Consider the following 57671-nt stretch of genomic DNA (forward strand, 5'->3'; position numbering starts at 1 on the left):
GGCGCACCCCAGCTGAGGCCTTCGCCGATCAACTACGCTCATTGCAACAACAGACTGTTGCGACGATCGGTTGAATACGGCCAATTTCGTTCAAGAAAATACCAGCGAGCGATCAAGGCTCATGGCCTGCTTGGATCGATGGGCAGGGTTGGCGCTGCAGGCGATAATGCCGCGATGGAGAGCTTCTTCTCCACGTTACAGAAGAACGTGCTCAACAAGCGCCGCTGGTCCTCCCGGGATGAGCTCCGCAGGGAGATCGTCTATTGGATCGAGCGGACTTATCACCGGCGCCGTCGGCAGCGTCGTCTGGGTAAGCTGACCCCGGTTGAATACGAGACCGTTTACAGAACGACCGTCGCTCTGGCGGCGTAAACCCCGAGGTCAACTAAACCGTCAGCAGACCCCACCACACTCACGGAACAGGCGGCGCGCCTGGCACGGGAAAAGGTATACGGGGCAGTGCGGAGGGCAGCGTGATTGAAACTGCCAAGCCTGGCGAAGCGGTCTTGAGATCCTTGCACGACTGGCTTACTCGGTTCATCGGAGTCATGCGAGACGACGACATCGACATCCTCACCCTATGGATCGCACATAGCCACTTCACCTCGGTTACCAGAACCACACCGCGACTGCTTATCAGTAGCCCTGTGCCGGGTTCCGGCAAGACAACCCTCCTGGAACACATGGGACACCTGGCGCTCGACTCAGTGCAGATGAGCACCATTTCCTCACCCGCACTACTGACGAGGATGCTCGCCGAAAGACCGCGCACCGTCCTGATCGACGAAGCAGACCGCAGCCTCAACCCGAAGAACGAGGGGGTCGGCGAGATCCTGGCGGTCATCAACACCGGGTACAAGCAGGGTGCCACCCGCCCCGTGCTGGTTCCTCACAAAGAAGAAGGCTGGGTTGCCAAAGAGTTTCCCACCTACGCTCCGGTCGCCATTGCGGGCAACAGTCCCAACCTTCCGGAAGACACGCTCCAGCGTTGCATCGTGGTGCACATGGCTCCCTCGGATGACGTTGAAGAGTCCGACTGGGAAGGCATAGAACACGACGCAGCCGCACTCGGAGAAGTCATCGGCAAGTGGGCTGAAGGCAATCTCAACGTCGCCAAACCATCACCCCCACTGCCGGAAGCAGTCACAGGTCGAAACAAGGAGAAGTGGCGGCCACTGAAGCGAGTAGCCGTCGCGGCTGGAGGGCGCTGGCCGGAGACAGTGGACCGCCTCGCCCTCGCTGACGTCCAGCGGATCGAAACGGAGAAGGAAGACGGCATCCTCCAGGACCGGCCACACATCATCCTGCTCAAGCATCTGGCAGAGATCTGGCCCAGAGGTCAGAGCTTCACGGACTCCAAGACGCTCCTGGATCACCTCACGTTCCAATATCCAGACGTCTGGGGAAGTGGCTCGAGCTTCGACAAGTCCCTCACCTATCAGCGCATGGGCCGGATGCTCTCCAAGAACTTCGGCCTACAGACCGACCGACCCAACACCCAAGGGCCTAGAGGTTACTCCCGCGCCAAGCTCAACCCCCTCTGGAGCCGGTTGGGGATACCTCTCCCGGATAAACCGGATAAAGCGGCTCAACCGGCTGAACCGGATAACACCTTTATCCACATATCCAGTTCAGCCACATTATCCGGTTCGCCGGAGACACCTTCTGATAGTGGCTCAGCCTGTCCCCTGCATGGCACCAGTCCAGTCACCGACTGCTACACATGCGATCAGATCGCAGCTCAACGAAAGGAGGCGGCATGAAGATCTGTCTCAGCTGCGGTGAACCATCAGCGCAGAACTATTGCGGTGAACATCTTCTCGAGACTCGGAAAGCACAGCGACCGAAGAAGACAGGAAGTGCCAGCGCCCGGGGCTACGGCTACAGGTGGGCGCGCCTCTCCCGCAAGGCCCGCAAGCTCCAACCCTTCTGCACCGACTGCGGATCCACACAGGATCTCCAGCTCGACCACACAGAAGAAACCTGGTGGCGCTACCTCAACAGCAAACCCATCGGACTAGAACACACGGGCGGCGTCGTATGTCACGGCTGCAACGTCGCACGCGGCCAAGCAAGACCCGGGGGAGAGGGGTCGACTGCACCCCGTCCGAGACGCGGGCCGGTAGGCCAAATCCCCGACTCATTCTCAATAGGTTCTCAACAAGGGGGTTCGTGATGGTCAAAGCAGGACCTAAGCGGGCTGCTGATGAGTCACCGCTTCCTTTCAAGCCTAGGGTTACGGGCTCTGCTCGGTTCGGGAAGTTCACGGAGAAGTTCATACGGGTGCCGAAGGGGTACGGGGCGGGCACACCGCTTCGTCTGAGGCCCTGGCAGTTGGATTTGGTGGGCAGTGTTTTGGACGCGAATCCGTGGCCGACACAGGCGGGCTGGATGCTTCCCAGGGGACAGGGGAAGTCGTCCCTGGTGGCGGCTCTCGGACTCTATGACCTGATTCTGGGTGAAGAGGGCGCGTCGGTGGTGGTGGCTGCTGTGAATGAGCAACAGGCCGGGATCGTGTTCCGGACTGCGGCGCGCATGGTGGAGCTGAACGAGGATCTGAGCACACGGATCCACACGTTCAAGGATCGGCTGGAGGTTCCCGGCAAGGGCTCCACGTTCCAGGTCATGCCAGCCTCACCGAAGGCCCTGGAGGGACTGGATCCCACACTGGCGATTGTCGATGAGGTCGGTGTCGTGAACCGGGACGTGTGGGAAGTGATCGCACTGGCGCAGGGCAAGCGTGAACGCTCCACGATGATCGGGATCGGCACACCTGGACCGGACCCCCACGACAGTGTTCTGACGGATCTGCGGGACTACAACCGCAAGTACCCGGACGATCACACCCTGGCATGGCGGGAGTTCTCCGCTGCGGGGTTCACCGATCACCCGGTGGACTGTGAGCACTGCTGGGAACTGGCGAACCCAGCACTGGGCGACTTCCTCAACAAAGACACCATCCGGGCACTGCTCCCACCGAAGACCAGGGAGTCAACGTTCAGGCGGGCAAGGCTCTGTCAGTTCGTCACGGAGACCACGGGCGCGTTCCTGCCGGACGGTCGGTGGGAGGACATGAACACCGGGGAAGAGATCGCGGAGGGGGAGGACGTGGTGATCTCCCTGGACGGATCGTTCAACGGCGATTCGACTGCGGTGCTGGTGGCGCGTATCGGCATGGAACCTCACTTCGACGTGGTGGGCCTGTGGGATCCGGCTGACCACGACGAGGACTACCGGGTGCCGGTGGAGGAAGTCGAAGACGCGATCAGAGCGGCGTGCAAGCGGTGGAACGTCCTGGAGGTCACGGCTGATCCCTTCCGCTGGACCAGGACATTGCAGGTGCTCGAGAAGGAAGGCATCCCGATCACGGAGTTCCCCTGGTCGGCAGCACGGATCACCCCGGCGACCACGGACTTCTACAACGCGTGCATCAACGGGCAGATCACACACTCAGGGGACCCACGGCTGGCCGAGCACATCGGCAACGCGGTGGTGAATGAGACCGAACGCGGGGTCCGACTGGATAAGTCCCGCAAACACACCACACGAAAGATCGACCTTGCCGCCTGTGCAGTCATGGGGCACTCACGGGCGCAGTGGCGGGCGATGACCAAGAAGAAGAACAGACGAGCGAGGAGTTTCAAACGATGAGCACTACACAGCTACAGGCACTGATTCAGGAGATCGACGGACGCAAGACGAAGCTGGATCCGCTGGACAAGTACTACAACGGGAATCCGCCGCTGGCGTTCCTCACTCCGGAGGCGCGTGAGGCGCTGGGCAACAGGTTCGGGCATATCGCGTCGAACTTCTGCCGGCTCACGGTGACGTCAATCGCGGAGCGGCTACGGATCACCGGGTTCACCCGAGGCGGGCAGGCAGACCCGGCACTCTGGGCCGACTGGTCACGCAATGACCTCGACCAGCTCGCGGGCACTCTGCACCGTGAAGCACTCACTCTGGGAACCGCGTATGCGATCGTCTGGGCGGACAGCACAGGGGCGCCGAGCATCAGTGTTGAGTCTGCTCACCAGATGACGGTGCTGCGGGATCCTGGCACACGGCAACTGGTGGCAGCGGTGAAGAAGTGGAACACCGCCACCGGATCGGAGGCAGTCCTGTACGGGCCGGAGAAGATCATCCGCTACGTCTCCGACTCCCAGAACGCCACGTCGGGGGCACAGTTCAAGGTCAGTGAATCCATCGATAACCCGCTGGGCGTGGTGCCGGTGGTGGAGTTCCGCAACAGTGACCGGCTGCTCGACGAAGGGGTCTCCGAGCTGCGGGACGTGATCCCGCTCCAGGACTCTCTGAACAAGCTGCTGGCGGATCTCATGGTTGGTTCGGAGTACTACGCACGGCCTCGACGCTGGGCCACCGGGATCGAGCTGGAAGAGGACGAAGACGGCGAGGCAGAGAACCCGTATCCCGAGGGCAACCGGATGATGATCGCGGAGGCCCCGGACGCGAAGTTTGGGCAGCTCGCGGCGGCTGACCTGAACAGCTATGACACGGCGATCCGGACCATCGTCTCTCAGATCATGGCGGTCTCGTCTCTGCCGGGTCACTACACCGGGATCGTAACGAATCAGCCGCCGAACGCGGACGGGCTGCGGGCGGCAGAGGCATCACTGACAGCACGGGTGGAGCAGAGGCAGCACCAGTTTGGACGCGGTTGGGAGCAGGTGATGAACCTGGCTCACGCGATCCGGACCAACACCGATCCATCAGCGGCACGAGTGAGTGTGGTTTGGGCGGATCCTGCCACTCGGTCTATGGCGCAGGAAGCAGACGCGGTGGTGAAGCTCTACCAGGCGGGACTGCTCCCGGCATCGGCGGCACTGGAACGTCTGGGGTACACGGATGAGCAGATCACCCAGATCCGGAACTCACGACGGGCTGAGGCGCTGGACGCCGCTGGGACTGACCTGGGAGCCCTGCTGGTATGAGCATCCACGACACGGTGGCGACTCTCTCACGGGAGACCAGGACACGCCTGGCGGCGCTGCACGGGCGCTACGAGGACGGGGAGCTGTCCTGGGCTCAGTTCATGGACCTGGGAACGGCGGAGGCGTCACGGAGGTCTCAGGCCGCGTCGTCCCTGGCAGCTCTCGCGGTCGCCGCTGAACTGTCCCGGCTCTCAGGCAGGGTCAGGGCACCGACCGGGGGAGGGGCCGGCTATGACATCGAGACGGCTGCACGGTCTCAGCTCGATGAGCAGACCTCCGCGCAGTCCTACCAGCAGGACGGCAACACCGCTATGGGCATCGCGGGGGCGGCGGTGGTTATGGCCGCTTACCAGGACACCACGGCCCGGTCTATGCGGGATCAGGGGGTCACGTTCTCCCAACGCGTGGTGGAGCCCGACGCGTGCCCCATCTGTCAGGACATGGCAGACATCATCCTGCCGACCACGCAGAACCACTATCACCACAAAGGCTGCGCGTGCATCGCAGTTCCAGTCTCAGAGAATGGAGAAGACCAGTGACCGAAGAACAGACCACAGAAGCACCGGAAGAGCAGGAAACTCCGGAGGCACCGGAGGAAGATGCTCCGATTTCAGCTCCGACCAAGCCGGACGAAGAAACCGAGGAAGAATCGGGCCAGTTTCCCCGGTCCTATGTGGAGAAGCTGCGAGACGAGAACGCCAAGTACCGGCAGCGGGCGCAGCGGGCAGACGAGTTGGCCCACGAGCTGCACAGAAGCCGCGTGGAGGCGACTGGGAGGCTCGCAGATCCCACGGACCTGGAGTTCTCCGACGAGCACCTGGAAGACGTGGAGAAGCTCACACAGGCGATTGATGTGCTGCTGACCAGGAAGCCTCACCTCGCGGCACGGAGACCGGCCGGAAACATCGGACAGGGGACTGTGTCGCACAACACCTCTACAGTGGACCTAGCCGGGCTACTCCGGGCCGGTGCCAACTGAGGAGGAACATGACTGAAAAGAACGCAGTCGCATCTGCTTTGTACGATGAAATATTGAATACTTTGAAGCACGAGAAGGAAAAAGGTAACGAGGTAAACCAGGCAGGAATAGTGCATACACCTGCCTTAAAGAGCCTCGCTGAGGCGTTTGCCACGGTCGCAGAACATGCGCCCGGAAAAAGAGAGAAGGACGAGGGATCAGGGATCCCGAATCCCCCTCGCAGACTCCGCTGAAAGCACCGCATACGTGCTACAATGAGGGGGTCGGGCCTGGTGTCCGGCCCTCTCATTCTGTGTCCTGGCGACACGAGGAACTCACACTCCCTCTTATCGCTAGGACTTTTTTCATGGCACTGAACACCACTGACACCCCGGAACTGCTCCAGGAGCAGGTTTCCTCCCTCCTGATCCAGCCGCTCGAAACAGCATCTATCGTGCTGGCCGCTGGACCCCGGATCTTCGACACGGCCTCGCCGCTACGGATCCCCAAGCTCGTCGGCTCCGGAACCCCCGCATGGGTAGGAGAGTCCGAGCAGATCCCCGACGACTACACCGCCGAGTTCGACGAGGTCCGGCTGATGCCCGAGGGGCGCAAGTCGGTCAAGGTCATCACCCGCTACTCGAACGAGCTGGCACGCCAGTCCGTCGTCGGCCTCGACGCGGTGCTGCGGTCCCGACTGGTCAACGATGTCTCGTCCATGATCGACGACGCGTTCCTCAACGGAGACGGCACCAACGATTCAGTGACCGGCATCTTCAACCAGCCCGGAACCCAGACTGCACCGCTGGACCTCACCAGCGCAGACACCTTCCTCGACGCACTGGCAGTCACCACGGCAGCGGAAGTCACTCCGAACCGTTGGTTCCTCAACGCTCAGGACTTCATCACCGTTCGGAAGCTCAAGGACAACAACGGGCGCTACCTCCTGGAGTCGGATCTCACCCGCGACGCGACTTACCGGCTGTTCAACATTCCGGTGACCGTGTCCAACAAGGTTCCGGCAGGCAAGGCGGTTCTCGCGGATATCTCACAGGTGGCTGTCGCCCGTGACACCAACCCGCAGATCAAGATCCTCGATCAGCGCTACGCCGAGTTCGACCAGCAGGCGATCCGGGTCACCGCCCGGTTTGACCTCGGACTGCTCCACCCGCAGGGCGTCGTCATCCTGGACAGCGCTGCGGGGGTCTGAGCCAATGAGCTACGTTCAGGCACCTATCGGTGATGACGTGGCTTCGTTCCTCGGTCTGGACGATGACCCCGCCGTCGTCGCCCTGGCCGGGGAGCACGCTCCCATCATCCGAGCTATGGCAATGGCCTACACGCGCGGCAACGGCTTCGTGGGCACAGAGGTGCAGGAAGACATCTATGCCGTCCTCGTCGCCGCTACAGCCCGCCTAGTCGCTAACCCCGAGCAGCTGCACTACGCGGCAGGCTCAGCGCGGATCTCAGGGGCATTCAACGGCTGGACGCTCCCGGAACAGTTCGTGCTCAACCGGTACAGGAAGAGGGCAAGCTGATGCTGTTCCACGACCGGGTGAGCATCGAAGGTGAGGCCGAGATCATCGACTACGACCCCTACGGCCTGCCCATCTACGGACCCGCCACGTCGCAGGTGATCCCCGCGCACGTTGACGCCACCACCACATCGGACGGCTCACAGGAGCAGGCCAACCAAGTCATCAGTCGCTACCGAGTCCTGTTGAGGCTTCCCGCTGGACTGGAAGCAGACGGCATCAAGGAAGTGACTTGGAAGGGCAAGACTCTGACGGTTGACGGGACGGTCCAGCCGCAGATGCTCCGAGGCCGGATCAACCACCACGAATTCGTCACTGAAAGAGTCACCGGCTAATACCCCCATGGGGTATACTTGGAAGTGGCGTAGGTGCTGAGTTGCTGGCTGGACCTCTACCGAGGATGGGCACCCGATTCTAGATCGGCTCCCCACAAGGTAGGGGTCCAGTTCGTTTCTGTAGGGCGTGTACTCTGAGGCGCGACGAGGGAGGGCGACTTGGGGGTATGACGTAGTGCGGACCACATGTGATACGCCCCACATTTCTATTCGCATTCACTGACTGGCGGGGGTACTGTATGTACATGAGCGCACTGACCCTACCTCGCATCCATACCCTCAGGTATGCGTCTTCTGAGAGCGTTCACCTCATTGCGACCCCCAATGATGACGGCCTCACTGATAGTGAGCGCCAGCGGTATGCGGACCAGTACCGCGAGCAGCACCTTACTGTCACTAGCGAGGATCTAAAGGCCGCTAGGCAAACTTTAGGTGCCATTGGACGATACGCCGCCTAAGTGGAGGTCACCGTCACCGAGGCCGCGCCTCATCATATAGGCGCCCTCACGACGTTCTGTTGTGCAGACCCAGCGGGATGGGTGCGCGATCCCGTTCGAGGAAAGTATCACCCGCAGCCTCACGCAATGAAGACGCAGTCAATGGTCCGGGACCTCAAGCCGCAGAAGATTCCCAAAGACGACTTGCTACTACTTGGAGTCAATGACCAGACAATACTGAGTGTCTTGTTGCTCCGGATGGGCGACGATCCCGATCCATCCTCCGTCGATGAGTCAGGCTTCTTCCTCGTAGGACTCCTGGCGGTCCGAATCGATGCTCAAGGACAGGGCTTTGGTCGTCAGATGTTGGATCTGGCGCTCACGATTGTCGAGGAGAATCGCGACAGCAAGCCCAAATGTCATTCTTGGCCGACCCTGGCAAGGATCGAGTCCACGAATGAGGCTAGCAAGCGACTCTTCCGTAGTCGCGGATTCGCCTACTCCAAGAACGTCGATGAGGAGCTGGAACTTTGGGCGCACCCCTAGTCTGCAGAGGCTTCAGTTGAGGCGTGTGGCATCCCAACATTTTCCCAACACGAACCGCGTACGGGATCGGACTCCACTGGTCGTGGCCATAGGACGAAACCCTGACATCACGCGGTAGTAGGCGGACCCCATAGGTTGTCGTTTACCTCATGGAGGTAGGAGTCCTACACCCGGCAGTAAAGCCAGGAGGGCACCCGGCAGTAAAGCCAGGAGGGCCCCGCCGGGAGGGGCTGACAGGTCCGCGCGGCGCCTCTACTGTGAATCCCATGACCTTCGCCAATGTGGGGACGCTGGGAGTTGCGCCGGGCGCCCGGGACCAGGTGGTGTCCCTGTTGACTCGGCACAACCCAGACCTGCAGCAGGCGGGTTGTCTGCTCTATGAGGTGGGCATCAGCGAGGAGCACCCCGAGACGGTCTTCGTCACCGAGCTCTGGACCTCTGCCGAGGCTCACCGAGCCTCGCTGCAGCTGGCGAGCGTCCAGGCGCTCATCGCAGAGGCCATGCCCCTGCTCTCCGGCGCCATGGACGGCCACCGGTTCGAGGTGATCGGGTCCCCGCTGCATTGAGGTCGCCGCAGCAGGGACCACCCGATCCAATGAAGCGGTCGCTACTGGACCTCTGCGTCGGGTGGGGCGATATGGTGCTGTTGGGCGCCGTCGGCGGAGGCTACTCCGGCCACCGCCGAGAAGCTCGGCGGCTCGTCCGCCGCCTGGGCCTGGATCCCCGGGGAGGTGGCGGTGTGCCCGGTGATCTGTCCGAGGCTGCGCAGCACCCGGTCAACGATCAGCCCTGCCGCCTCCAGGTCCGCGGCCACCTGGTCGATGCCGTCCAGGTGCTCCTCGTCGACGGTGATGATCCACTGCTGATCCGGCACGCCCGATCACCCGTCCTGTGCCGGAATCACGGCCAGTCCGGCCCCGACGTCTTCCACGTCGGCGCCTGAGAGCGGGCGCGCGGTTCGAATCAGCTCATCCCACAGCGGCTGGCCGCGCAGCCCGGTGGAGGCCGAGAGCAGCGCGGCGACGCCGGAGACATGCGGGGCCGCCATGGAGGTGCCGCTGATGCTGCGGTGATGCTCGGGGCCGGGCCAGGAGGAATAGATGTCCACCCCAGGCCCGGCGATGTCGACCTCCCCGCCGTCATGAGGCAGCGAGCGGGCCGAGAAGTCCGCGACCTGCAGCCCCGCGTCCAACGCCGCCACCGCCATGACGTAGGGGCTGTTCGCCGGTGCCCCCACGAACCCAGGATCACCCGCGCTGCGCCCGGCGTTATTGCCCGCCGCCGCGATCAGCACCGAACCCCGCTCGAGCGCCCGCCGCCCCGCGGTCACATACGGCGGATGGATCTCGCGCACATCGGCGCCGAGTGACATCGAGATGATCTGACAGTCGTTCTGCAGGGCCCAGTCGATTCCCGCAAGGATCGAGGCGTCCGAACCGGAGCCGTCGGCACCGAGCACCTTGCCCGAGAAGATCTCGACTCCGGAAGCCACGCCGAAGCCTCGCCCGGACGGGGGAGCCCAGGGCCCACAGGCGGAGCCCACGCAGTGGGTGCCGTGTCCGTGCACGTCTGCGGGGCCTTCGCCGGGGATGAAGGACTCTGCGGTCACGGCGCGCCCCAGGAAGTCCGGATGCTCGAGATCGAAGCCGGTGTCCAGCACCGCGATGCGCACCCCGGCGCCGGTGCGTCCGGCCTCCTGGGCGCGCCCGATCTCCACCGCCTGCAGCCCCCAGGTGAGCTCGGGCGTGTCCGTGAACAGCGCCGCGGTGGGCTCGACGGCGGAGGGCAGCTCGACGGCCGGCAGATCCGCCGCCCGGCCACCGATCGCGTAATAGGTCAGCTCGGGGCTGTAGCTCATCGGGGCTCGACGGTCCCGGCACCGTCCGCTGAAGGCCTCGAGGTCACCGGCCTCACCGTCCACCACGCCCACGCCGAGGCGCGGGAAATAGCTGTCCGTGGAGAAGCCCTGGGCGCTGAGCAGCCCGGGGGCATCATGTTCGAGCATCTGAGAATCTGCGGTGTCGAAGGTCACTACGTAACGTCCCATTGCGGTCCCATCCCTGCGTCGTGGCGACATGTGAACCCCAGGCTAGGGTCGCAACCTGCACATCCGCCGAGTGACCTGGGGATTGGTGGGGCCGGTCGGCTGTCCGGCGTTCTCGGCCCCGGCCGGGGTGTTTCCCTGTGCGAGCCAGCGGAGGTCATGGCGCATAATTGGGGACTGTGACGCGACAGGACAGCAACCCAGATCAGCCCAGCGGCCCCGCCGGCACCCCGAAGATCGGGGTCATCGGCGACGGCCAGCTGGCCCGCATGATGGCCCCGGCCGCCGTGGAGCTGGGCATCGAGCTGCACCTGCTCGCGGGCTCGGCCGATTCCTCGGCCGCCCAGGTCATCCCGCACACCACCCTCGGGGACTACACCGACCCCGACGCGGTGGTCGCCTTCGCGGCCGACCTGGACGTGATCACCTTCGACCATGAGCATGTGCCCGCCGAGGTGCTCGACGCGCTCACCGCGGCCGGCACCGAGATGCACCCTGGTCCCGAGGCGCTGATCTACGCCCAGGACAAGCTCGCGATGCGCCGCGCCGTGGAGCAGCTCGGCCTGCCGAACCCGCGCTGGGCCGAGGTCCGCAGCGTCGAGGACCTCCTGGGATTCGGCGCCGACGTCGGCTGGCCTGTGGTGCTGAAGACCCCGCGCGGCGGCTATGACGGCAAGGGGGTCCGGATGATCGACTCAGCGGAGCAGGCCGCAGAGGCTCAGGACTGGTTCGGCCGCGCCGCCGAAACCGGTTCCTCTCTGCTTGCGGAGCAGAAGGTGCGCTACACCCGGGAGCTCTCCGCGCAGGTGGCGCGCTCCGCTGCGGGGGAGACCGTGACCTACCCGGTGGTGGAATCCACTCAGACCAATGGGGTCTGCGATGAGGTCATCGCTCCGGCGCCGCAGACCAGCGCGGACCACCTGGAGCTGTGCGAGCGCATCGCTCGCACGGTCGCTGAGAAGCTGCAGGTCACCGGCATGCTCGCGGTGGAGCTCTTCGAGATCAGTGAGAATGATGCTGACCCCGAGACCGGGACCACCGCCGGCATCTATATCAACGAACTCGCCATGCGGCCGCACAACTCCGGGCACTGGACCATGGACGGATCCGTCACCAGCCAGTTCGAGCAGCACCTGCGCGCGGTGCTCGGGCTTCCGCTGGGCGCCACCGAGGTCAAGGGCGGCGCCGGCGGCTACACGGTGATGAAGAACCTGCTCGGCAGCGCCGCCGGGGAGCAACGGTCCCTGCACGACTCCTTCGCTGCGGCGATGCGCCGCTCGCCGGGATCCAAGATCCACCTCTACGGCAAGGAAGCCCGCCCGGGTCGCAAGATCGGGCATGTGAACATCCTCACCCAGACGCTCTCCACGCAGGAGACCTGGGAGGCGCGCCGCGTGCGGCTCCAGCGCGTGCGCCGAGCCGCCGCCGATGTGGCCGAGATCATCGTGGAAGGACCTGCCCAGTGAACCAGCACCCAATGATCCAGCACCCAGTGAGCCAGACCCAGTGAGCCAGAACCCAGCGCGCCAGACCCCCGTGAGTGAGAACCCGACCCTTGAGTGAGAACCCAGTGAGCCAGAACCCCGAGAGTCACCCTGCCGAGCACCAGGCCGCCGGCGCGGCCTCGAGCGACGACGTCGGCGCGCCAGTCCGCGCCGCCGAGGCCCAGACCCGCAGCGCCGCTGCGGCCCAGGTCGGTCTGGTCATGGGATCGAACTCCGACTGGCCCGTCATGAAGGCCGCCGCCCAGGCGCTGGACGAGTTCGGCATCACCTTCGAGGCCGACGTCGTCTCGGCCCACCGGATGGCCGAGGAGATGATCAGCTACGGCAAGACCGCCCACGAGCGAGGGATCCGGGTGATCATCGCCGGCGCCGGGGGAGCAGCCCACCTGCCCGGCATGCTGGCCTCGGTCACGCCGCTGCCGGTGATCGGCGTGCCGGTGCCGCTGAAGCACCTCGACGGCATGGATTCGCTGCTGAGCATCGTGCAGATGCCCGCCGGGGTGCCGGTGGCGACCGTCTCTGTGGGCGGCGCCCGCAATGCCGGTCTGCTCGCCGTGCGCACCCTGGCCGCCGGAGACTCCGCCCAGGCCGCGCAGCTGCGCGAGAGCCTGCTGGACTTCCAGAAGTCGCTGGCCGCCGAGGCCCACGCCAAGGGCGCCGCGCTGCGCGAAGAGGCCGCCGAGCTGGGCACGTACCGGACGCGATGAGCGACTCCACGATCAGCTATCACCGGTTCACCACCGAACCCGAGGTGATCCGAAGCCCGCAGCGCGGTTCCGAGACCGACCGCACCCGACGCGCCCTGATGCTCCTGGCGCTGACCTTGTTCATCCCCGGCGCCGCCCAGATCGCTGCGGGTTCCAAGAAGCTCGGCCGCGCCGCCCTGGCCGTCACGGTCGGCTGCTGGTTCTCCGCGCTCCTGCTGGGACTGATGTTCCTGACCATGCGCGGCGTCGTGCTCTCGCTGCTGACCCAGCCGTTCATGCTCTGGCTCAGCGCGGTGGTGCTGGGCGCGCTGGCGCTCGGCTGGCTGATCCTCTGGCTGGACACCTTCCGGCTGCTCCACTTCACCTCCCTGGCACCGGGACTCAAGCCGATCGTCGCCGTCGTGCTGGTGGTGCTGATCACCGTGACCTCGGGTGCGCTGGGCTACGGCGCCAAACTGGTCAATGAGGGTCGTGCCGCGCTGGACGGGACCTTCGCCTCCGGTCCCGGCATCGACGCCGTGGATGGGCGGTATAACTTCCTGCTCATGGGCGCCGACGCCGGCGAGGGTCGCGAGGGCCTGCGCCCGGACTCCATCCACGTGGTCAGCGTCAACGAGGACTCTGCAGAGACGATCATCTTCTCGATCCCGCGCAATTTCCAGAACGCCCAGTTCAACGAGGACTCCCCGCTCAACGCGGTCTATCCGACGGGCTATGACTGTGGCGACGAGTGCATCATCAACTTCCTCTACACCGATGTTATGAACAACCATCAGGACCTCTACCCCGAAGCTGAGGATCCCGGTGCCGAAGCCATGATGGACGCGGTCTCCGGAAGCCTGAACCTGGAGGTCTCCGGCTACGTGATGGTGGACATGAACGGCTTCGAGCAGCTCATCGACGCCATGGGCGGGGTGAGTGTGGACTCCGGCGGCTGGGTGCCCTACCGCGGCCCGATGCCCGACGGCAGCTGGGGAGACAACTGGTGGGCCCCCGGTGTGTACGAGTTCTCGGGCCAGGAGGCTCTGGCCTACGCACGCTCGCGCACCTTCAGCTCCGACTACAACCGCATCCAGCGTCAGCAGTGCATCCAGCAGGCGATGATGTCCCAGTTCAATCCGCAGACGCTGCTCTCGCGATTCAGCGAGATCATGCAGGCCGGAGAGAACGTGGTGGAGACCAACCTGCCGCAGTCCCAGCTGGGCTCGTTCCTGGACCTGGCCGTGGACGCGCAGGGCCAGACCCCCCAGCGTCTGGTCCTTGGCGCCCCCGACTTCGGGGCCTCCGGCGACCTGTTCTCCACCTATCCTGATTTCGAGCAGATCCAGCAGCGGGTGGATGAGCTGATCGCCAACGAGGAGCACCAGAGCGGCGGCGGGCTCTTCGGCTCTGCCGGGTTCCTGCCCGCACAATCCGGGCCGCTCGGTGTGATGCTGGCGACGCCGGCTCAGGCCACCGGGCAGGCCGCTGGCGCGGCCGAGGACGACGAGCCCTCGATCGAGCCGACGCCGCCGCCCACCCAGCCAGACGGTTCGGAACTGACCCGGGAGTATCTGATCGACGCTCAGCGCAATGGTCAGACCGGGGTCCTCGAGGAGGCCGCCTCCTCGAACTACCGCTGCGACCCGGTGAATTAGGGCTGATAAGGTTCTCCCGATGTTCAAGATGATCAACCCTGTTCGCGACTACGCGTGGGGTTCCACCACCGCGTTCAGGGAGCTCTTCGGCTGGGCCGCATCCGCGACCCCGCAGGCCGAGCTCTGGATGGGGGCTCATCCGTCAGGTCCGTCGCTTCTGGAGCTGCCCTCTGACGGCGTGCAGGGTCCCGGTGAGATCACCTCGCTCCCGGAGTACCTGCACGACTCAGCCCAGTCCTCGGAGAACTTCCCCTTTCTGCTCAAGGTGCTCGCCGCCGAGCAGCCGCTCTCGATCCAGTCGCACCCCACCGCGGAGCGGGCCCGCCTCGGCTTCGCGGCGGAGGAGACCGCCGGGATCGCCCGGGACGCTGCGCACCGCAGCTATAAGGACCCCCACGCCAAGCCAGAACTGATCGTGGCGCTGACGGAGTTCTCCGCGCTGTGCGGCTTCCGGCCCTACACGGAGGCTGCCACGGTCCTGGAGTCGCTGCGCACGTGGCTTGCCGGTCTCGGCCACGGCGGAGCGGAGCAGCAGGATCACCCGCAGCTGCGCTCGGTGCTGGATCGGCTGCACAGCTGCGTGGTCGCGCAGGACTACGCTGCAGCGCTGGAGCAGCTGCTGGGTAGCCACCGGGACGAGTCCGTGATCGCCGCCGGCCAGCTGCACGGCATGCTGGACCCGGTGGCAGGACCGCGGAGGGAGGGCGAGGCCGGAGGAATCACGGCGTCCCTGGACCCGGGCACGCGAGGGATGCTGGACCAGGTCAGCGCGGCGTTCCCGCAGGACCCGGGCATCTTCGTCACACTGCTGCTCAACCGGGTGCAGCTGGCGCCCGGAGAGTCGATCTATCTGCCCGCCGGGAATCTCCACGCCTACCTGCACGGGGTCGGCGTGGAGCTCATGGGCAACTCCGACAATGTGCTGCGCGGCGGACTGACCGGCAAGCACCTGGATGTCGAGGAGCTGCTCAGCGTCACCGACTTCGGGGTGCTCCCGGTTCCGCACTGCCCGGTGCAGCGCAGTCACGCTGACCCGCGCCGAACCAGCTACCAGGCACCGTTTGAGGAGTTCGCGCTGGAACGCTTCGAACTGCCCGGAGAGGCGACGCTGGAACGGTCCGGCCCCGGTATCGTGCTGTGCACGGCCGGGGAGCTCACGCTGCACGCTCCGCGCGGCACTGGCGATGAGTGGGCTCCACCGAATGGCACCGGCGTCGGCGCGGGACTCACCTCAGGCTCAGAAAAACCTCATATGCTGACTCTCACCCCCGGCGAATCCGCCTTCTTGCCGGACACCGCCGGCCACCGGCTGAGCGCCGCCGCTCACGCCCAGGCCTTCCTGGCCAGCTCCACCTTCGCCAGCACAGACCGGCAGGAATATCGCCCATGATCTCCAAGCTGTATCGGCGCCTCGAGACCCTCTTCCTCACGCTCTGGCGCGAGGTCGCGAAGTTCGGCGCCGTCGGCGGTGTCGCCTTCATCATCGACTCCGCGATCTTCCTGTGGCTGATCAGCGGTCCCATGGACGACTCGCAGCTCAAGGCCAAGGTCGTCGCCGGCGTCGTCGCCACCATGTTCTCCTGGATGGCCAACCGTTACTGGACCTTTCGGCATCGGCGCTCCACCGGCAAGGCACGCGAACTGGTGCTGTTCCTGATCATGAACGCGATCGGCCTGGGCATCCAGACCGGGTGCGTGGGCATCGCGAAGTATGTCCTGGGCTTGGACTCGGTGAGTGAGGTCTTCATCGCCGGCAACGTGATCGGCCTGGTGCTGGCCACCATCTTCCGCTTCTTCGCCTATAAGTACTGGGTCTTCACCACCGACCGCACCAGCCTCTCGGATCTGCCCGCCGAGCAGGACCCCGCCGCCGACGCCGCCGAGGCCACCTCTCGCTGAGCGCGGGCTCGCCGCCCTGTCGCGGGGCCCTGATCTCGCCGCCCCCGTCGCGGGGGCGAGAACGGTCGGAAAGATCATGAATCCGCGCAGGATTCCACCCGTCTGCGCCCCAGGGAGGGGCTCCCGGCCCGCGCCGCTGCGTGTGCCCCGGCCTGCGCCGCTGCCCGCGCCCCTGCCCGTGTCGCGGCCCTCAGCGGATGCCCTCATTGCGCAGCATCTGCTCCCAGGCCTCGGGCTGCGCGGCGGGATCGCCCTGGAACAGCACCACCGGGCGGCTCTGCGCCCAGGTCTGGAACATCTGCGCGAACAGCTCCTCGCCGGCCCAGCGGCCAATCCGCCAGTCCTGCAGGCTCGTCTCGACGGCGGTGCCGAGGACGAGGAGCCCGCCTCCTGCCGCAGCGCCGGACTCGGCCCCGGTGGTCGCTTCGGGGAGCGCGAGCGGCGGCAGCGGGGCCGGCAGCTGGTCCGGGTGCTGCCGGACCTCTGCAGAGATGTCCAGCGCCCAGGCAGGAAGCCGCTCTCCGGTGGACTCCTCGAAGGAGGCATCGAGCAGTCCGGGGGAGAGTGCCGCGAGCTCGGCCTCGCCGAGCTCAGACGCCAGCGGGCCGGCACCGGTCCACGCGCCGGGCCGGTCGGTGATGATCAATCCGGGTTCCAGCCCGGGTGCGGGGGGCACGGGGGCCTCGGCGTCGTCCTGCGCCGCTGCGGGGACGCTCAGCGTCGTTCTCCAGCCCAGGGCACCTGCGGCCAGCAGGACGGCGGCGGCCTTCCAGTGCGGGGCGGCGTCGACCAGCACCGGGGCATCCTCGTCGATCTCGGTCTCCTGGCTGAAAAGGCCGATCAGCTTGACCGCCCAGTTCTGCAGCACCCGTCCGGAGAGCTCCACCCGTCCCTGGTCCTCACCCGCTCCGTACCAGATCAGCGCGGGCTGCGGTCGGGACTCGAGCAGGTCCAGCAGGGCAGGGAAGGTCTGGGGTGCTTGGGCGGTCGAACCGCCGAGTGTGATCGGTGTCATAGTTTCTCTCCTGGGTCCGCCGCGCCTCGCGGCAAGCTGATTTTTCACGGCGTGTCGGGCGTGATCATGGGGTTGGCGGTCTGCTAGTGGCTACTTAAGTCGCTCACTTGACGGATCATTACTTACGCCAGTGTAATTAGGGGCAGTACACGCATGATCAACCTCGGGAGGCCCTTTGATGGGGAACGCAGAGCGGCTGGGCGCAGAACAGCCCGGCACCACGGCCACAGCCCGCAGGACGGGCCTCGAGGTTCCTGCTGATTGGTTCGTGGACCCTGCTGATCCTCAGGCTGCAGAGCGGCTGGAGCACGGCAAGACCCTCGAGGATCAGGCCACGGCCTTCCTCGCCGCCCATGAGGAGGCTGAACGCCGCTCCGAGGAGGACGCGGTGGTCACCAGCTCGTCGGTCACGGCTCTCAGTGAGGCGCCTTCCCGCCGCACTGAAGCCCCGGCCCACGAGCTGCCCGCCCGGGCGACTCCGGCCCCGGAGACCCAGTCCGCGGATTCGAGCCGGACCACCTGGCTGGGTCTGCCCGCACTGGTCCCGACCGAGGAGATCGAGGGTGAGCTCGCCTGGCAGGTCGATGCGCTCTGCGCCCAGACCGATCCGGAAGCCTTCTTCCCCGAGAAGGGCGGTTCCACTCGGGACGCCAAGAAGGTCTGCGGCGCCTGCAACGTGAAGCAGGAATGCCTGGAGTACGCACTGGGCAACGATGAGCGCTTCGGCATCTGGGGTGGACTCTCCGAGCGGGAGCGGCGCAAGCTGCGAAAGCGAGCGCTCTGATCAACGCTCATTCTGGCCCTCATATCGCCGCTGTCGTCCTGCACGACGGCGGCGATTTGTCGTCCGCTTCAGGAACCCCGGGCATCGACCTGGGCGAGTCCGGCACCGCGGTGCAGCGAACCCGGGAGGCACTGGCCGCGCAGACTCGGGCCCCGGATCACATCATCGAACTTTCCGCCGCCGGCTACCGCGGGGTCCAGGACCTCTCCCGGTCGCTGCGCTCCGGCCTGCTCGAAGACCGCCGCCAGGCTCGGGGGACGGCGAGCAAGGGCCCGGGCGGGACCAAGGTCACCCAGCTCTGGCGCAGCCTGGAGCGACAGCTCCCGGAGGGATTCAACCCGCGCCACCAGTGGCTCTGGATCCTGCCCGCCGGCACCGTACCCACGACCGATGCGCTGGAGCGGCTCGAAGAACGACTCTTCACCGTCAAGGACGAGGAGCATCACGGCCAGATCCAGCTGATCGGCGCCAAGCAGCTCACCGCCGAGATCCCGGAGCGGCTGGTCAACGTGGGTCTCTACAGCGCCCGCTCCGCCGAGGTGCTCACGGCCACCGAGCCCAAGGAGCTGGATCAGGGCCAATACGACGGCCGCGACGCGGTGCCCGCAGTCTCCGCAGAGGCCATGCTGGTCCACGCCCCGCTGTTCGGGGACCTCGGCGGCTTCGACCCGGGACTCAGCGGAGACTACGCCGCCGCGCAGTTCTGCCGCCGTGCCCGCGAGGTCGGCGCGCATATCGTCATCGAACCTGGCGCACGGGTGCTGCGCGAGGACCCGCCGCGCCGAGACGCCGTGCACCGGCTCGGCGGGGCGCTCTACCTTCCCGGTGGCCAGCGGGTCAGCCAGATCCGCCGTCGACTCACCGACGCCCATCCGCTCGCGATGCCGTTCCTCTGGCTCGGCATGTGGCTCGCCGCCCTGCTGCGTCTGATCGGGCTGACCGTGGTCAAGGCCCCCGACGCCGGGGCCGGCCAGTTCTTCGCCTCGCTGCGTGCGCTGCTGAACTGGGCGGCGATCGTGCACACGCGTCGATTCGCCACCCAGGGTCGTCGTGCTGTGCTGGCAAGGCTCGCCCGCGACCAACAGATCAGCTCCCCTGCCGAGCAGCTACGCCGCGGACGCCAGACCGAGGCGCGCATGCTGTGCAGCCCCGCCGAGGTCAGGGCCCAGCGCCGCTCGGCGATGACCGCGGAGACCGTCTCGGTCCCGCGCACCCGGTTCACCCCCGGCTTCTACGGCGAGCCCGAGGACACCGGGGAGCGTGAGAACAACGAGGACGCCCTGCTCGAGATCGGCGCCTCCGACGGCGAGTTCGACGAGATGCCCTCGCGCCGCTCCGGAGACCGGCTCGGGCTGTTCCTGATGCTGCTGGCCCTGGCCGGGGCGTCCCTGCTGGCTTTCCGCGACCTGCTCTCCGCCGAGGCGATCACCGGCGGTGCCGCACTGCCGGTGGCCGCCTCCCTGTTGGAGGTCTTCACCCATTCGGCGAGCTTCCTGGCCGCAGACAGCCTCGGAGCGCTCTCCGCCGCGGACCCGTTCAACCTGTTGCTGCTCGTCCTCTCCGCCCTGAGCTTCGGCCATGGGTCCGCAGTGCTGGTCTGGCTGTTGATCCTTGCGCTGCCGCTGAGCGCGCTCAGCGCCTGGTATGCCGCGGGCCTCTGGTCCACGAAGGCCTCCCGACGGGTGGTCTCGGCGCTGCTCTGGACCGCCATGCCCACCTTGCACATCGCTGTGGGAGAAGGTCGTATCGGAGCGGTTCTGGTCCACGTGCTGCTGCCGGTCGCGGTGGTGGCCACGGTCCGCGCGGTCGGCCGCGCCGCCGTCGGCCTGGGCGTCGCCGGAAGCTGGGAGTACGCCACCGGTGCCGCGCTGCTGCTGATGGTGCTCACCGCCGCCTCCCCGATGCTGCTTCCGCTGGTGGTGATCGTCGGCATCGTGCTCGCCTCGATCCTCGGTCGCCGAGGGCGCCCGCTGTGGCTGATTCCGCTGACCTCGCTGGCCGTGGCCGCACCGATGATCGCTTCCGCCGTGCTGCAGGGCAAGAACCTCGCAGCGGTGCTGGTCCACGAGCCAGGCCGCGCTCTGGCTGCCGACGCCGCCCCGCTGTGGCAGCAGCTGCTCGGCTTCTCGCGTGGCTTCGACCCTGCCGCCGGGCTGGCCTCCGCCGGAGCCGCCGGCTCCTGGCTGCCGGGCTACCTCGCCGGGGATTTCTGGAGTCTGCGCATGGCGCTGTTGATCGGGCTGCCGCTGCTGGTCATCGCACTGCTGGGGATCTTCACCGGCAGCCGCACCCGGCCGCTGCCGATCGTGGCCGGCACGCTGCTGCTCGCGGCCCTGGGTCTCTCAGCGCTGGTGGGTCTCCTGGCCGCCGGATCGGACGGCACCGTGGTGGTCAGCGGCAACCCGGGACCCGTGGTCTCGGTGATGCTGTTCTGCCTGCTCGCGGCCGGCATGGCCTCCCTGGACCGATTCCCGCTGGCCTTCCCCCGGGTGGGCGGCACCATCACCCCGGTCATCTCCACACTGCTGGTGCTGGCCATCGGCGCATCCCTGGTGCTGTTCTACAGCCCACGCGTGATTCCCGGAGCGACGCTGACCGGACAGCCGCTGACCGCGGTCAACGCCGCACCGACGCTCATCGAAGCCGGCTCGCTGCGTCAGCTCCCGGCCACCGCAGCGGATCAGGGCAGCGGCCCGGCACAGCTGCGCACGCTGGTGCTCTCCGCGGGCGATCCCGGTGTGATCGGCGAGCTGGTCTCCGGAGAGGGACGCACGCTGGACAAGTCCCGGGCGGTGACAGCCGCTGGAGACCTGCCGCTGTGGGCGCAGCCCGAGCGCGTCCCGAACCTGCTCGGCGGCTCCCGAGATGACGCCGGCCTCGCAGCCGAGCCTACGGCCGCGGTCTCGACGAGCATCGAGTTCACCGCCGCCGAGCAGCGCCTGGCCGCGCTGATCGCCTCGCTGATCACTCCCGGGGCGCTGGAGACCGAAGAGCTGATGGCAGAACTGGGGGTGGGCTACGTGCTCGTCGATCCCTCGGAGCCGTCGGTGCTCAGCGACGCCGTGGACACCGCTGCGGGACTCGCGCCGGTGGGCGTGACCGACCGTGGTGAACTGTGGCGCGCCGAGATCGACGAGGAGGCGCTGCTGCCCGCCGGGCCGGGCGTCTCCGGGGTCCCCACCAGCTGGGCGCGGATCGTGGACCCCCAGGGTGAGGTCCACGCGTTGCTGCCGAGCCGGTCACAGGCGCTCGACGTCGATCTGGCACGGGTCGCCGCCGAGGACGGATCCAGCCTGGATCTTGATCCGCAGACCGACTACCTGTTGGAGCTCTCCACCGAGCAGGCGCGCGGCTGGCGGGCCAGCTGGGACGGCCAGGCACTGGAGCCGGCAGCGGTGCAAGCCCAGGCTTCCGGGCAGACACCCGATGGATCAGCGTCCTGGATGCAGCGCTTCGAGCTGCCAGAAGAGGCGCTCACCGATACAGGTGCCGGGCTGGAAGGCCAGCTCAGCGCCGAGCACCGCAGCAGCTATCAGCTGCCGGTGCTGATCACCCTGAGCGTGTTCCTGCTGCTGGTGGCGCTGATCGCGCTTCCGCTGCCCCGCGGAAGCCGGATGCTGCCGGTGGCAGACACCGATGAGCTGGAGGGACGCCGAGGATGAGCGCCAAGAAGGTCAGGGTCAAGAAGCTCATCAAGGAGCAGCGCCAGGCGCGTCGACGCGCCATCCGGGACCAGGAGCGCGCTGCCACGCGGAAGGCCAAGCGAGACGCGGCGTCGGCCCGAACCGAGTTGAAGACCGAGGAGCAGCGGCTTCGCGCGGAGCGTCAGGCCGAGCGCCAGCAGCAGAAGTCCGAGCAGCGGCAGCGGAAGACCGAGCAGCGCCAGCGCCAGGACCAGGAACGCCAGCGGCGCGCGGAGCAGCAGAGGAATACGCCCGCAGCGTCTCCGGAGAACACCGCGACTTCGGCCGCCGTGCCTGCGTCCGTCACGACGTCGGATGCCGCGACGATTCCGGCCGCCGCCGAGGCGGCGCCAGGCGCCGCTGGGCCCCAGCCCCGTCCCGCGCGCACCCGGCGAGACCGACGTGGCGCGAAGTCCCGTGCCGCCGCCGTCGCCGTGACCGCGGGCGTCCTGGCCACCATGGTCGGATCCGTGGCGCTGGATGGACTCATGGACGGCCATTCCCAGACCGCCACCGGCGCACCCGGAGAGCCGCAGCCGGCCTCCGCAGCGCTGGGCGCCGCCTCCGTGACGGCTCCCCAGGCCGGCGCGACCTTCATCTGCCCGCCGCTGCCGGGTCAGCCCGATTCGCTGACCACCGATGGTCAGCTGGAGTACCGCGACCGGGACTCCTCGGCCGACTCACGCTTCTCCGCGGTGCTCTTCGCCACGGACCTCAACGGGTCCTTCCCCGACTCCTCGTGGGCTCAGCTGAACCAGGAGGGACGGATCAACGAAACGCCCGTCACCGAGGCCCCCGCGGCGGAATCCATTGACCCCGCGGAGTCCGCGGACGCCGGGCTGAGCCAGCGCGAGGCGGTCCACGAATCGGCCCTCGACGTCGCCCGGCCCCCGCTTCTGGAAGCCTCCGCGCCCCCCGATGGCGGTGCGCTCGCTGCCGCGGCGCTCTACGAGTACGAGGCCCAAGAGGGCCCGGTGGCCGGTCTCGCGGTCGGTCAGTGCACCGCGCCCGAGCGCGGCCAGTGGTTCTTGGGCCCGGAGGTCGCAGCCGGGTCCACCTCGTTGCTGACTCTGGCGAACCCCTTCGACCGCTCCGCCACGGTGGAGGTCACCAGTGTGGATTCCGACGGTGACCGCGGGGCCAGCGGGACGCGTTCCGTGGTGGTCCCTGGCCAGACGACTCGCTCCGTGAACATCGCCGGACTGGCCTCGGCCGGCTCGGATCTGGGGGTGCAGGTCCGATCTGCAGGAGCCCCGGTCACCGCCCAGCTGCAGTCCTCGCGCGCCGCGGGACTGACCGGCACGGGCGTGGAGTTCCTGCCTCGGCTGATCGCCCCGGGCACCGAACACCTGATGCCCGGTGTGCCCATCCCCGAAGGCGTCCCGGACTCGGCAGAGCAGGCGGATGAAGAGTCCACCACTCCGCCGGAGCTGTGGATCCACGTACCGGGCGACCAGGGCGCGACCGTGGAGCTGCAGGTCTTCGGCGAAGACGGCCAGCAGGTCATCGAGACACCAGGGGTCTTCACGGTCAACGGCGGTGAGATCGATGCGGTGAATCTGCGCGGACTCGAACCCGGTGTCAGCGACATCCGGGTGCGCACCGACGTCCCCGCCTACGTGGCGGTGCGCAGCGAGACCGAGACCGGCTCAGACTTCAGCTGGGCGGCTCCCGCCGCGGCGCTGGGGGAGGGCTCCGGCACCCCGCTGCCGCAGCTCGGTGAGACCGAGCTGCACCTGTTCGCCTCTACGGCCTCGGGCAGCATCGCCTACCGAGTGATGGACACGGAGGGAGAGTTCGGTCCCGAGCAGAGCATCGAGCTCCAGGCCGAGGGCGCGAGCCTGATCTCCGCCGAGGATCTGGCCGCCGCGGCACCCGAGGACGGTCAGGAGGCCGCGGCGATCGTGTTCGAGGATCCGCAGTTCGACGGCGAGGGCAGCGTCCACGCGACGATGGCCAGCACCACCGAGGAGGGCCGGTTCAGCCTGACCTCCGTCTCGCAGCTGCGCGGCGCCCAGGAACACGTCCCGGTGCGGCTGCTGCGCTGAGCACGCGCGGCGCAGACCATTGACAGCGGCCTCGGCGACTGTGGAGCATTCCCGATATGAGCTCCTCTGCTGCCGCGGCCGCTCCCTCCACGCAGTTCCTGCAGCGCCCGGAGGGGAAGATCGCCTACGACGTCGAAGGCAGCGGTCCGCTCCTGGTGCTCGTGCCCGGGATGGGCGAGCTGCGCTCCAGCTACCGGTTCCTGACCCCGGGACTGGTGCAGGCGGGCTACACCGTGGTGACCACGGATCTGCGAGGCCACGGGGAGAGTGACCCGAGCTTCTCCGCCTACGGCGATCTTGAGACCGCCTCCGACCTCAGTGAGCTGATCGACTCGCTCGGCGGTCCTGCGGTGATCATCGGCAACTCGCTCGCCGCCGGCGCCGGGGTGATCCTGGCCGCCGATCACCCGGAGCAGGTCAACGGGCTGGTGCTGCTGGGGCCCTTCGTGCGGAATCCGTCGGCCGGGCGGATCGGCCTGGCGATCTTCCGCGCGATGACCGCTCCGTTCTGGGTCGCGTCGATGTGGAAGTTCTATATGCCCACGCTGTACTCGGGGAGGAAGCCGGCGGACTTCACCGACTACCGCAACACGGTCATCGCCAGCCTGCGCCGCCCGGCCTATGCTCGGGCGTTCTCGCTCACCACTCGGCAGACCGACCATGCCCCGGCCGAGGCCCGGCTCCTGCAGGTCAGCGCTCCGGTGCTGGTGGTGATGGGAGAACGGGACCCCGACTTCAAGGACCCTGCGGCAGAGGCGCACTGGATCGGGGAGACGCTGAAGGCCGACGTCGTGATGGTGCCGCAGGCGGGACACTACCCGCAGTCACAGCAGCCCGAGCTCACCGGACACGCGATCATCAGGTTCCTGGAGCACATGGGGCCGCGGATCTGACACAGCGCGGGCCGCCGCGCCTGACCGGCGTGTGGGGGAGTGGTTGCTAGGGTGGTCTCTCGTGGATTCCTCGCGTCGATGCACCAGAAACAGCTGTGAGCGGCCTGCCGCCGCCACCCTGACCTATTCCTATAAGGACTCCACCGTGGTGGTGGGCCCGCTGAGCGTCTACGCGGAGCCGCACACCTACGATCTCTGCGACCGGCACGCGGCATCGGTCACCCCGCCGCGCGGCTGGGAGGTGTTGCGGCTGACCTTGTCCTCGGCGCCGAAGCAGGAGGATGACCTCCTGGCGCTGGCCGACGCCGTGCGCGAGTCTCCCGAGGTTCAGGCCGCCTGGGCGCTGGCCCAGGAGGCCCAGCGCGAGGCGGAGCAGTCGGGCCAGACGGACAGCTCATCCCAGGGGCCGACGGCCGAGCGCGGCCCCGCGCCGGAGCTGCCCACCCGCTCCACCCGTGAACGCATGGCACCACCGGTCCGCGCCGGGGGCCCCGGGATCTCCCGTGGCCATCTGCGGATGCTCGACGACTAAGTCGAGATAGAGTGACGTGCCAGAGACATCGGGAGGTCACGTGAGAACAGGTCCGCGCGCAGAGGCCATGCATATCGGCGAACTCGCCGAACGGACCGGCCTGTCCCTTCGGACCATCCGCCACTACGGCGACGTCGGCCTGCTGCCCGCCAGCGGGCGCACCGAGGGCGGTTTCAGGCTCTACAGCGAGGCGGATCAGCAGCGACTGATGCGGATCAAATACCTCAAGCCCCTGGGCTTCAGCCTCGAGGAGCTCACCGAGGTCGTCGCGCTGCTGGAGCTGGACTCCCTCGACGCCGAACAGCGTGAACGTGCCCAGGCCTCGCTGGACCACGTGGTGCGCGAGCGCGAGAAGCTCGCCGCCTACCTGCGTCAGGCGGACCTGTTGGCGGACCAGCTGCGCCACCAGCTCGACAGCTGAGCATCCACCTAGCTCCTGAGGCGTTGGTCACATGACTCGAACCCTACCCTAACGTTAGGGTAGGGTTTCTGTCGTGGCCGGTTGGAGCTCGTCTCACCGGTTCCTCCTTCTTCTCTGCGCAATGCCGCGCACTCACACCTCGCAAGCACGCCCATGGACACCGCCGTGTCCACAACCCGAGAACGGAGCCTCATGGCCCACACTCCCACAGCCGTCGCCGAGGAGCTGACCCCGGAACAGCGGCAGTCGGTGCTTCGCGCGCTGAGGTCCCCGCGGCTGCTCAAGACCGAGCTCCTGGCCGGGCTCGTCGTGGCGCTGGCCCTGATTCCCGAGGCCATCGCGTTCTCGATCATCGCCGGCGTGGACCCGCGGTACGGGCTCTTCGCCTCCTTCACCATGGCGGTCTCCATCGCCTTCCTCGGCGGGCGCCCCGCGATGATCTCCGCCGCCACTGCGGCCACCGCCCTGGTGATCGCCCCGCTGGTGGCAAGCCACGGCATCGAGTACCTCATCGCCACGGTCATCCTCGCAGGCGTCTTCCAGGTGCTGCTCGCGGTCCTGGGTGTGGCCAAGCTGATGCGCTTCATCCCGCGCTCCGTGATGGTGGGCTTCGTCAATGCCCTGGCGATCTTGATCTTCACCTCGCAGTTCCCCGACCTGATCGGGGTCCCCTGGCTGGTCTATCCCATGGTGGCGCTGGGTCTGGTGATCATCTATCTGTTGCCACGGATCACCTCAGCGGTCCCGGCGCCGCTGATCGCGATCGTTCTGCTCACCGTGCTGGCCGTGGTCTTCGCGCTCAACGTCCCCACCGTGGGAGACAAGGGCGAGCTGCCCCAGTCGATCCCGTCGCTGTTCATCCCGGACGTCCCCTTCACCCTGGAGACCTTCCAGATCATCGCCCCCTACGCCCTGGGCATGGCCGCCGTGGGACTCCTGGAGTCGCTGATGACCGCCAAGCTGGTCGACGATGTCACCGACACCCGCTCCGACAAGGTCCGCGAATCCTGGGGCCAGGGTGCCGCGAACATCATCACCGGCTTCTTCGGCGGCATGGGCGGCTGCGCGATGGTGGGTCAGACCATGATCAACGTGAAGGCCTCCGGAGCCCGCACTCGGATCTCCACCTTTATGGCCGGCATCTTCATCCTGATCCTCGCCGTCAGCCTCGGTGAGATCGTTGCCCTGATGCCGATGGCCGCGCTGGTCGCGGTGATGATCTTCGTCTCGGTGGCCACCTTCGACTGGCACAGCATCCAGCCCTCCACGCTGAAGATGATGCCCAAGTCCGAGACCGCGGTCATGCTGGTCACGGTGATTGCCACGGTGTGGACCCACAACCTGGCCATCGGCGTCGGCCTGGGTGTGCTCACCGCGATGGTGCTCTTCGCCCGCCGAGTGGCGCACCTGGCCACGGTGGAGCGCCGGATCGAGCAGCACTTCGGTGAAGAGATCGCAAAGTACGAGGTCACCGGCGAGCTGTTCTTCGCGTCTTCCAATGATCTCTACACCCAGTTCAACTACGCCGAGGATCCCGATCACGTGGTGATCGACATGTACAACTCCCATGTTTGGGATGCCTCCACCGTGGCCTCGCTGGATGCGATCACCGAGAAGTATTCCAAGTACGGCAAGCGGGTCGAGATCTCGGGCCTCAACACCGCCAGCGCCGCGCTGCACGGCAGGATGGCCGGCAACCTCGGCGCCGGTCACTGACCAGCCACTGACCAGCCCCGGGCCAGCCCCAGACCAGCCCCAGACCAGAAAGGCCTGACGGCACGCAGGGCCGGTGTCCTCGGATGACGACGCCGGCCCTCTGCCGTGCCCTGCGCGGTAGGCTGGGGCCATGCCCAGTGCCCAGCCCTCCGCCGCGTCGCACCCCGTCCCGGGGTCGGCCGCCGGCGCACTCTCCGAGACTCTGCTCAAGATCCTGCGCTGCCCGGTCAGTGGCAGCACCCTGCGCCAGGAAGGGGATCAGCTGATCTCCACGCGGGATCCCAGCCTGCGCTACCCGATCGAACGCGGCGTGCCGAGGCTCCTCGCCCCACGCTGAGCCCCAGCCAGAGCCAGAGCCAGAGCCTGAACCCAAGCCAGCGCCAGCCCGCCGGACGTGACCACGCACGGCATCAGACCTTTACCCCAGACTGCAGAAGGACTTCTATACCTATGAGTTTCGACTACCGCATCGCGGACATCACCTCACACGAAGCCGGTCGCCACCAGATCCGTCTGGCCGAGCACGAGATGCCCGGACTGATGTCCCTGCGCGCGGAGTATGGCGACTCCCAGCCGCTGGCCGGAGCCCGGATAGCCGGCTCGCTGCACATGACGGTGCAGACCGCCGTGCTGATCGAGACCCTCACCGCGCTGGGCGCCGAGGTCCGCTGGGCGAGCTGCAACATCTTCTCCACCCAGGACGAGGCGGCGGCCGCCGTCGTCGTCGGCCCGCACGGCACCCCGGAGGACCCGCAGGGCGTCCCGGTCTTCGCCTGGAAGAACGAGTCCCTCGAGGAGTACTGGTGGACCGCCAGCCAGATCTTCGCCTGGCCCGGCGTGGATGAGGACCCCACCGTGGGCGCGAACATGATCCTCGATGACGGCGCCGACGCCACCATGCTGGTGCACAAGGGCGTCGAGTTCGAGGCCGCCGGTGCGGTGCCCTCAGCGCAGGACTCCGACCCCGAGGAGTACCACTACGTGCTGGCCACGCTGCGCAAGTCCCTTCAGGAGAACCCGCAGCGCTGGACCGGGATCGCGAAGAACCTGCGCGGGGTCACCGAGGAGACCACCACCGGTGTGAACCGGCTGTATCAGTTCGCTCGCGAGGGCAAGCTGCTGTTCCCGGCGATCAACGTCAACGACTCGGTCACCAAGTCCAAGTTCGACAATAAGTACGGCGTGCGGCACTCGCTGCCCGACGGCATCATGCGCGCCACCGATGTGCTCATCGGCGGCAAGGTCTCCGTGATCTGCGGCTACGGCGATGTGGGCAAGGGCGCCGCCGAGGCGCTGCGCGGCCAGGGCTCCCGGGTGATCATCACCGAGATCGACCCGATCAACGCGCTGCAGGCCGCCATGGACGGCTACCAGGTCGCCCGCCTGGAAGACGTGCTGGAGACCGGTGACATCTTCATCACCACCACCGGCGGCAAGGACATCATCTCCGCCGAGGCGATGCAGAAGATGAAGAACAAGGCCATCGTCGGCAACGTCGGGCACTTCGACAACGAGGTGGACATCGCCGGCCTGGCCGCGATCCCCGGCGTGAAGAAGGTCGAGATCAAGCCCCAGGTCCACGAGTGGGTCATGCCCGCCGACGGCACCCGCGCCGAGGGCCACTCGATCATCCTGCTCTCCGAGGGCCGGCTGCTCAACCTGGGCAACGCCACCGGACACCCGAGCTTCGTGATGAGCTCCTCCTTCGCGAACCAGACCATCGCGCAGATCGAGCTCTTCGCCAAGACCGCTCCGGACTACACCGGGGAGGACCGCTACGAGACCGACGTCTACGTGCTGCCCAAGGTCCTCGACGAGAAGGTCGCCCGGCTGCACCTCGACGCGCTGGGCGCCCGGCTCACCGAGCTCTCCAAGGACCAGGCCGACTACCTCGGGGTGGACGTGGCCGGACCCTATAAGCCCGAGCACTACCGGTACTGATCCGCATGTACCGCTGGAGACTCACCGCGGCCCTGGTCCTGCTGGGCCTTGCGGTGGTCTCCCCGGTGCTGTTGCTCGATTGGAACGACGACGGCGCGCCCGCCAGCTTCTGGCTGATGGGCGCGCCGTTCGTCTGTGGTCTCATCGGGGCAGCGCTGGCACTCTGGGGGCGCAGCGTGGGACTGGCCGTGGTGAGCGCCTTCCTGGGCTTCTTCTCGCTGCCGGCGTGGATCTTCGCCGCGTATCTTGTCGAGGCCATGACCCGGTGATCACGCTCAGCCGCTCCAGGGGCTCTCGATCCCGATGTACTGGGTGCTGGTGTACTCGGCGAGTCCCTCCGCCCCGCCCTCGCGGCCCAGCCCGGACTGCTTGACCCCGCCGAAGGGTGCCGCGGCGTTGGAGATCACCCCGACGTTGAGGCCGAGCAGGCCGAAGTCGATCCGGTCCCCGATCCGCAGGCCGCGAGAGATGTTCTCGGTGAACACATAGGAGGCCAGCCCGTATTCGGTGGCGTTGGCCATCGCCACCGCCTCATCCTCGCTGCCGAAGGTCAGCACCGGCGCCACAGGTCCGAAGATCTCCTCCTTGACCACCCGGGAATCGGGGGAGACGTTGCGCAGCAGCGTGGGCGCGAAGAAATGTCCCGGACCCTCCACCACGCCTCCGCCGAGGACCACCTCGGCTCCGCGGTGCACCGCGTCCTCGACCAGCTCCGCCACCGAGGCGCAGGCCTTCGCGTCGATCAGCGGGCCGACGTCGACCCCTTCCTCGAGCCCGGAACCGACCTTCAGGGCGGACATGCGCTGCGCGAGCTTCGCCGTGAACTCCTCCGCCACCGATTCGTGGACCAGGATCCGATTGGCCGCGGTGCAGGCCTCGCCCATATTGCGCATCTTCGCGGCCAACGCCCCGGCCACGGCCTTGTCCAGGTCCGCATCCTCGAACACGATCAGCGGCCCGTTGCCGCCGAGCTCCATGGAGGTGCGCAGCACATTCTCGGTGGCCTGCCGCATCAGGTGCTTGCCCACCGCGGTGGACCCGGTGAAGGAGATCTTGCGCAGCCGCGGGTCGGCCAGCAGCGGCTCGGAGACCGCGGCGGGGGTGTCGGTGGGCAGCACGTTGAGCACCCCGGCGGGCAGTCCGGCCTCGACCAGCAGCGCGGTGAGGTACAGCATGGTCAGCGGGGTCAACGCGGCAGGTTTGAGGATCATCGTGCACCCGGCGGCGAGGGCTGGGGCGACCTTCCGGGTGGCCATCGCCAGCGGGAAGTTCCACGGGGTGATCAGCAGGCACGGGCCGACCGGCTTGCGGGTGACCAGCATCCGCAGGGTCCCCTCCGGGGTGTCGGAGTAGCGGCCGTGATCGCGCACCGCCTCCTCGGAGAACCAGCGCAGGAACTCCCCGCCATAGACGACCTCACCCTGGGACTGGACCAGGGGCTTGCCCATCTCGAGGGTCATCAGCAGCGCCAGCTGCTCGGCGTGGTCCTGCACCAGGTCGAATCCGCGCCGCAGGATCTCCGCGCGCCGCCGTGACGGGGTCCGGCCCCAGGAGTCCTGCGCCGAGGCGGCGGCATCCATCGCGGCCCGGGCATCGGCGGCGCCCGCGGAGGCCACGCTGGCCAGGGTCTCCTCGGTGGCGGGGTTCTTCACCGCGAAGCGGGCCCCGGAGCTGGCCTGACGCCACTGCCCGTCGAGGAACAGGCCGGTGGGGGTCTCGGTGAGCAGCGCATCCAGGCGCTGTGGCGATACGTCCATGGTTCAGACCGCCGCCGCCGCGACGCTGTGCCGGCGCAGCGCGCCCTCGAGCACGTCGAGGGCCTCGCTGAGCAGCTCCTCGCTGATCACCAGCGGCGGCAGCAGCCGCAGGACATTGCCGTAGGTGCCGCAGGTCAGCACCAGGACGCCCTGGGCCAGACAGTCCGCCGCCACGGCTCGAGTCGTCTCCGGGTCCGGCACGGTGCTGCCCGAGCGGACCAGTTCGATCGCCAGCATCGCGCCGCGACCCCGGATATCGCCGATCGGGCCCTCCGCGGTGCCCAGCTCATCGGCCAGGGCGCGCAGCCGGGGCAGCACCAGGGCCTCGATGGCTCGAGCCCGTCCGGGCAGGTCGTGCTCTTCCATGGTCTTGATCGCCGCCAGGGCTGCGGCGCAGGCCACCGGGTTTCCTCCGTAGGTGCCGCCGAGGCCGCCGGGGTGCACGGCGTCGAGCAGCTCCGCCCGCCCGGTGACTGCCGAGAGCGGCATTCCTCCGGCGATCCCCTTGGCCATGGTGATCAGGTCCGGGACGACGCCCTCGTGCTCGGAGGCGAACCAGTCCCCGGTGCGGCAGAACCCCGACTGGACCTCGTCGGCGATGAACACGACCCCGTGTTCGCGCGCCCACTCGGACAGGGTGGGCAGGAACCCCTCGGCGGGAACGATGAATCCGCCCTCACCCTGGATGGGTTCGATCAGGATCGCGGCGATGGAGCTGGCGCCGATCTGTTTCTCCATCTGATCGATCGCCCGCTTCGCCGCGGTCTTGCCGCTGATCTTCGGGTGCGCGTCGCGGTAGGGGTAGCTCATCGGCATCCGGTAGACCTCCGGGGCGAAGGGCCCGAAGTTGGTCTTGTACGGCATGGACTTCGCGGTCAGCGCCATGGTGAGGTTGGTGCGCCCGTGGTAGGCGTGGTCGAAGGCCACCACGGCCTGCCGGCCCGTGGCGAGCCGGGCGATCTTCACCGCGTTCTCCACCGCCTCCGCGCCGGAGTTGAACAGCACGGTGTGCTTGGCGTGATCCCCGGGGGTCAGTCGGGCCAGCTCCTCGGCGACCTCGATGTAGCCCTCATAGGGGGTCACCATGAAACAGGTGTGCGTGAAGTGCGCCACCTGCTCGGCCACCGCGGCGACGACGGCGGGGGCGCTGGCTCCCACGGAGGTCACCGCGATCCCCGAGCCCAGGTCCACGAAGCTGTTGCCGTCCACGTCGCGGATCACCGCGCCGTCGGCGTCGGCGACGTAGACCGGCATCACGGAGACCGCGCTGGCGGCCACCGCGGCGGCTCGGCGCTGGGCCAGCCGTTTCGAGGCGGGGCCCGGGACCTCGGTGAGCAGCTCACGGCGCTGCGGGAGCCGGGTGGGCAGCGCCGAGAGCGCAGGGGGCGCGACGTGGCTGGTGCTGGTGGAGTCGGTCATCGGGGTCTGCCTTTCGTAGGAGGTGCGGGAGCGGAGCAGTCGCCTCAGCGGGGCCCGGGGCGCAGGTCGCCTGGGTGCTGGACCGGCTCAGAGTCGGGGGGTCAGCGGGGGTTCGGTGCGGCGGGAGCCGGTGGCTTCGAAGGCTGCCGCGATGCGCAGCAGCCGGGCGTCGTCGTAGGTGCGGCCGGCGAAGGTCAGCCCCACCGGCATCGAGGTGTCCCTCATGGTGCCCATGGGCACCGTCACGGTGGGGATCCCCAGGTGGCGCCAGACCAGATTCCCGTTCGCGACCCAGACCCCGTTGCGCCAGGCCAGATCGGCGGAGTCCACCGAGCGATCGGCGTCGGCGGGTCCGACGTCGGCCACCGCGGGGAAGGCGATGACGTCGAAGCCGTGCTGGTCCATCCATCGGTCGAAGTCCAGCTCGCGGGTGCGCAGCAGCCCCTCGATACCCTCCTGCATCCAGGGCAGGTGCCTGAGCTGCAGGTCCGGGTGGGTGCGCACCAGATCCGGCAGGCTCGCAATGTCATCCTCGAAGCCGTCATAGCGGTCCGGCAGAGCTGAAGGAGGAGCGGGGAAGATCTCGCGGCCGTCGACCCGGACCAGGCTGTGCAGCGCTGGATCGGCGTTGGCGGCCAGGAAGTCCTCACAGGCCCAGGCCGAGAGCAGCCCCACCTCCTGGCGCAGATACTCCGCCGGGACCAGGCCCCGGGTGGCGATGCTCGGCGCCCCGGGCCGGTCTCCCTCGTAGTTCGAGACCACCGGCAGGTCACTGGGAGTCAGCGTGGCGCCGGCTGCGGTGAGGCTGGCCGCGGCGGCCCGCCACAGCTCGAGCACCGAGGCGCGTGGGATCACCGGGCGGCCGGTGGATCCGCCGATGCCCGTGATGCACTCGGGGGAGGGCGGGGCGGTCCCCGCCTCGGGGTCCTCGCCCAGATACATCCGGGGTGCCCCGATGTGCAGCCCGGCGAGCGCCTCGCGGGCAGCCGCAGGATCCGAGACGGCCAGGGCGGTGTAGGAGGCCGGGCGCAGCTCGGAGACCGGGGGCAGCGGGTGCCAAGGCTGGGTCCGCCAGAAGTCCCCGCGCGGCTGCGGGTCCTCGGCCACGATCACCTCCAGGACCTCGAGCAGGTCGGGCATCGTGCGGGTATGCGGCACGACGACGTCCATGGTGGGCACCAGCGGCCAGTTGCCCCGCATCGAGATCAGGCCCCAGGACGGGGTATAGGCGCAGAGCGCGTTGTTCGACGCCGGGGCCCGCCCCGAGGACCAGGTCTCCTCGGCCAGCCCGAAGCTGGCGAAGCTGGCCGCCGTGGCGGTGCCGGAGCCGTTGGAGGACCCGGAGCCGAAGGCCGAGGTCAGATATGCCGGGTTATAGGGGCTCTCGGCCCGGCCATAGAGGCCGCGCTGCATGCCCCCATTGGCCAATGGAGGCATGTTGGTGAGCCCCAGCAGGATCGCACCGGCGCCGCGCAGCCGCTCCACCACGAAGCAGTCCCCGCTGGCCATCAGGTCCGCGAACGCCGGGGAGCCCGCGGCGACGCTGAGACCGGTCACCCGGTAGCTGTCCTTGGCGGTGTAGGGAATCCCGTCAAGGGCCCCGCGCAGCTGACCTGCGGTGCGGCGAGCGTCGGAGGCGCGGGCCTCCTCCAGGGCAGCGGGATTCATCACGACCAGGGCGTTGAGCCCTGGGCCCTGCCGATCCTCCCGCCGGTCGTAGGCCTTGATCCGGTCCAGGTAGGCCTGCACCAGCTGTTCGCTGGTGACGATGCCCTGCTCCAGCGCCGCGCGCAGCTCGGCGATGCTGGCCTCGACGACGTCGAAGCCCGCCTCGCTGGGCGCAGATCGGCTCGCTGGGGAGCCGCTCATCGGGCCGGGTCTCCGGGAAGCAGGTCCAGGGGTGCGGCGGGGTTCACCGCGGCGGGCTGCTGCTGGGTGATGCAGTGGATGCCTCCGCCGAAGCGCAGGATGTCCCGGGCGTCGAGAAGCTCGATGCGCCGATCGGGGTAGGCCTGGGCGAGGATCGCCGCGGCCTCCTCGTCGGCGGGGTCGTCGTAGGCGCAGAGCAGCACCACCCCGTTGGCCACGTAGTGGTTGATATAGGTCCAGTCCACATGCTCGCCGTCGTCGAGGATGGTCGCCGGCGCCGGGACGTCGATGATCTCGAAGGGCTCTCCGGCGGCGTCGCGCGCGGTCTCCAGGAAGCCGCGCAGCTCACGGGTGACCGCATGGTCCGGGTGCGCCGGGTCGTCCTGGCGGTGCAGCAGGACGCTTCCGGAGGGGGTGAAGGCCGCGAACATGTCCACATGGCCACGGGTGCCGAACTCCGCATAGTCCCGGGTCAGTCCGCGCGGGAACCAGACGGCGTGGGTGGTGCCCAGCGCGGAGTGCAGCTCGGCCTCGATCTGGGCGTGGGACATCCCGGGGTTGCGGCCCCGATCGCGCTGGACCGTCTCGGTCAGCAGCACCGTGCCGCGCCCATCGACGTGGAAGGCGCCGCCCTCGTTGACCAGCCGACTGGTGACCCGCACGGCACCGGTGGCGGCGGTGACCGCGGCGGCGATGTGCTCGTCCCGGTTCCAGCTGGCCCAGCTCTGGGCGCCCCAGCCGTTGAACACCCAGTCCACCGCGGCGAGCTCGCCGTCGGAGCGGTGGACGAATGTCGGTCCGATGTCGCGCATCCAGGCGTCGTCCAGCGGCAGCGGCCGCAGCGTGACCGTGTCACCGAGCAGCTCCTGGGCCGCGGTGAGATCCATCGGGGCCACCACCACGGTGACCGGTTCATGCTCGGCGATCAGCTTCGCGACCCGGACCCAGGCCGCCCGGGCGGCGTCGAGGGTGGCGGATCCGGGTGCGCCGAAGGTCGCGTTGGCGGGCGGGAACGCCATCCAGGTGCGCTCATGCGGCGCCCATTCCGGGGGCATCCGCAGATCGAGGTGGGGGGAGGAGGTCATGGGGCTCCGTCAGTCGGTGATGAACTCGGTGGTCTCGAAGCGCTGGCGGAAGAACTCGGGCCGCTTATGGTGCTGCCAGAACATCGCGGCGATGCCGAGGGTGAAGACCAGCATGCCCAGGATGAACACCAGGCCGATCCCTCCGATCTCCGAGCCGGAGCCGTAGTCAGGGTCCATGGAGTCCCAGATGGTCTGGAAGAAGAAGATCAGCAGCAGGATCCCGCCCACCAGCGGGGCGAGGAGCTTGTTGAAGAATGCGCCCGCAGAGGCGGTGGCCTCGTGGCGGAAGTACCAGACGCAGGCCAGCGCGGTGATCCCGTAGTAGAAGCAGACCATCATGCCCAGCGTGGTGATGGTGTCCCACAGGACGTTCTCCGAGATGATGCGCATCACCACGTAGAACGCCGAGGCGATGATCACCGCGACCACGGTGGCGTAGGCCGGAGTCTGGTAGCGCGGGCTGACCTGGGAGTACTTCCGGTTGAGTGCGCCGTAGTGGCCCATGGCCAGCATGGTCCGGGCTGGGGAGATCATCGTGGACTGCAGCGAGGCGGCCGAGGAGGAGAGCACCGCGAGCGACATCAGGATCGCCATCGGGCCCATCACCGGTCCGGCCAGGGCGGCGAAGACGTTCTCCTGGATCTCCGGGTTGCCCAGGCCGTACTCGCCGTCGGAGACTCCGGCGAAGGTCAGCGCGCCGAGGGTGACGATGGTGTAGAGGCTCACGACCACCAGAATGGTCAGGATCGCGGCCCGCCCCGGGGTGGTGGTGGTCCCGCGGGACTCCTCGTTCATGGTCAGCACCACGTCCCAGCCCCAGTAGATGAACACCGAGAGCGCGATGCCGGCGGAGAAGGCTGAGAAGGACTCGATGCCGAAGGGGTTGAACCATTCCCAGCTGAAGGCGGTGGCATCGAAGGCAGAGCCGGCCGAGACCTGGCGGAACGCCGCCACGGCGAACCAGAGCAGCACCAGCACCTGGAAGGAGACCAGCACATACTGCACGGTCTTGGTGGTCTCCATCCCGCGGTAGGAGACATAGGCGGCCGCGGCCATGAAGATCACGCAGGTGACCACGTTGACCGGGACGTTGCGGGTCAGCTCGGCGATCGAATCGACCCCGGTGATCTGGCTGATCGCCAGGTAGAAGAAGTCCACCGCGATCCCCGCCAGGTTGGAGAGCACCAGGATCGTGGCGGCGAGCAGGCCCCAGCTGCCCATCCAGCCGATCCAGGGGCCGAAGGCCTTCGACGCCCAGGTGAACGTGGTGCCGGCGTCGGGCATCGCGCGGTTGAGCTGGCGGTAGCCCAGCGCGACCAGCAGCATCGGCAGGAACCCGACGATCAGCACCGCCGGCAGATGATCCCCGACCGCTGAGGCCGTGGGCCCCAGCGCCCCGGAGAGCGTGTAGGCCGGAGCGATCGTGGACACGCCGATCACCACGGCGCCGAGCGCACCGATGCTGCCGACGCTGAGCCCCTTGCTGTGGGTGTGCTGGCCGGGTGCCTTGACGACGGGGCCGCGTGGTTCGCTCATGATGGTCTCCTCGGTCAGCGCGCGGGTGACGCGCTGGGATCAGGTTCGCTGGGGTCGGCCTCGCGGGTGTCAGCTGTGCGGGGTTCAGGCGCGGTGGGTTCAGGTTCGCGGGGCAGCAGGATCATCGGGATGGGCAGGTGGGAGAGCACCCGGGCGGCCGTCATGCCCAGGAAGATGTGCCGGCGGCGCGCCAGGGGAGACGAGCCGATGAGCAGGATCCCGCCCCGCGGCCAGTCGACGGAGTCCACTGCATGGCGCAGCGTCCGCCCGGTGGCGTAGAGGCGGGTGGTGGACTGGGCGCTGCCGGAGTCAGGGGCTGGGTCTGCACCCGCTGAGCCTGCGCCGGAACCGGATTCCTTGTCCTCGAAGGTCACTCGGGTGACCGCCGCTCCCAGCTGGCGTGCCCAGGCCTCACTGGCGCGGGTGACCTGGTGATCGGGGTGGGCCGCCGAAACGGCCGCCATCACGTCGGTGATCTGCGTGTTCGTCCGATAGCCCGAGGGGGCCAGCGCCACCGGAACCGGGGAGCTGTGCAGCAGGGCGGTGACCGCCGGGTGGGTCATGATCCGGCCGAACCCGATGCCGGAGCCGGTGACCAGCACGTCGGAGTCCAGCTCCTGGACCGCGGAGACCAGTCCTTCGGCCACGGAACCGGCGGGGCGAATATGGCTGTGGTGCCGAATCCCGGCCGGGATGACCGCCTCGGCCTCGGCGATCCACTGCTGGGCCTGTTCGGCGATGATCCCGACGACGCTGCCCACCGGGGGGTACTCCTGCTTGAACGCCGAGTCCTGACGGATCACCAGAATGAGGTCGAGCCGCGCCCCGGCAGAGCGGGCCAGCGCGATGCCCAGCGCCAGGGCGTCGTGACTGCGCTCATCGCCGCCGAAGCCCACAGCGACTCGGTGGATCGTAGGTTCAACCATGGCGCACCTCCACGTGGTCTGGGTGTTCCTGCTTTTCGGAGGACGCGGCGGGACGATCCGTGGTCTCCGCGAAGCGATGCACGATGTCCTCGGCGGCCCGGCGTCCCTGCCGCAGCGCGCCGTCGACGTGCTGGTAGCCTTCTGCCGCCAGGTCCGAGCAGGCCCAGTGCAGCGGGCCTACTGAGCTGCGCTGATGTGCGCCGTAGCGGGAGAGGCCGCCGAGGTCGAAGCTGGCGGCGTAGGCGCCGCGGGTCCATTCCTCGGAGCCGAAGTCCGACTCGTAGTAGACCTCCGGGGTCAGCGCCTGATCGCCCAGGTAGGCGGCCAGGGAGCGCAGGATGGTCTCTCGGCGCTCCTGCGCGGACAGGGCGAACATCTCATCGGCCACCTCATCCGAGACGAAGCCGACCAGGGTGCCGCGGCTGTCCTGGTGGTTGGTGTTGTCATAGACCTCCTGGCAGATCTCGTTCGGGCCGAAGCCGGTGCCGGAGAGCCCCTGTTCACGCCAGAAGGGACGGTCATAGACCGCGTGGACCTTGATCACCAGGCCCATGGACTGGTGCTGGTGCATCTGGTGCTGAAGCCTCGGCAGCGGCGGTTCGAAGCTGATCCGCGAGTACAGGTTCGGCGGCACCGCCAGGATGACCTCGCGGGCGCGCACGGTGACCCGATCGGAGAACACCGTCGCCCCGCCCTCGGGGTGCCAGGCGATGGTGCGCACCGGGGTGGAGAGGTGCACCGATCCTGCGGGCAGCCGGGCCTCCAGCTCCTCGGAGACGCTCTGCATCCCACCGACCACGCGCCGGTCCAGGATGAAGTCCTCATCCACTAGGTTGCTGAACGACCCGGCGGAGGCGGCCATCAGCACCGCCTGCAGCGCGGAGAAGGCGTGATCTGGTTTGGTGAGCATCCCACCGGCGAGGAAGATCGCGATGTTCTCCCGAGCGGCGGCGTCCTGGGTCTGGCCGCGCAGCCATTCATTGAACGTCACGGTGTCGAGCTCGCGCGCCAGCGGGTGGGCCCACGGCTCCTCCGGACCGATCGAGGCGGCCAGCTCGTCGAGGGTCTCGATGATCCGCTGCATCTCCGCCACGGTCTGCTCCGGTGCCGGGAACATCTCTCCGGTGAACTCGTGGCGCACCCCCTCGCGGTCCAGGTAGATGTTCGCGCCCTCGCGGTAGCGGCTGAAGGTCTCCATCCCCAGCTCCTCGAGCAGCCCCAGGAGCACGGTCTGGTCGGGGGAGACCCACTGTCCGCCGACCTCCAGGAAGGCCCCATCGATCTCCTGGGACCAGGTGCGGCCGCCGACGCGGTCACGCGCCTCCAGCACGATGGTGGAGAGTCCGGCGGCATGAAGCGTCCGGGCGGCCATCAGTCCGGCAGGTCCCGCGCCGACGACGACGACGTCGCAGTCCTGCGCCTCGCTGCTGCCCAGCGTTCGCTTGGGTTCCATAGTGTTCCCCTTCACAGATAAATTAACTATATTCATTAACGGGCAGTGCGGAGTGGTTGTCAAGACCTGCTGGAAGTTTTCATCGGCGCGGCGCCGAGCTCTTAGACTTGCCCCTTGTGAACGGCGCGAGGGCCGGCAAGGAGACCAGCGCGGGACCTGCGCGAGGACCAGCACGGGACCTGCGCGACGACCAGCGCGGGACCTGCGCGACGACCAGCGCGGGACCTGCGCGATGAGTGAAGGAACGGACACAGTGACTGCGGAGAAGACACGATCTCGGGGGCGAGGGCGACCCACCTCGCCGGTGCTCTCGCGAGGCGTGATCGCGGGCCGGGCGATGACCCTGGTCGCCGAGCGCGGGTACGACCACCTGACCATGGCGGGCCTGGCGCGCAAGCTCGGCGTCTCGGCCTCGGCGCTGTACAACCATGTCTCCTCCAAGCAGGAGGTGCTGGTGCTGATCCAGGATCGGCTCAATGAGGAGATCGACTGCAGCGCCTTCGACCGGCTTCCCTGGCCCGAGGCGCTGATCACCTGGGCGCGCTCCTACCGGGAGTGCTACATCGAGCACACCGAGCTGATTCCGCTGATCGCCGTCCTGCCCATCGCCGACGCTCCGCAGTCACTGAAGATGTATGAGCGCGTCTTCGGGGCGCTGCATTCGGCAGGCATCGATGACCGCGACGCGGTGGACATCATCGTCGGGATCGAGGCGCTGGTCTTCGGCGCCGCGTTTGACGCCTCGGCGCCGGCGAACATCTTCGACCCCGGCGGCAGCGTGGAGATCGCGCCGACCTTCGCGCGGGCGGCCGCGCTGCGCGCCGCCGATGCCCGGGCCTCGGCAGACCGGGCGTTCGAGATGACCCTGGAGATCCTGGTGGACGGACTGGTCCGGCGGATCCAGGACGGCGAGACGTTCAGTCCAAGGCGTGCATGACGTGCTTGACCCGGGTGTATTCCTCCACTGAGTACAGCGAGAGGTCCTTGCCGTACCCGGAGGACTTGAACCCGCCGTGCGGCATCTCGGCCACCAGCAGCAGGTGGGTGTTGACCCAGACGCAGCCGAAGTCGAGATCCCGGCTCATCCGCATCGCCTGACCCTGATTCGTGGTCCAGACGCTGGAGGCCAGCGCGTAGTCCACGCCGTTGGCCAGGGTCAGCGCCTCCTCCTCGGTGCTGAAGGGCTGCACCGTGAGCACCGGGGCGAAGGTCTCCTCCTGCACCAGCTCATCCTCCTGGCGGACCCCGGTGATGATGGTGGGCTTCACGAAGAATCCCCGCCCATCCTCCGAGGGCACGCCTCCGGTGATCACCGTGGCGTGGTCGGGGATGTTCTTGAGCTTGGTGCAGACGGTCTCGAAATGGCGCACGTTGTTCAGCGGCCCATAGTCGTTGAGCCCGTCGTCGAGCTCTCCGGTGGTGAGCTTGGCCGCCTGAGCGGCGAGCAGCTCGACGAACTCGTCGTGGACGCTGTCCTGGACCAGCACCCGGGTCACCGCGGTGCAGTCCTGTCCGGCGTTGAAGGTTCCGAAGGTCAGGATCAGCTCGGCGGCCTTGTGCAGGTCCGCGTCGGCGAAGACCACAGCGGGCGCCTTGCCCCCGAGTTCCAGGTGGGTGCGTTTGACCGACTTTGCGGCAGAGGTGGCCACGGCCTGGCCGGCGCGCACCGAGCCGGTGATCGACACCATGGCGGGGGTGTCGTGTTCGGTGAGCAGCTGACCCGTGCTGCCGTCGCCCAGGACCACGTTGAGCACGCCGGGAGGCAGCACCTCCCCGGCCAGGCGAGCCAGCACCAGGGTGGACTCCGGAGTGGTCTCCGCGGGCTTGAGCACGATGGTGTTGCCGGCCGCCAGGGCCGGCCCGATCTTCCAGATGGCCATCATGAGCGGGAAGTTCCACGGGGTGATCTGCGCGACGACGCCCACCGGCTCGCGCCGCACATAGGAGGTGTGGCCCTCCATGTACTCGGCGGCGCCGCGGCCCTCCAGCAGCCGGGCGGCGCCGGCAAAGAAGCGCAGCTGGTCCGCGCCCGCGGCGACCTCCTCCTGCGCGATGATCCGGCGTGGCTGTCCGGTGTTGCGGTGCTGGGCCTCGACCAGCTCGTCGGAGTGCTTCTCCATCGCGTCGGCCAGGGCGAGCAGGCAGCGCTGACGCTCTGAGGGGGTCACGGACTTCCAGGAGGCGAAGGCGCTGCGTGCCGCGGCGAAGGCGGCGTCGATGTCTTGCGCATCGGAGACCGGGGAGAGTGCCACGCGCTCGCCGGTCACAGGGCTGAGGACCTCCAGCTCCGCCGTCCCCGTGGCTGCGACGAACGATCCATTGATGTAATTCTCAAGCCGGGAGTTCACAGAGGTCTCCTCCACCATCAGATAATGATTCGTGTTCATTTTACGATGGGTTGATGTGATGCGCAACACTCACGCAGAATTAGCCGAAGCAGGCTGACGAGCAGAAATTCGCGGAGCGGAGGAGGCTCAGATGCGCAAGGTCATCACGGGACGAAGGACGCACCGACACGAGGGGGACCTGGTGGTGTTCATCGTAGGGATGACGGTCAACCAGCCATGGCGCGTGCGCACCTGGTTTCCGGTCTTCGCCGCGATGCCGAAGATGCTCGAGGAGCTCACCGCGGACCCCGACTCGGGGCTGCTGGGCTACCGGCTGGTCTTCGGGCGCGGGGGCCCAATGTGCATCCAGTACTGGTCTTCCGCCGAGCAGCTCTATGCCTACGCCTCCGACCGCGAGGGGCTGCACCGCCCGGCCTGGGCGGAGTTCAACCGGGGTGCGAAGAAGGTGCCGGGCGCGGTGGGGATCTGGCACGAGACCTACCAGGTGGCGCAGTCGGAGTCGGTCTACGTCGACACCCCGGTGGCGGGGCTCAGCGAGGCGACGGAGTCCGTGGAGCTGGGACGCGGTCAGGACAGCGCCCGTGATCGGCTTCGGCGCAGACGCCCGGCTCGGGCCGCTGCTGCCGGATCGCCGTAGCCGCGCACCTGCCCCCCGCTCGCGGAGGGTGGGGCGTGTTGTCCCTCGGGTGTGCTCGATGCGCCGAGTGGGCGCGTTGACTCATTTGGCAGGTGCCGCCGTGCTGTCTCGCACCACCAGACGAGTGCGCACCACTGGGCGCCGGCTGGGCATGGTGGGGTCTCGCAGCTGCTCCATGACTTCTTCGACACACTCGCGTCCGAGCTCCTCGAAGTCCTGGTCGATCGTGGTCAGCGGGGGGTCAAAGGAGTCTGAGTCTTCGATGTTGTCGAAGCCGACGACGCTGACGTCCTGGGGAATCCGTCTCCCGGTCTGACGCAGCGCTCGATAGAGACCCAGGGCCATCTGGTCGTTCGCACAGAAGACGGCGGTGCACTCGGCGCCCGCGGGGAGCTGCAGTCCTGCCTCGTAGCCGGATCGGGCCGTCCAATCCCCGCGGATCGCCGGAGGAGCAGCGCGGCCTGCGACCTCGAGGCTAGCTCGCCAGGCTTCCTCTCGCCGACGTGCAGCGTGCGATGCCTGGGGTCCGGCGATGTGCCATACGGTCTCGTGACCGAGGTTGAGCAGATGTTCGGTGACCTTGCGCGCCCCTGCGACCTGGTCCGCATCCACGCCGTAGGTGCCGGCTCCGTGGTCGGCATCGACTACGACGACTGGCATGCCTGGCGGAAGGATCAGGTGGTCGGAGTCCCGGAGGTTTGTCTCCATGATCACGATCACCGCGTCCACTGCGAGCTCTTCCAGGCGGCCGAAAGCACGGTGCACGCTGCGTTGGGTAGGGACGCGCACGGGCAGGAGCGTAGTGGCGTAGCCCGCGCCCGCAGCCGCCTGGGCGATCGCGTCGATCGTCCTGACGTTGCCGTAGGTCGTCATCGTGAACGTGATGATCCCCAGAGTGCGAAAGTGTCCGCGCTTGAGGGCGCGCGCCGCGCTGTTCGGTCGATAGCCGAGATCACGCATCGACTGCAGAACCTTGTCGCGCGTGGGTTCGCTGACCTTCGACGAATCATTGGACACCCTTGACACCGTCTGTGAGGAGACTCCCGCGTGCGCTGCGACGTCCGCCATGGAGACGCGTCTTCCCCCGGGCGCAGAGCTCACCGGTGTCATGGCAGGGCTCCTCTCGATGGTGTTGACGATGCTATGCGCGACTGTACAGACCCCAAAATCGACCATTGTGACGTACATCATAGCGTGCTATGTTTACGTAAACATTTTGAGTGACCAGTGTGAGGGGACGGACGATGACAGCGGTCGCACCAGTGGTTCCAGAGGGTTCGGCAGTTCGCCGCCGACGGCGGGTGGGGGCCTCCCGATCCTCCACAGGATGGGCTTTCCTGGGCCCTTTCATGATCGTCTTCGTGCTGGTCTTCATCGCACCGATCATCTACGCGATCTACCTGAGCTTGTTTCGGGACCAGCTGATCGGTGGGTCGATCTTCGTCGGATTGGACAACTACCTGGTGGCAGTCCAGGACGGGAACTTCTGGGCTGGACTGACACGGGTGAGCCTGTTCCTCGCCGTCCAGGTCCCGATCATGCTGTTTCTCTCGCTGCTCGCGGCGCTCGCCCTGGACAGCGGCAGGCTCTACGGCAGCAACTTCTTCCGGCTCTCGATCTTTCTGCCCTACGCCGTTCCTGCGGTGGTCGCCACGCTCATGTGGGGCTTCATGTACGGCACGCGATTCGGCCTCGTGGGCAACATCAATGAGCTCTTCGGCCTGGGTCTGCCCAACCCGCTCTCCCCAGATCTCATCCTCGCCTCGATCGCGAACATCGTGACCTGGGAGTTCGTGGGCTACAACATGATCATCTTCTATGCGGCGCTCCGGGTGATCTCACCGTCGCTGTATGAGGCGGCGGCCATCGACGGCGCAAGCCAGCTCCGCGTCATCCTGCACGTCAAGCTTCCGGCCATCCGCGGTGCGCTGGTCGTCGCAGCGATCTTCTCGATCATCGGCAGCTTCCAGCTCTTCAACGAGCCCAGCATCCTCTCGACCATCGCACCGAATGCGATCACGTCATCGTTCACCCCGAACCTCTACGCCTATAACCTCTCCTTCTCCGGCGGCCAGTACAACTACGCGGCCGCGGTGGCGATCATCATGGGCGTCATCACGATGATCATCGCCTACGCCGTGCAGCTGCGCGGCATGCGGAAGGACGGCCAGCCATGAGCGGCGGACTGATCACCCTGCGCACCGCGCGGAAGCCGAAGACCGCTCCGACCGTGCTGCGCCCGGCCAAGAGCAAGCTCCTCACCGTGCTCCTTGGACTGATGCTGGTCTACTCGCTGGTGCCGCTGGCCTGGCTCTTCATCAACGCCACCAAGAGCCAGGAATCGCTGCTGTCCAGCTTCGGGCTCTGGTTCGCCGAGGACTTCTCGCTGATCGACAACGTGGTGCAGACCCTGACCTACGACGACGGGATCTTCCTGCGCTGGCTGGGCAACACGATGCTCTACGTGGTCGTCGGAGCCGGGGGAGCCACCATCCTGGCGGTGCTCGGCGGGTACGCCCTGGCGAAGTTCGACTTCGTGGCCAAACGAGCGGTCTTCGCCGTCGTCATCGGGGCTGTCGCGGTGCCGGGTACCGCGCTGGCTGTCCCGACCTTCCTGATGTTCAGCGAGATGGGCCTGACGAACACGCCATGGGCCGTGATCATTCCGACGCTGATCTCACCCTTCGGGCTCTATCTGATGTGGATCTACGCCGCCGACTCGATCCCGCGGGACCTCATGGAGGCGGCGCGGATCGACGGTGCCACCGAGCTGCGGCTCTTCCTCCAGGTCTGCCTGCCGCTGCTGAAGCCAGGAATCGTGACGGTGGCGCTGTTCAACATGGTCGCCACCTGGAACAACTATTTCCTGCCGCTGATCATGCTGCGCAACGAGGACCTGTACCCACTGACTTTGGGGCTCACCGCCTGGAACCGGCAGGCATCGACCATCGGCGGCGAAGCGATCTTCCATCTGGTCATCACCGGCTCACTGTTGACGATCATTCCGCTCATCGTGGTGTTCCTGCTGCTTCAGCGGTACTGGCAGAGCGGACTCTCCATGGGAAGCACCAAAGAGTAATCACGGACACTCTCTTGAAAGGGAAGACATGATGAATCACCACAGGAAGAGAATCTTCACCGGCACCTCGGTGTTCGCGGTCTCAGCACTGGCGCTGAGCGCATGTGGAGGCTCCGAGGAGACGACGGAGACCGACGCGGCACTGGAAGAGGGTGGCACCATCACCGTGTGGGCCTGGGAACCCACCCTCGATCAGGTGGCGGAGGCCTTCGAGGCGGAGAACGAAGGGGTCACCGTCGATCTCGTCAACGTCGGCACCGGAGACGAGCACTACACGAATCTGCAGAACGCCATGCGCGCCGGATCGGGCCTTCCGGACGTCGCGCAGGTGGAGTATTTCGCCATACCCCAGTACATCCTGGGCGAGTCCCTCATGGATCTCTCCGAGTTCGGCGCCGGGGACTACGCCGAGGGCACCTTCAGCGACGGTCCGTGGAACGCCGTCACCTTCGGCGGTGAGGGGATCTACGGGATCCCGATGGACTCCGGACCTATCGCGCTGTTCTACAACCAGGACGTCTTCGACGAGCACGACGTCGAGGTCCCGGAGACCTGGGAGGAATACGAAGAAGCGGCACGGCAGTTCCGTGAGGCCGACGACGACGTCTACATCACCAGCGACCAGGGCGACGCCGGCCAGGTGACCACCATGATCTGGCAGGCCGGAGGAACACCGTTCAGCACCGAGGGCACTGACGTGACGGTGGACCTCACCGGAGACGAAGGCACCGCCCGCTGGGCCGAGTACTGGCAGCCCTTCATCGACGACGATCTGATCATGCCCGTCGCCGGTTGGACCGACGAGTGGTACCAGGCGCTGGGAGACGGCAGCATCGCCAGCCTCACCATCGGTGCCTGGATGCCGGCCAACCTCGAATCGGGCGTGCCAGATGGTGCGGGCTCATGGCGGGTGGCACCGCTGCCGCAGTGGGAGGCCGGTGAGTCTCAGACCTCGGAGCAGGGCGGCAGCTCCCTTGCGATCCCAGAGGGTGCGGAGAACGCAGAACTGGCGTACGAGTTCATGCAGTTCGCCGGAGTCGACGGCGGAGTGCAGGAGCGCCTGGACTCCGGGGCCTTCCCTGCCACGCTGGAGGATCTCCAGTCGGAGGACTTCATCAACCGCGAGTACGAGTACTTCGGGAACCAGCAGATCAACCAGGTCCTCTCCGAGTCCGCGCAGAACGTCGTGGACGGCTGGCAGTACCTGCCGTTCCAGGGGTACGCGCACAGCGTCTTCAATGACACCGTCGGGCAGGCCTACGAAGGACAGGCCACCTTGGAGGAGGGCCTCGGCGACTGGCAGGACGACCTCACCGGGTACGGCCGTGACCAAGGATTCGACATAGCCGAGTAGCCCCGGTCCGCACCTGGCTCATTGGCGCCCCTGGTCTTCAGTTGCGCCGCCCCCGATGAAAGGAAACGTCCGTGACCCAGTCAACTTCCACGTGGCTGTACCGACATCCAGCATCCAAGTCTTCGGCGAACGAGAGGAGAATCTCGTTCGGAGCGGACTACAACCCCGAGCAATGGCCTCGCGAGGTGTGGGATGACGATATCCGCCTGATGAAGCAGGCCAACGTGGATGTGGTCTCCATCGGCATCTTCTCCTGGGCGCGGCTCCAGCCGGCCCAGGATCGATGGGACTTCGACTGGCTCGACGAGCTCATGGACCTGCTGGCCCAGGCGGGGATCGGCGCGGATCTCGCAACAGCGACCGCGTCGCCCCCTGCCTGGCTCGTCACCCAGCACCCCGAGGTGCTCCCGGTGACTGAGAACGGAACGGTGCTCTCGCCCGGGGGACGCCAGCACTGGCGGCCGACATCTCCAGTGTTCCGGGAGCACGCACTCACGCTGGTCCGCACCCTCGCCGAGCGATACCGGGATCACCCGGCACTGGTGGCCTGGCATGTGAACAACGAGCTGGGCTGCCACAACCTCTATGACTATTCCGAGGACGCCGCCGCGGCATTCCGAGTCTGGCTGCAGCGCCGCTATGGGACCGTGGACAGGCTCAACCGCGCCTGGTCCACTGACTTCTGGTCACAGCGCTACCAGGAGTTCGACCAGATCCTGCCTCCCCGCACGGCCGCCTCATTCCCGAACCCCGCGCAGCAGCTGGACTTCCACCGGTTCAGCTCAGACGCGCTCAAGGAGCACTTCATTGCTGAACGAGACGTGCTGCGAGGGTTCACTCCCGAGGTTCCCGTCACCACGAACTTCATGGTGATGGGGGAGGTGAAGGGGATGAACTTCGCAGACTGGGCCGAGGAGCTCGACTTCGTCGCGAACGACCACTACCGGCAGCCGGTCGCAGACTCGCGGGAGGAGTTGTCCTTCTCTGCCGCCACTACCTCTTCACTTGCCCAGGGCAGGCCGTGGTTCCTCATGGAGCACTCCACGTCGGCAGTGAACTGGCAGCCGATCAATCCTCCCAAGCGCCCGGGTGAGCTGCAGCGCGATTCCCTCGCCCATGTGGCCCATGGTGCCGATGCGGTCTGCTACTTCCAGTGGCGGCAGTCGGCGGGCGGTGCAGAGAAGTATCACTCCGCCATGGTTCCTCACGCGGGTGAGGACAGCCGGCTCTACCGCAGCGTCGTGGAGCTCGGAGAGACTCTGCGTCGGCTCGACCCGGTCGCCGGGAGTCACCGCAGACCGGCTCAGGTTGCGGTGCTGATGGACTGGGAGTCGTGGTGGGCCAGCGAGCTGGACTCCCACCCCACCGAGGACCTGCGCTACCGGCCAGAGCTCTTCGCATGGTGGCTGTCTCTGCTGGACGCCGGGATACGAGCCGATGTGGTCCAGTCCCACCAGGACTTCAGCGGCTACGACATGGTGGTTGCCCCGGTGCTGCACATGGTACCGGCAGCTCTGCAGAAGCGTCTGGAGCACTACGTGGAGTCGGGCGGACACCTCGTCACCACATTCTTTTCCGGCATCGTGGATGAGGATGACCGGGTGTGGCTCGGCGGATACCCCGGGGCGCTGCGCGCGCTGCTGGGCATCAGGGTCGAGGAATTTGCCCCACTGACCCGGGGAGAGATGGTCGTGCTCGACGATGGAAGCACCGGCCGGCTCTGGAGTGAACCGATCGACTGTGCCGCCGACGTCGAGATTCTGCGGAGATATCGCGGCGGGGACCTCGATGGGCGAGCCGCCATCACCCGGCGCGCACACGGTAAAGGCTCAGCCACCTACGTCTCCACCCAGCTCGACGCCTCGGGTCGGTCAGCGATCCTGCCGGAGCTGGTGCGCGACACGGGAGTCATCGCCGAAGTGCCCGCCTCGCTGCGTGGTCGGGTAGAGGTCACGCGCAGAACGGGTGAGACCGGAGACTTTCTCTTCGTCATCAACCGGACCGACGACGTTCTGGACATCTCCGAGTTCCCGGGGGAGCCAGTGATCGGCGTGGAGCAAGGCTCGAAGCTGCTCGACCCGCGCGCGGTGGCGGTCTTGAGAGAGAGCTGAGCCATCCCGAGGGGTCAGCCCCATCCGTATCAACCCCTAGGAGCCGACGTGTTTGAGCTCTCGGAAGCACCGACGATCACTCTTGACCCCACGGGTCCTTGTCTGATCCACCTGAGTGCAGGGGGCGTCTCCGTCCTGGTCGACATCTCCCGTGCCTCGCTGCCGTCGATCGTGCATTGGGGGGCGCCTCTGCCCGGGCTGCATGAGGCGGAGGCGGTGGCGCTGGTGGACGCCGCCGTGCCGCACCGGACATCCAACGGTCAGGACCTCCCGGTGCGCGCTGACGTGCTGGGCAGTCTGCACTCAGGCTGGAGTGGTCGACCAGGACTTGTAGGGGATCGAGAAGCTACCGCATGGACACCACGGCTCACGGTCAGGGAGGCTCAGCTGGTGCTCAACGAGCCTCAGGAAGCTGTCCCCGAGGGTGCTCTGACGAGCGTCGGGGCGGGTGCGCTCCACATCGCTGCAGAAGACTCAGCAGCGGGTCTGCGCCTGGTGGTCGAACTGGAGCTCATGCGATCGGGGCTGCTGCGCGGTCGAGCTACGGTGACGAACACCGGCTCGGGGCTCTACCGCGTCCACGAACTCGGTCTTGTCCTGCCGGTGCCGACGTGGGCCAGAGAGATCCTCGACTTCGCCGGCCATTGGGGGAAGGAGCGGGTTCCGCAGCGGCGCGAGCTCACCGTTGGCACGCATATGAGAGAGGGCCGCAAGGGACGTACTGGAGCTGATGCCGCTTACGTGGTCTCCGTCGGAGAACCGGGTTTCGGGTTCGCCGACGGCGAGGTCTGGGGTCTTCACACCGGGTTCTCCGGGAACCATCGCACCTGGGCGGAGCGGCTCTTCGACGGGCACCAGGTGCTCGGAGGCTCGGAGCTGCTGCTCCCCGGTGAAGTGTCTCTTGTGCGGGACGAGAGCTATACCACCCCATGGCTCTACGGGGTCTACGGGCGTGGGCTCGACGAACAGGCCGGCAGGTTCCACGACTGGCTGCGTGCCCGGCCTCAACACCCCACCCGCCCCCGGCCGGTGACCCTGAACGTCTGGGAAGCCGTGTATTTCGACCACCGCCTGCAGAAGCTGACCGCCCTCGCGGACCACGCATCCGCCATCGGCGTCGAGCGCTATGTGCTGGACGATGGCTGGTTCGGCGCCCGCCGCGACGACTCTGCCGGGTTGGGTGATTGGGTGGTCTCCCGGGAGATATGGCCGCAGGGGCTCTCGCCGCTGATCGATCACGTCAAGAGCCTCGGCATGGAGTTCGGACTGTGGTTCGAGCCGGAGATGGTGAACCCCGACTCAGACGTGGCACGCATGCACCCTGAGTGGATCATGGCGCCAGCGGAACGCCTGCCGACCGAATCGCGGAGACAACAGGTGCTCAACCTCGGCATCGAGGATGCATATGCCCATGTGCGCGACCAGATGATGGCCCTGCTCGAGGAATATCCCATCGACTACATCAAATGGGACCACAACCGCGATCTGCTTGAAGCCGGCACCCGTCCTACGGGGCGCCCGGGGGTTCATATCCAGACCCTCAGCGCCTATCGGCTCATGGCCGAGCTGAAGGAAGAACACCCTGACCTCGAGATCGAGTCCTGTTCCTCCGGGGGAGCCCGGGTGGATCTGGGCGTCCTCGAACATGCCGACCGCATATGGGCCTCTGATGACATAGATCCTTTTGAACGCCAACAGATACACCGGTGGACCCAACAGCTGGTCCCTCCGGAACTCATGGGCTCACATGTCGCGTCGCCGATCTCTCACACCACCGGACGCAGTCACACCCTTGACTTTCGTGCCGGCACCGCGATGTGGGGCCATCTGGGCATCGAGTGGGATCTGACCCAGGCGGCTGACGAAGAGATCACCGAGCTCGCGCAGTGGCTCTCCTTGCACAAGAAGCACCGACACCTGCTCCACTCCGGACGGATGGTTCGAATGGATGCTCCCGATCACGCTCTGCAGTTGCATGGCGTGGTCCGAGCTGATCGAAGGGAAGCCCTGTTCGCGATCATCGGCGCGGCCCTGCCCAACACAGAACCCCTGGGCAGATTCCGGCTGCGCGGACTGGATCCGGAGCTCGGCTACCGGTTGCGGGACGTGACTCCCGGGCCTGACCCGCACGGCTTCCGCAGAACACCGTGGTGGCCCGCCCAGGCAGGCGCGGTTCTGTCCGGCCGAGCACTGCACGGCGTCGGCATCCAGGCGCCCTGGCTCGCCCCTGACACGCTGCGCATCCTTCATCTCGACGCCGAGTGACTCACCCGGCGCCACCTTGCGGCCCAGCTCAGCTGTACGGCAGCTGGTGAAGCCGTTGGCCGAGCCGCTGCTGCCGCTCCGCCTGGATGCGCAGTCGCCGGTACTCCCGGTTGCGCCGCTCGGCCATCACCGCCACCAGGAACTCGGTCGCCGAGGAGGGCGGGGCCGGGGGAGCCACGTGGCCGGCGACCTCGTTGGCCAGCCGATGCGCGGTGTGCTCCAGGGCCTGGGTGTTGTGCCCGCGCGGGTTGTCCTGGATGGTGCGCAGGAACCGCGAGGCCCGGGCCGCCACGGCGTCCGGGATCCGGCCCAGGTCAGCGATCTGGGTCCAGGAGGTCAGCTGGGCAGGCACCGGCAGCATCATCGGCTTCACGGCCGGCTGCCGGACGCAGATCACATAGGTGCCCGCCACCATATCGCCCAGGCGCCGGGTCCGCCGGCTGAACATTCCGGCGAAGAGCGGGATGATGCCGAAGCTGAGGTAGATCTCCCCGAAGCCGACCAGCGCGCGGATCCCGGCATGACGGAGCCGGATGGCGCCGCCGTCGTCGCGCACCACCCGGGTGCCGAAGATCAGCCGTCCCACCGAGCGGCCGCGGGAGAGGGTCTCCACCGTCATCGGCAGGATCACCAGGCACAGCACGGCCCCGCCGAGCATGACCGCGGCCTCCATGGCGGGGTCCAGGACCCCGGCCCCGGCCGCCAGGCCGGAGAGGATCAGGAAGGCCAGCAGCGCTGCCCACGCGATGATCAGGTCCACGATCAGCGAGGCGGCGCGGGTGATCAGGGATGCGGCCGGAAGCTCCAGTTCGACGCCTTCACCGGTGATCACATTGCGCATGGCTCAAGCCTAGCGTCGACGGGGCGGGATCGGGCGTCGCCGCGAAGGCTCAGGCGCTCGGGGTCCACGGCTGGAGGATCTCGTTCATGGCATCGGTGAGGCTGCGCTGCAGCAACGGTCCGAAGGAGACCCGCTTGACCCCCAGTGTGGTGAGCTCGGCAAGGCTGAGTCCGCCGGGGATGGCGCCGTTGACCGGGTGCGCCGTGACATTGACCGGGGTCTTCACTGCGGCCAGGATCTGTTCCAGGTGGTCCCGGGACGGGACCTTCACCGGGTAGAGCGAATCGGCGCCGGCCTGTTCGAGCAGACGCAGCCGGTGCAGCGCGTCCTTGAGCTGGGCCTCCGGGTCGGCGTCGATGGTGAACGCATCGGTGCGACCGTTGATCACCAGGTGGGTGCCGGTGGCGTCCGCGGCGGCCCGGATCGCGGCGATGTAGCCGGCGTGCTCCTCGGGGGAGCGCATCTCATCCATCGAGTGCACGGTGTCTTCGATGTTGATGCCGACCGCGCCGGCCTCCAGGGTCCGGTGCACCAGCTCCTCGGCGGGGGTGTCGTAACCGGACTCCAGATCCACCGACACCGGGATGTCGACGACGTCGGTGATCCGGCGCACGACGCGCAGCACCTCGGCAAGCTCCATGGCCTCGCCGTCGGCCTCACCGAGCGAGTCCGCCACCGGGTGGCTGCCGATGGTCAGGGCCGAGAATCCGAGCGAGGCGCAGGTCTCGGCGGACCAGGCGTCCCAGACCGTGGGCAGGATGACCGGGGTGGCCTGGTGGTGGAGATCCAGAAGGCGCTGGGCGTGCTGTTCTATGGAAGTCATCCTGGCATCGTGGCACATGCGCGACGCCGAGGGAAGGCAGTTTCGCCGGCGCCGCCGTGAGGCGCTGAGCTCGGGGTAGTCTCGTGGCGTGGATATCGACGCCTTCATCGCCGTGCATCAGCACGAGTGGGACCGGCTCTCGGCGCTGGCCTCGCGCCGTCGGCTCGCCGCCGCCGAGGCCGACGAGATGCTGCGGCTCTACGAGCGGACCTCCACCCACCTGTCCATGATCCGCGCCGCCGAGCCGGATTCTCCGGTGGTCGCCTCGCTCTCGGCCCCGCTGGGCCGGGCCCGTGCGCATCTGACCGGCTCCGGGGAGAACGTGTTCGTCTCCAGCGCCTATTTCTTCACCCAGACCCTGCCGGTGGCGTTCTACCGGATCCGGTGGCTCACCGTGATCCTGGGTGCCGCGTTCATCGCCGTGGCCGTGGCCTTCGCCTTCTGGACGATCCATCACCCGCAGATCGATCTGCTGATGCCCCAGGAGGCTCGGCAGAGCTACGCCGGCACCGAGTTCGCCAACTACTACTCGGAGCACCCCAACTCCAGCTTCGCGGCCCAGGTGTGGACCAACAACGCCTGGATCGCCGCCCAGGAGGTCGCCTTCGGGGTGACCGGCGTCTTCGTGCCCTTCGTGCTCTTCGTCAATGCCCAGGGCCTGGGCATGGCCGCCGGGGTCATGGCAGAACAGGGTGAGGCGTCCACCTTCTGGCTCTACATCCTGCCGCACGGGCTGATGGAGATCACCGCGATCTTCATCGCCGGGGCGGCTGGGCTGCGGATCTTCTGGGCCTGGGTCGCGCCGGGTCAGATGCGACGCTCTGCCGCGCTGGCCGCGGAGGGGCGCAAGCTCATCACGGTGGCCTTCGGGCTGGTGCTGGTGCTGCTGATCTCCGGAGTGGTGGAAGGCTTCGTGACCCCCTCGGATCTCCCGCACTGGCTGCGCATCGGCATCGGCGCCGCGGTGCTGGCGGGGTACTGGGTCTACACCCTGGTGCTGGGCGGACGGGCCCACCGGGCCGGGGTCACCGGGGACCTCGGAAAGTACGACGCCGGCACCGTGGAGCTGACAGCCTGAGCCTGGGTCGGTCGAGCTCGGACAGCCGAGCCCGCCGTCCTCTCACCCGCGCAGGAAGATCCCCGTCCGCGAGGGGCTCATCGGGGCTCTGCCGACGTCCACCGGGCCCCAGAGTGCTCCGCTGATGTTGCTGCGCCGCGCGGTGATCGCCGGCGGAGCGATCCGGACACGAGCCCGAAGCGTCCGAAGGCTGTCCGCATGCGGTCCTGACGCGGAATCATGGGGATGCTCATCGCCGACTCTCCGGGCTTCCTCCCCGCATAAGCGGCGTCGCGCTCATACTGTTGGGGAGAGTCAGTAATGCGTGGAGAGGCAGATATGAGCGCGAATTCCGATCGGAACGAGGCCGGCAGGCCCGCCGATGAGAACGAAGATTTTGAATCCGGGTTGGACTACGGTGCTTTTGCATCCGAAGAACCCGATTTCCCCGACGACAACCTGAGCGCGGAGCGAGACCAGCGCCCCGCCAGGACCGGTCAGGGCCAGCCCGATGACCAGGCCACCCAGGCCATTCCCGCAACCCGGGCACCGCAGGGCACTCCTGGTCCTCAGGACCAGGAGCAGGACGCCCCCACCGAGAACATTCCGCGCACGCCCGCCCAGGGAGCAGGTGCGCAGAACCCCAACGCCACGCGTTCCCTCGATGATCTGCGCACCTCCCGGGACACCCATTCCATGGAGGACACGACCACGTTCACCGGGGCGGCCGCAGCAGGTGCCGGCGGAGCCGGTGCCGCGGGCGCAGGCACCGCCAGCTCTGGCACCGCGAGCTCTGGCACCTCGAGCTCAGCTGCCGCGGCAGAGCCCGGGGCGGCGCAGGGCGTGCCGAGTCCCACCCCGGCGACCCCGAACCAGGGGGCCGATACCCACCAGCCCACGGAGAACGCCGCCGAACTGAGCCGACGCGAGCAGCGCCGGCGTGAGCGGGCCGAGGCGAAGTCCGAGGATCAGGACACCGCCGTGGTTCCCGCCACCTCCGGAGCCTCGGGCTCAACGGCAGGGGCAGCGGCGGGAGCTGGCGCCGGCCAGGCACCGCCGCAGGCACCGCCGCAGGCACCGGGGGCGTCGACCGCTCCGGTCGCCCGGACCCCAGTCCGAGCCACGCGGCCTACGGCTCGGATGAGGCGGTCACCGACGCGGACCTCGACGATGAGGTCGCCCGCTCCAAGCGCGGCGTCTCGCGGTTCTTCCAGGTCCTGATCGCGATCTTCACCCCCATCCTGCTGCTGGTCGCCGCCGTGCGACTGGTCGCCTCGCCGATCTTCCTCTGGGTGGCCTACAACCGCCCGTGGATCCCCGAGGGGGCCTACAGCATGAACGCCGATGACCGGCTGGTCTACGGCTCCTACGGCACAGACTTCCTGACCAACCTGGCCAACGGTCGATACCTCTCGGAACTCGCCACCGGTGGAGAGCAGCTGTTCACCGACGGTGAGGTCTCGCACATGGTCGACGTGAAGTTCGTGGTCCTCTGGGCCATGCTCATCGGCGTCGTCCTGCTCGTGATCACCCTGATCCTGGCGCTGCTGCTGCGCGCCTGGCGTCCCGGAGGCATGGCCCGCGGACTCTTCGCCGGTGCCTGGGTCACGCTGGGCATCATCATCGCCGTGGCGGTGCTGGCGATCATCGACTGGCAGCTCTTCTTCGCCGAGTTCCACCGGATCTTCTTCGCCGACGGCAGCTGGACCTTCCCGGCCGACTCCACGCTGATCCAGCTCTACCCCGAACAGTTCTGGATCGACGCCGGCGTGGCCGTCGTCGCGCTTGCGGTGCTCTTCGCGGTGATCCTGCTGATCGCGACCTGGCCGACCCGCCGTCGTCGTGCCCGCCGGGCCGCCCGCCTGGCCGAGGTGCACGAGCGTCGCAAGGTGAAGCTGGTCGAGGAGCTGAACAAGGGCAACGCGGAGTACAGCGAGGCACCTGCTCATACCCCTGCCCGCGGTCGCAAGCGTGATCGCAACCTGGATCGAGAGCGGGATCAGACCACTGCGGTGGGCTGACCCGCCGGTGCCCGAGGACGCCTGTTCTGCAGGCGCCGAAGGGTACACTCTTCGCTGATGACCAGTGACAATACCGCCGCCGCCCATGCCGCCCAGGGCCCCCTCGTGGGGATCCTGGGCGGCATGGGTCCTGCCGCCACAGTGGACTTCTACTCGAAGCTCATCGCGGCCACCCCCGCCGCCACGGACCAGCAGCACCTGCGGGTGATGATCTGGGCCGATCCCACCGTCCCGGACCGCTCGCAGGCGATCGTGGGCCACGGGGAGGACCCGACGCCGAAGCTGGCCGAGGGCGCCCAGCAGCTCAAGGACGCCGGCGCCGCGTTCTACGTGGCCGCCTGCAACGGGTCCCATGCCTTCCTGCCGCGCGTCCGCGAGCAGGTCGACCTGGAGTACGTCTCCATGATCGAGGTGACCGCCGAGCACCTCAGCGCGCTGCCCTACGTGAAGGCCGCCGGACTGCTGGCCACCGATGCGACACTCACCGCAGGGCTCTACCAGGACAGCCTGGCCGCCTACGGGGTGCAGCCGATCGTCCCGGAGCCCGCCGAGCAGCACACGGTGATGGAAGCGATCTACGCGGTCAAGGCCGGCAGCCTCGGGTCGGAGCTGCGGGCCGGTCTGATCCGGGTCGCCCGGTCCCTGGTGGCCCAGGGCGCTGACGTGATCGTGGCAGCATGCACCGAGATCCCGCTGGCCATGACCACCGAGGAGTCTCCGCGACCGCTGGTGGATCCTGCGGTGCTGCTGGCGAACCACGTGGTGACCAAGGCGAACAGCCTGCGCTGAGGCGCGTCAACGCTGTGCCACTTCAACGCGGTGCCGCTTCAACGCGGTGCCGCGGTCACGGATGCGTGAACGGTGCAGCCGAGTGGGCGGCGGGCCGGCAGGCGCGCTGCCCACGCCGGCTCAGATGGTGATCTCGCCCTTGGGGCTGCGGAAGGTCACCGACATGATGCCCGGGGTGCCCGACGGGGCGATCCACTCCACGTCCACATCCTCGAACGGATCCACATTCGGGCTGTCGAGCCACTGGGTGACCCGGTCCGGGGAGCCGGCGATGCTCAGCTTCGTCAGGGCGGCCTCCGGCGGGTAGGCCTGCGAGGGGTGCAGCCCGTCGGTGCCCTCGTTCCAGCGCAGGAGATAGGGGACCTGCGGATCGGCGATGAGTCCCTTGATGCCGATCTGCTGCCAGGTCAGCTCTTGGCCGTCGGGGAACTTGCGGTTGCCCGGGACGGCCTTGCGGCCGAGCCGCTCTTCGAACGGGGTGAGGTCATCGACGCTGACGCACCAGCCCATCCAGCCTCCGCCCACCAGGGAGCGGTTGCGCACGGCCTGGCCGAAGGGCGCCTTGTCCGCGCTGGGGTGGTCCAGCACCTCGACGATCTCCAGGTACTGCCGGTTCTCCAGCGGAATGATGGCGTTGCGGGTCCCGAAGCGCGGATGGATGCCGCCGCGGACGCGTTCAACGCCCAGCGCATCGGTGATTCGTGCCACCGTGGCTT

At 67.5% G+C, this 57671-nt stretch carries 53 protein-coding genes (1 of these 53 running past the window's edge); 38 read left to right on the plus strand and 15 right to left on the minus strand.

The window, feature by feature from the left end; all coding sequences use genetic code 11:
* From I2487_RS02370 to I2487_RS02425, 12 genes are all read left to right on the plus strand, one after another.
* The coding region (locus tag I2487_RS02370) for an integrase core domain-containing protein (protein WP_207173003.1) at nucleotides 1-372 on the plus strand (372 nt) is incomplete at its 5' end.
* A gap of 101 nt (nucleotides 373-473) precedes the next feature.
* Complete coding sequence (locus I2487_RS15670) at nucleotides 474-1763, plus strand: DUF3631 domain-containing protein (protein ID WP_207169576.1); 1290 nt, start codon at nucleotides 474-476, stop codon at nucleotides 1761-1763.
* A 277-nt stretch (nucleotides 1764-2040) separates the two neighbouring features.
* Nucleotides 2041-3651 (plus strand): terminase large subunit domain-containing protein, encoded by a 1611-nt coding sequence (locus I2487_RS02380; protein ID WP_207169575.1) that lies wholly within the window; start codon nucleotides 2041-2043, stop codon nucleotides 3649-3651.
* Nucleotides 3648-4949, plus strand: coding sequence for a phage portal protein (locus I2487_RS02385; protein ID WP_207169574.1), 1302 nt, complete (start codon nucleotides 3648-3650; stop codon nucleotides 4947-4949). The genes I2487_RS02380 and I2487_RS02385 overlap by 4 nt, the downstream gene beginning before the upstream one ends.
* Nucleotides 4946-5488, plus strand: coding sequence for a hypothetical protein (locus I2487_RS02390; protein ID WP_207169573.1), 543 nt, complete (start codon nucleotides 4946-4948; stop codon nucleotides 5486-5488). Before I2487_RS02385 ends, I2487_RS02390 begins: the two co-directional genes overlap by 4 nt.
* On the plus strand, nucleotides 5485-5928 hold the full coding sequence (locus I2487_RS02395; RefSeq protein WP_207169572.1) for a hypothetical protein: 444 nt from the start codon (nucleotides 5485-5487) through the stop codon (nucleotides 5926-5928). Before I2487_RS02390 ends, I2487_RS02395 begins: the two co-directional genes overlap by 4 nt.
* An 8-nt stretch (nucleotides 5929-5936) precedes the next feature.
* Nucleotides 5937-6161, plus strand: coding sequence for a hypothetical protein (locus tag I2487_RS02400; protein ID WP_207169571.1), 225 nt, complete (start codon nucleotides 5937-5939; stop codon nucleotides 6159-6161).
* 113 nt (nucleotides 6162-6274) lie between these two features.
* Complete coding sequence (locus I2487_RS02405; RefSeq protein ID WP_207169570.1) at nucleotides 6275-7117, plus strand: phage major capsid protein; 843 nt, start codon at nucleotides 6275-6277, stop codon at nucleotides 7115-7117.
* Nucleotides 7118-7154: 37 nt separating this feature from the next.
* A complete protein-coding gene (locus I2487_RS02410) occupies nucleotides 7155-7445 on the plus strand; it encodes a hypothetical protein (RefSeq protein WP_207169569.1) in 291 nt (96 codons plus the stop codon).
* Nucleotides 7445-7777, plus strand: coding sequence for a hypothetical protein (locus tag I2487_RS02415; RefSeq protein ID WP_207169568.1), 333 nt, complete (start codon nucleotides 7445-7447; stop codon nucleotides 7775-7777). The genes I2487_RS02410 and I2487_RS02415 overlap by 1 nt, the downstream gene beginning before the upstream one ends.
* Before the next feature lie 584 nt (nucleotides 7778-8361).
* The gene (locus I2487_RS02420) at nucleotides 8362-8760 is read left to right on the plus strand and encodes a GNAT family N-acetyltransferase (protein WP_207169567.1); all 399 of its coding nucleotides are present in this window, start codon (nucleotides 8362-8364) and stop codon (nucleotides 8758-8760) included.
* A 266-nt stretch (nucleotides 8761-9026) separates the two neighbouring features.
* Entirely contained in the window at nucleotides 9027-9326 is a 300-nt protein-coding gene (locus tag I2487_RS02425; RefSeq protein ID WP_207169566.1) for a putative quinol monooxygenase, read from the plus strand.
* Between the two features lie 41 nt (nucleotides 9327-9367).
* Here the strand turns inward: I2487_RS02425 and I2487_RS02430 are convergent, their stop codons facing one another.
* On the minus strand, nucleotides 9368-9634 hold the full coding sequence (locus tag I2487_RS02430) for a hypothetical protein (protein ID WP_207169565.1): 267 nt from the start codon (nucleotides 9632-9634) through the stop codon (nucleotides 9368-9370).
* Nucleotides 9635-9640: 6 nt separating this feature from the next.
* Nucleotides 9641-10807, minus strand: a complete 1167-nt coding sequence (locus tag I2487_RS02435) for a S8 family serine peptidase (RefSeq protein WP_255545874.1) — start codon at nucleotides 10805-10807, stop codon at nucleotides 9641-9643.
* A 266-nt stretch (nucleotides 10808-11073) separates the two neighbouring features.
* Here I2487_RS02435 and I2487_RS02440 point away from each other — a divergent pair, with 266 nt between their 5' ends.
* From I2487_RS02440 to I2487_RS02460, 5 genes are all read left to right on the plus strand, one after another.
* Entirely contained in the window at nucleotides 11074-12270 is a 1197-nt protein-coding gene (locus I2487_RS02440) for a 5-(carboxyamino)imidazole ribonucleotide synthase (RefSeq protein WP_518523690.1), read from the plus strand.
* Nucleotides 12271-12509: 239 nt separating this feature from the next.
* A complete protein-coding gene (gene purE, locus I2487_RS02445) occupies nucleotides 12510-13016 on the plus strand; it encodes a 5-(carboxyamino)imidazole ribonucleotide mutase (protein ID WP_207169584.1) in 507 nt (168 codons plus the stop codon).
* Nucleotides 13013-14653 (plus strand): LCP family protein, encoded by a 1641-nt coding sequence (locus I2487_RS02450; RefSeq protein ID WP_207169562.1) that lies wholly within the window; start codon nucleotides 13013-13015, stop codon nucleotides 14651-14653. Before purE ends, I2487_RS02450 begins: the two co-directional genes overlap by 4 nt.
* Nucleotides 14654-14672: 19 nt before the next feature.
* Nucleotides 14673-16043: a mannose-6-phosphate isomerase, class I gene (manA, locus tag I2487_RS02455; RefSeq protein WP_207169561.1), complete on the plus strand. Its 1371-nt coding sequence runs from the start codon at nucleotides 14673-14675 to the stop codon at nucleotides 16041-16043.
* Nucleotides 16040-16552: a GtrA family protein gene (locus tag I2487_RS02460; RefSeq protein WP_207169560.1), complete on the plus strand. Its 513-nt coding sequence runs from the start codon at nucleotides 16040-16042 to the stop codon at nucleotides 16550-16552. Before manA ends, I2487_RS02460 begins: the two co-directional genes overlap by 4 nt.
* A 190-nt stretch (nucleotides 16553-16742) precedes the next feature.
* On the opposite strand, the gene I2487_RS02465 is transcribed toward I2487_RS02460, so the two are convergent.
* A complete protein-coding gene (locus tag I2487_RS02465) occupies nucleotides 16743-17567 on the minus strand; it encodes a TIGR03089 family protein (protein WP_207169559.1) in 825 nt (274 codons plus the stop codon).
* A 178-nt stretch (nucleotides 17568-17745) separates the two neighbouring features.
* On the opposite strand from I2487_RS02465, the gene I2487_RS02470 reads away from it, so the two are divergent.
* The 10 genes from I2487_RS02470 (at nucleotide 17746) to I2487_RS02515 (ending at nucleotide 29854) form a co-directional block, all read left to right on the plus strand.
* Nucleotides 17746-18351 (plus strand): WhiB family transcriptional regulator, encoded by a 606-nt coding sequence (locus I2487_RS02470; RefSeq protein ID WP_207169558.1) that lies wholly within the window; start codon nucleotides 17746-17748, stop codon nucleotides 18349-18351.
* Nucleotides 18352-18407: 56 nt separating this feature from the next.
* Nucleotides 18408-22013 (plus strand): glycosyltransferase family 2 protein, encoded by a 3606-nt coding sequence (locus I2487_RS02475; RefSeq protein WP_207169557.1) that lies wholly within the window; start codon nucleotides 18408-18410, stop codon nucleotides 22011-22013.
* The gene (locus tag I2487_RS02480) at nucleotides 22010-24082 is read left to right on the plus strand and encodes a DUF5719 family protein (RefSeq protein ID WP_207169556.1); all 2073 of its coding nucleotides are present in this window, start codon (nucleotides 22010-22012) and stop codon (nucleotides 24080-24082) included. Before I2487_RS02475 ends, I2487_RS02480 begins: the two co-directional genes overlap by 4 nt.
* Before the next feature lie 56 nt (nucleotides 24083-24138).
* Nucleotides 24139-24975, plus strand: coding sequence for an alpha/beta fold hydrolase (locus I2487_RS02485; RefSeq protein ID WP_207169555.1), 837 nt, complete (start codon nucleotides 24139-24141; stop codon nucleotides 24973-24975).
* Nucleotides 24976-25036: 61 nt separating this feature from the next.
* Nucleotides 25037-25507, plus strand: coding sequence for a DUF3499 family protein (locus I2487_RS02490; RefSeq protein WP_207169554.1), 471 nt, complete (start codon nucleotides 25037-25039; stop codon nucleotides 25505-25507).
* Nucleotides 25508-25547: 40 nt separating this feature from the next.
* Nucleotides 25548-25928, plus strand: a complete 381-nt coding sequence (locus I2487_RS02495; RefSeq protein ID WP_518523688.1) for a MerR family transcriptional regulator — start codon at nucleotides 25548-25550, stop codon at nucleotides 25926-25928.
* A 192-nt stretch (nucleotides 25929-26120) separates the two neighbouring features.
* The gene (locus I2487_RS02500; protein WP_255545875.1) at nucleotides 26121-27644 is read left to right on the plus strand and encodes a SulP family inorganic anion transporter; all 1524 of its coding nucleotides are present in this window, start codon (nucleotides 26121-26123) and stop codon (nucleotides 27642-27644) included.
* A gap of 130 nt (nucleotides 27645-27774) precedes the next feature.
* Nucleotides 27775-27981, plus strand: a complete 207-nt coding sequence (locus tag I2487_RS02505) for a Trm112 family protein (RefSeq protein ID WP_207169552.1) — start codon at nucleotides 27775-27777, stop codon at nucleotides 27979-27981.
* A 113-nt stretch (nucleotides 27982-28094) separates the two neighbouring features.
* Nucleotides 28095-29585, plus strand: coding sequence for an adenosylhomocysteinase (ahcY, locus tag I2487_RS02510; RefSeq protein WP_207169551.1), 1491 nt, complete (start codon nucleotides 28095-28097; stop codon nucleotides 29583-29585).
* 5 nt (nucleotides 29586-29590) lie between these two features.
* Nucleotides 29591-29854: a hypothetical protein gene (locus I2487_RS02515; protein WP_207169550.1), complete on the plus strand. Its 264-nt coding sequence runs from the start codon at nucleotides 29591-29593 to the stop codon at nucleotides 29852-29854.
* A 6-nt stretch (nucleotides 29855-29860) separates the two neighbouring features.
* On the opposite strand, the gene I2487_RS02520 is transcribed toward I2487_RS02515, so the two are convergent.
* The 7 genes from I2487_RS02520 to I2487_RS02550 all read right to left on the minus strand — a co-directional run bounded on the left by I2487_RS02520 (nucleotide 29861) and on the right by I2487_RS02550 (nucleotide 39630).
* A complete protein-coding gene (locus I2487_RS02520; RefSeq protein ID WP_207169549.1) occupies nucleotides 29861-31342 on the minus strand; it encodes an NAD-dependent succinate-semialdehyde dehydrogenase in 1482 nt (493 codons plus the stop codon).
* A gap of 3 nt (nucleotides 31343-31345) precedes the next feature.
* On the minus strand, nucleotides 31346-32761 hold the full coding sequence (gene gabT, locus I2487_RS02525) for a 4-aminobutyrate--2-oxoglutarate transaminase (protein WP_207169548.1): 1416 nt from the start codon (nucleotides 32759-32761) through the stop codon (nucleotides 31346-31348).
* A gap of 87 nt (nucleotides 32762-32848) precedes the next feature.
* A complete protein-coding gene (locus I2487_RS02530) occupies nucleotides 32849-34630 on the minus strand; it encodes an amidase (RefSeq protein ID WP_207169547.1) in 1782 nt (593 codons plus the stop codon).
* Nucleotides 34627-35715 (minus strand): agmatine deiminase family protein, encoded by a 1089-nt coding sequence (locus I2487_RS02535; protein ID WP_255545876.1) that lies wholly within the window; start codon nucleotides 35713-35715, stop codon nucleotides 34627-34629. Before I2487_RS02535 ends, I2487_RS02530 begins: the two co-directional genes overlap by 4 nt.
* Before the next feature lie 9 nt (nucleotides 35716-35724).
* Nucleotides 35725-37251, minus strand: a complete 1527-nt coding sequence (locus I2487_RS02540) for an APC family permease (RefSeq protein ID WP_207169546.1) — start codon at nucleotides 37249-37251, stop codon at nucleotides 35725-35727.
* A gap of 14 nt (nucleotides 37252-37265) precedes the next feature.
* Nucleotides 37266-38177 carry a universal stress protein gene (locus I2487_RS02545; protein WP_207169545.1) on the minus strand — a complete coding sequence of 304 codons (912 nt, stop codon included), beginning with the start codon at nucleotides 38175-38177 and terminating at the stop codon, nucleotides 37266-37268.
* Nucleotides 38170-39630, minus strand: a complete 1461-nt coding sequence (locus tag I2487_RS02550; protein WP_207169544.1) for a flavin monoamine oxidase family protein — start codon at nucleotides 39628-39630, stop codon at nucleotides 38170-38172. Before I2487_RS02550 ends, I2487_RS02545 begins: the two co-directional genes overlap by 8 nt.
* Before the next feature lie 253 nt (nucleotides 39631-39883).
* Between I2487_RS02550 and I2487_RS02555 the strand changes: the two genes are divergently transcribed.
* The gene (locus I2487_RS02555; RefSeq protein ID WP_345941306.1) at nucleotides 39884-40567 is read left to right on the plus strand and encodes a TetR/AcrR family transcriptional regulator; all 684 of its coding nucleotides are present in this window, start codon (nucleotides 39884-39886) and stop codon (nucleotides 40565-40567) included.
* Here I2487_RS02555 and I2487_RS02560 read toward each other — a convergent pair.
* Nucleotides 40548-42017: a gamma-aminobutyraldehyde dehydrogenase gene (locus I2487_RS02560; protein WP_255545877.1), complete on the minus strand. Its 1470-nt coding sequence runs from the start codon at nucleotides 42015-42017 to the stop codon at nucleotides 40548-40550. The two genes, I2487_RS02555 and I2487_RS02560, sit on opposite strands and share 20 nt — an antisense overlap.
* A gap of 91 nt (nucleotides 42018-42108) precedes the next feature.
* On the opposite strand from I2487_RS02560, the gene I2487_RS02565 reads away from it, so the two are divergent.
* Nucleotides 42109-42615 carry a DUF4188 domain-containing protein gene (locus I2487_RS02565; protein ID WP_207169542.1) on the plus strand — a complete coding sequence of 169 codons (507 nt, stop codon included), beginning with the start codon at nucleotides 42109-42111 and terminating at the stop codon, nucleotides 42613-42615.
* An 81-nt stretch (nucleotides 42616-42696) separates the two neighbouring features.
* Here the strand turns inward: I2487_RS02565 and I2487_RS02570 are convergent, their stop codons facing one another.
* Nucleotides 42697-43803 carry a LacI family DNA-binding transcriptional regulator gene (locus I2487_RS02570; protein ID WP_345941309.1) on the minus strand — a complete coding sequence of 369 codons (1107 nt, stop codon included), beginning with the start codon at nucleotides 43801-43803 and terminating at the stop codon, nucleotides 42697-42699.
* Between the two features lie 56 nt (nucleotides 43804-43859).
* Here I2487_RS02570 and I2487_RS02575 point away from each other — a divergent pair, with 56 nt between their 5' ends.
* The 5 genes from I2487_RS02575 (at nucleotide 43860) to I2487_RS02595 (ending at nucleotide 51424) form a co-directional block, all read left to right on the plus strand.
* A complete protein-coding gene (locus I2487_RS02575) occupies nucleotides 43860-44792 on the plus strand; it encodes a carbohydrate ABC transporter permease (RefSeq protein ID WP_255545878.1) in 933 nt (310 codons plus the stop codon).
* Nucleotides 44789-45694: a carbohydrate ABC transporter permease gene (locus I2487_RS02580; RefSeq protein ID WP_207169540.1), complete on the plus strand. Its 906-nt coding sequence runs from the start codon at nucleotides 44789-44791 to the stop codon at nucleotides 45692-45694. The genes I2487_RS02575 and I2487_RS02580 overlap by 4 nt, the downstream gene beginning before the upstream one ends.
* A gap of 28 nt (nucleotides 45695-45722) precedes the next feature.
* A complete protein-coding gene (locus I2487_RS02585; RefSeq protein WP_255545879.1) occupies nucleotides 45723-47048 on the plus strand; it encodes an ABC transporter substrate-binding protein in 1326 nt (441 codons plus the stop codon).
* Between the two features lie 71 nt (nucleotides 47049-47119).
* Nucleotides 47120-49159 carry a beta-galactosidase gene (locus tag I2487_RS02590; protein ID WP_518523689.1) on the plus strand — a complete coding sequence of 680 codons (2040 nt, stop codon included), beginning with the start codon at nucleotides 47120-47122 and terminating at the stop codon, nucleotides 49157-49159.
* Nucleotides 49160-49207: 48 nt separating this feature from the next.
* Complete coding sequence (locus I2487_RS02595; protein ID WP_345941307.1) at nucleotides 49208-51424, plus strand: alpha-galactosidase; 2217 nt, start codon at nucleotides 49208-49210, stop codon at nucleotides 51422-51424.
* Between the two features lie 28 nt (nucleotides 51425-51452).
* Here I2487_RS02595 and I2487_RS02600 read toward each other — a convergent pair whose 3' ends face one another.
* Both I2487_RS02600 and I2487_RS02605 read right to left on the minus strand, forming a co-directional pair.
* Nucleotides 51453-52265, minus strand: coding sequence for an RDD family protein (locus I2487_RS02600; protein ID WP_207169539.1), 813 nt, complete (start codon nucleotides 52263-52265; stop codon nucleotides 51453-51455).
* Between the two features lie 49 nt (nucleotides 52266-52314).
* On the minus strand, nucleotides 52315-53088 hold the full coding sequence (locus I2487_RS02605) for an isocitrate lyase/PEP mutase family protein (protein ID WP_207169538.1): 774 nt from the start codon (nucleotides 53086-53088) through the stop codon (nucleotides 52315-52317).
* Nucleotides 53089-53176: 88 nt separating this feature from the next.
* On the opposite strand from I2487_RS02605, the gene I2487_RS02610 reads away from it, so the two are divergent.
* The 4 genes from I2487_RS02610 (at nucleotide 53177) to cuyB (ending at nucleotide 56955) form a co-directional block, all read left to right on the plus strand.
* Nucleotides 53177-54166: a stage II sporulation protein M gene (locus I2487_RS02610; RefSeq protein WP_207169537.1), complete on the plus strand. Its 990-nt coding sequence runs from the start codon at nucleotides 53177-53179 to the stop codon at nucleotides 54164-54166.
* Between the two features lie 318 nt (nucleotides 54167-54484).
* A complete protein-coding gene (locus I2487_RS02615; RefSeq protein ID WP_207173004.1) occupies nucleotides 54485-55366 on the plus strand; it encodes a hypothetical protein in 882 nt (293 codons plus the stop codon).
* A gap of 38 nt (nucleotides 55367-55404) precedes the next feature.
* Complete coding sequence (locus I2487_RS02620) at nucleotides 55405-56166, plus strand: lipoprotein intramolecular transacylase Lit (RefSeq protein ID WP_345941308.1); 762 nt, start codon at nucleotides 55405-55407, stop codon at nucleotides 56164-56166.
* 57 nt (nucleotides 56167-56223) lie between these two features.
* On the plus strand, nucleotides 56224-56955 hold the full coding sequence (gene cuyB, locus I2487_RS02625) for a cysteate racemase (protein ID WP_207169535.1): 732 nt from the start codon (nucleotides 56224-56226) through the stop codon (nucleotides 56953-56955).
* A 120-nt stretch (nucleotides 56956-57075) separates the two neighbouring features.
* On the opposite strand, the gene I2487_RS02630 is transcribed toward cuyB, so the two are convergent.
* A protein-coding gene (locus I2487_RS02630) for a VOC family protein (protein WP_207169534.1) crosses the window boundary here: on the minus strand, nucleotides 57076-57671 show its 3' portion. Its footprint extends 49 nt past the window's final position; 596 of the gene's 645 nt are visible here — the last part of the coding sequence; its start codon lies beyond the right edge, outside the window; its stop codon occupies nucleotides 57076-57078.

The sequence above is a fragment of the Nesterenkonia sp. E16_10 genome, assembly GCF_017347085.1.
Lineage (GTDB): Bacteria > Actinomycetota > Actinomycetes > Actinomycetales > Micrococcaceae > Nesterenkonia.

Coding starts and splice junctions, on each gene's coding strand:
- I2487_RS02400 (WP_207169571.1), top strand. CDS start 5,937: ATGACTGAAAAGAACGCAGTCGCATCTGCTTTGTACGATGAAATATTG.
- purE (WP_207169584.1), top strand. CDS start 12,510: ATGGGATCGAACTCCGACTGGCCCGTCATGAAGGCCGCCGCCCAGGCG.
- I2487_RS02505 (WP_207169552.1), top strand. CDS start 27,775: ATGCCCAGTGCCCAGCCCTCCGCCGCGTCGCACCCCGTCCCGGGGTCG.
- I2487_RS02615 (WP_207173004.1), top strand. CDS start 54,485: ATGAGCGCGAATTCCGATCGGAACGAGGCCGGCAGGCCCGCCGATGAG.
- I2487_RS02550 (WP_207169544.1), bottom strand. CDS start 39,630: ATGGAACCCAAGCGAACGCTGGGCAGCAGCGAGGCGCAGGACTGCGAC.
- I2487_RS02530 (WP_207169547.1), bottom strand. CDS start 34,630: ATGAGCGGCTCCCCAGCGAGCCGATCTGCGCCCAGCGAGGCGGGCTTC.
- I2487_RS02450 (WP_207169562.1), top strand. CDS start 13,013: ATGAGCGACTCCACGATCAGCTATCACCGGTTCACCACCGAACCCGAG.
- gabT (WP_207169548.1), bottom strand. CDS start 32,761: ATGACCGACTCCACCAGCACCAGCCACGTCGCGCCCCCTGCGCTCTCG.
- cuyB (WP_207169535.1), top strand. CDS start 56,224: ATGACCAGTGACAATACCGCCGCCGCCCATGCCGCCCAGGGCCCCCTC.
- I2487_RS02440 (WP_518523690.1), top strand. CDS start 11,074: ATGATGGCCCCGGCCGCCGTGGAGCTGGGCATCGAGCTGCACCTGCTC.
- I2487_RS02585 (WP_255545879.1), top strand. CDS start 45,723: ATGATGAATCACCACAGGAAGAGAATCTTCACCGGCACCTCGGTGTTC.
- I2487_RS02390 (WP_207169573.1), top strand. CDS start 4,946: ATGAGCATCCACGACACGGTGGCGACTCTCTCACGGGAGACCAGGACA.
- I2487_RS02570 (WP_345941309.1), bottom strand. CDS start 43,803: ATGTACGTCACAATGGTCGATTTTGGGGTCTGTACAGTCGCGCATAGC.
- I2487_RS02540 (WP_207169546.1), bottom strand. CDS start 37,251: ATGAGCGAACCACGCGGCCCCGTCGTCAAGGCACCCGGCCAGCACACC.
- I2487_RS02385 (WP_207169574.1), top strand. CDS start 3,648: ATGAGCACTACACAGCTACAGGCACTGATTCAGGAGATCGACGGACGC.
- I2487_RS02560 (WP_255545877.1), bottom strand. CDS start 42,017: ATGAACACGAATCATTATCTGATGGTGGAGGAGACCTCTGTGAACTCC.
- I2487_RS02500 (WP_255545875.1), top strand. CDS start 26,121: ATGGCCCACACTCCCACAGCCGTCGCCGAGGAGCTGACCCCGGAACAG.
- I2487_RS02420 (WP_207169567.1), top strand. CDS start 8,362: ATGAAGACGCAGTCAATGGTCCGGGACCTCAAGCCGCAGAAGATTCCC.
- I2487_RS02465 (WP_207169559.1), bottom strand. CDS start 17,567: ATGACACCGATCACACTCGGCGGTTCGACCGCCCAAGCACCCCAGACC.
- manA (WP_207169561.1), top strand. CDS start 14,673: ATGTTCAAGATGATCAACCCTGTTCGCGACTACGCGTGGGGTTCCACC.
- ahcY (WP_207169551.1), top strand. CDS start 28,095: ATGAGTTTCGACTACCGCATCGCGGACATCACCTCACACGAAGCCGGT.
- I2487_RS02515 (WP_207169550.1), top strand. CDS start 29,591: ATGTACCGCTGGAGACTCACCGCGGCCCTGGTCCTGCTGGGCCTTGCG.
- I2487_RS02535 (WP_255545876.1), bottom strand. CDS start 35,715: ATGACCTCCTCCCCCCACCTCGATCTGCGGATGCCCCCGGAATGGGCG.
- I2487_RS02565 (WP_207169542.1), top strand. CDS start 42,109: ATGCGCAAGGTCATCACGGGACGAAGGACGCACCGACACGAGGGGGAC.
- I2487_RS02405 (WP_207169570.1), top strand. CDS start 6,275: ATGGCACTGAACACCACTGACACCCCGGAACTGCTCCAGGAGCAGGTT.
- I2487_RS02575 (WP_255545878.1), top strand. CDS start 43,860: ATGACAGCGGTCGCACCAGTGGTTCCAGAGGGTTCGGCAGTTCGCCGC.
- I2487_RS02470 (WP_207169558.1), top strand. CDS start 17,746: ATGGGGAACGCAGAGCGGCTGGGCGCAGAACAGCCCGGCACCACGGCC.
- I2487_RS02605 (WP_207169538.1), bottom strand. CDS start 53,088: ATGACTTCCATAGAACAGCACGCCCAGCGCCTTCTGGATCTCCACCAC.
- I2487_RS02380 (WP_207169575.1), top strand. CDS start 2,041: ATGTCACGGCTGCAACGTCGCACGCGGCCAAGCAAGACCCGGGGGAGA.
- I2487_RS02480 (WP_207169556.1), top strand. CDS start 22,010: ATGAGCGCCAAGAAGGTCAGGGTCAAGAAGCTCATCAAGGAGCAGCGC.
- I2487_RS02415 (WP_207169568.1), top strand. CDS start 7,445: ATGCTGTTCCACGACCGGGTGAGCATCGAAGGTGAGGCCGAGATCATC.
- I2487_RS02600 (WP_207169539.1), bottom strand. CDS start 52,265: ATGCGCAATGTGATCACCGGTGAAGGCGTCGAACTGGAGCTTCCGGCC.
- I2487_RS02545 (WP_207169545.1), bottom strand. CDS start 38,177: ATGGTTGAACCTACGATCCACCGAGTCGCTGTGGGCTTCGGCGGCGAT.
- I2487_RS02460 (WP_207169560.1), top strand. CDS start 16,040: ATGATCTCCAAGCTGTATCGGCGCCTCGAGACCCTCTTCCTCACGCTC.
- I2487_RS02485 (WP_207169555.1), top strand. CDS start 24,139: ATGAGCTCCTCTGCTGCCGCGGCCGCTCCCTCCACGCAGTTCCTGCAG.
- I2487_RS02435 (WP_255545874.1), bottom strand. CDS start 10,807: ATGGGACGTTACGTAGTGACCTTCGACACCGCAGATTCTCAGATGCTC.
- I2487_RS02520 (WP_207169549.1), bottom strand. CDS start 31,342: ATGGACGTATCGCCACAGCGCCTGGATGCGCTGCTCACCGAGACCCCC.
- I2487_RS02425 (WP_207169566.1), top strand. CDS start 9,027: ATGACCTTCGCCAATGTGGGGACGCTGGGAGTTGCGCCGGGCGCCCGG.
- I2487_RS02580 (WP_207169540.1), top strand. CDS start 44,789: ATGAGCGGCGGACTGATCACCCTGCGCACCGCGCGGAAGCCGAAGACC.